Source organism: Streptomyces sp. NRRL F-5122, from assembly GCF_001507435.1.
In the GTDB taxonomy this organism is placed as follows: domain Bacteria; phylum Actinomycetota; class Actinomycetes; order Streptomycetales; family Streptomycetaceae; genus Streptomyces; species Streptomyces lannensis.
Window position 1 is genome coordinate 1 of the sequence record NZ_LMWH01000290.1, and the last position, 57,671, is coordinate 57,671.

52 protein-coding genes and 1 pseudogene (1 of these 53 running past the window's edge) are annotated in these 57,671 nt (G+C 70.0%); 19 read left to right on the forward strand and 34 right to left on the reverse strand.

The genetic code is table 11. The features are described from left to right. Nucleotides 1-216: 216 nt before the first annotated feature. The 3 genes from ADL25_RS41140 to ADL25_RS41150 are packed head-to-tail and all read left to right on the forward strand — an operon-like array spanning nt 217 to nt 3,085. A complete protein-coding gene (locus ADL25_RS41140) occupies nt 217-903 on the forward strand; it encodes a response regulator transcription factor (RefSeq protein ID WP_059133062.1) in 687 nt (228 codons plus the stop codon). Continuing rightward, nucleotides 900-2,498, forward strand: coding sequence for a sensor histidine kinase (locus ADL25_RS41145; protein WP_079050954.1), 1,599 nt, complete (start codon nt 900-902; stop codon nt 2,496-2,498). Before ADL25_RS41140 ends, ADL25_RS41145 begins: the two co-directional genes overlap by 4 nt. After that, nucleotides 2,495-3,085 carry a hypothetical protein gene (locus tag ADL25_RS41150; RefSeq protein WP_063805859.1) on the forward strand — a complete coding sequence of 197 codons (591 nt, stop codon included), beginning with the start codon at nt 2,495-2,497 and terminating at the stop codon, nt 3,083-3,085. Before ADL25_RS41145 ends, ADL25_RS41150 begins: the two co-directional genes overlap by 4 nt. A 131-nt stretch (nt 3,086-3,216) precedes the next feature. Here the strand turns inward: ADL25_RS41150 and ADL25_RS41155 are convergent, their stop codons facing one another. Then, nucleotides 3,217-3,747, reverse strand: a complete 531-nt coding sequence (locus tag ADL25_RS41155) for a GNAT family N-acetyltransferase (RefSeq protein ID WP_059133064.1) — start codon at nt 3,745-3,747, stop codon at nt 3,217-3,219. A gap of 51 nt (nt 3,748-3,798) precedes the next feature. Between ADL25_RS41155 and ADL25_RS41160 the strand changes: the two genes are divergently transcribed. After that, nucleotides 3,799-4,119 (forward strand): DUF4259 domain-containing protein, encoded by a 321-nt coding sequence (locus ADL25_RS41160; RefSeq protein WP_059133065.1) that lies wholly within the window; start codon nt 3,799-3,801, stop codon nt 4,117-4,119. A 68-nt stretch (nt 4,120-4,187) separates the two neighbouring features. Here the strand turns inward: ADL25_RS41160 and ADL25_RS41165 are convergent, their stop codons facing one another. The 12 genes from ADL25_RS41165 to ADL25_RS41220 form a co-directional block, all read right to left on the reverse strand. Further along, complete coding sequence (locus tag ADL25_RS41165) at nt 4,188-5,105, reverse strand: septum formation family protein (RefSeq protein ID WP_159045139.1); 918 nt, start codon at nt 5,103-5,105, stop codon at nt 4,188-4,190. Between the two features lie 274 nt (nt 5,106-5,379). Beyond that, on the reverse strand, nt 5,380-6,369 hold the full coding sequence (gene dapD / locus ADL25_RS41170; RefSeq protein WP_059133067.1) for a 2,3,4,5-tetrahydropyridine-2,6-dicarboxylate N-succinyltransferase: 990 nt from the start codon (nt 6,367-6,369) through the stop codon (nt 5,380-5,382). A gap of 127 nt (nt 6,370-6,496) precedes the next feature. Further along, on the reverse strand, nt 6,497-7,036 hold the full coding sequence (locus ADL25_RS41175) for a TetR/AcrR family transcriptional regulator (RefSeq protein ID WP_059133068.1): 540 nt from the start codon (nt 7,034-7,036) through the stop codon (nt 6,497-6,499). Next, nucleotides 7,036-7,356, reverse strand: coding sequence for a DMT family transporter (locus tag ADL25_RS41180; protein ID WP_059133069.1), 321 nt, complete (start codon nt 7,354-7,356; stop codon nt 7,036-7,038). Before ADL25_RS41180 ends, ADL25_RS41175 begins: the two co-directional genes overlap by 1 nt. Before the next feature lie 247 nt (nt 7,357-7,603). Continuing rightward, a complete protein-coding gene (locus ADL25_RS41185) occupies nt 7,604-7,939 on the reverse strand; it encodes a metal-sulfur cluster assembly factor (protein WP_059133070.1) in 336 nt (111 codons plus the stop codon). After that, entirely contained in the window at nt 7,936-8,403 is a 468-nt protein-coding gene (sufU, locus tag ADL25_RS41190) for a Fe-S cluster assembly sulfur transfer protein SufU (protein WP_059133071.1), read from the reverse strand. Before sufU ends, ADL25_RS41185 begins: the two co-directional genes overlap by 4 nt. A gap of 16 nt (nt 8,404-8,419) precedes the next feature. Next, complete coding sequence (locus ADL25_RS41195; RefSeq protein ID WP_059133072.1) at nt 8,420-9,676, reverse strand: cysteine desulfurase; 1,257 nt, start codon at nt 9,674-9,676, stop codon at nt 8,420-8,422. Then, nucleotides 9,673-10,437, reverse strand: coding sequence for a Fe-S cluster assembly ATPase SufC (gene sufC / locus ADL25_RS41200; protein ID WP_059133073.1), 765 nt, complete (start codon nt 10,435-10,437; stop codon nt 9,673-9,675). The genes ADL25_RS41195 and sufC overlap by 4 nt, the downstream gene beginning before the upstream one ends. A gap of 7 nt (nt 10,438-10,444) precedes the next feature. After that, entirely contained in the window at nt 10,445-10,765 is a 321-nt protein-coding gene (locus ADL25_RS41205; protein WP_059133074.1) for a non-heme iron oxygenase ferredoxin subunit, read from the reverse strand. Beyond that, nucleotides 10,762-11,946, reverse strand: coding sequence for a Fe-S cluster assembly protein SufD (gene sufD / locus ADL25_RS41210; RefSeq protein WP_059133075.1), 1,185 nt, complete (start codon nt 11,944-11,946; stop codon nt 10,762-10,764). Before sufD ends, ADL25_RS41205 begins: the two co-directional genes overlap by 4 nt. An 86-nt stretch (nt 11,947-12,032) precedes the next feature. Beyond that, the gene (gene sufB, locus ADL25_RS41215) at nt 12,033-13,454 is read right to left on the reverse strand and encodes a Fe-S cluster assembly protein SufB (protein WP_059133076.1); all 1,422 of its coding nucleotides are present in this window, start codon (nt 13,452-13,454) and stop codon (nt 12,033-12,035) included. Next, on the reverse strand, nt 13,451-14,212 hold the full coding sequence (locus tag ADL25_RS41220; RefSeq protein WP_059133077.1) for a helix-turn-helix transcriptional regulator: 762 nt from the start codon (nt 14,210-14,212) through the stop codon (nt 13,451-13,453). The genes sufB and ADL25_RS41220 overlap by 4 nt, the downstream gene beginning before the upstream one ends. Before the next feature lie 160 nt (nt 14,213-14,372). Between ADL25_RS41220 and ADL25_RS41225 the strand changes: the two genes are divergently transcribed. The 4 genes from ADL25_RS41225 (at nt 14,373) to ADL25_RS41240 (ending at nt 17,994) form a co-directional block, all read left to right on the forward strand. After that, nucleotides 14,373-15,164, forward strand: coding sequence for an aminoglycoside N(3)-acetyltransferase (locus ADL25_RS41225; RefSeq protein WP_059133078.1), 792 nt, complete (start codon nt 14,373-14,375; stop codon nt 15,162-15,164). 52 nt (nt 15,165-15,216) lie between these two features. Next, the gene (locus ADL25_RS41230) at nt 15,217-16,140 is read left to right on the forward strand and encodes an ABC transporter ATP-binding protein (protein WP_059133079.1); all 924 of its coding nucleotides are present in this window, start codon (nt 15,217-15,219) and stop codon (nt 16,138-16,140) included. A 50-nt stretch (nt 16,141-16,190) separates the two neighbouring features. Further along, on the forward strand, nt 16,191-16,907 hold the full coding sequence (locus tag ADL25_RS41235) for an ABC transporter permease (protein WP_234381275.1): 717 nt from the start codon (nt 16,191-16,193) through the stop codon (nt 16,905-16,907). A 79-nt stretch (nt 16,908-16,986) separates the two neighbouring features. Continuing rightward, a complete protein-coding gene (locus tag ADL25_RS41240) occupies nt 16,987-17,994 on the forward strand; it encodes a COX15/CtaA family protein (protein ID WP_059133081.1) in 1,008 nt (335 codons plus the stop codon). 22 nt (nt 17,995-18,016) lie between these two features. Here the strand turns inward: ADL25_RS41240 and ADL25_RS41245 are convergent, their stop codons facing one another. From ADL25_RS41245 to ADL25_RS41255, 3 genes are all read right to left on the reverse strand, one after another. Further along, on the reverse strand, nt 18,017-19,123 hold the full coding sequence (locus ADL25_RS41245) for an amidohydrolase family protein (RefSeq protein WP_059133082.1): 1,107 nt from the start codon (nt 19,121-19,123) through the stop codon (nt 18,017-18,019). A gap of 68 nt (nt 19,124-19,191) precedes the next feature. Next, nucleotides 19,192-19,548, reverse strand: coding sequence for a hypothetical protein (locus tag ADL25_RS41250; RefSeq protein WP_059133083.1), 357 nt, complete (start codon nt 19,546-19,548; stop codon nt 19,192-19,194). Between the two features lie 91 nt (nt 19,549-19,639). Beyond that, nucleotides 19,640-20,626, reverse strand: a complete 987-nt coding sequence (locus ADL25_RS41255; protein ID WP_059133278.1) for a heme o synthase — start codon at nt 20,624-20,626, stop codon at nt 19,640-19,642. A gap of 380 nt (nt 20,627-21,006) precedes the next feature. Between ADL25_RS41255 and tkt the strand changes: the two genes are divergently transcribed. The 5 genes and pseudogenes from tkt (at nt 21,007) to pgl (ending at nt 27,536) form a co-directional block, all read left to right on the forward strand. Continuing rightward, a complete protein-coding gene (gene tkt / locus ADL25_RS41260; RefSeq protein ID WP_059133084.1) occupies nt 21,007-23,094 on the forward strand; it encodes a transketolase in 2,088 nt (695 codons plus the stop codon). A 34-nt stretch (nt 23,095-23,128) separates the two neighbouring features. Further along, nucleotides 23,129-24,247, forward strand: coding sequence for a transaldolase (gene tal / locus ADL25_RS41265; protein ID WP_059133085.1), 1,119 nt, complete (start codon nt 23,129-23,131; stop codon nt 24,245-24,247). A gap of 25 nt (nt 24,248-24,272) precedes the next feature. Next, a pseudogene (locus ADL25_RS41270) lies at nt 24,273-25,693 on the forward strand (glucose-6-phosphate dehydrogenase); the annotation flags it as partial. Further along, entirely contained in the window at nt 25,690-26,757 is a 1,068-nt protein-coding gene (gene opcA / locus ADL25_RS41275; RefSeq protein ID WP_059133086.1) for a glucose-6-phosphate dehydrogenase assembly protein OpcA, read from the forward strand. The pseudogene ADL25_RS41270 and the gene opcA, both read left to right, overlap by 4 nt. Beyond that, nucleotides 26,754-27,536: a 6-phosphogluconolactonase gene (gene pgl / locus ADL25_RS41280; RefSeq protein ID WP_059133087.1), complete on the forward strand. Its 783-nt coding sequence runs from the start codon at nt 26,754-26,756 to the stop codon at nt 27,534-27,536. The genes opcA and pgl overlap by 4 nt, the downstream gene beginning before the upstream one ends. A 65-nt stretch (nt 27,537-27,601) precedes the next feature. On the opposite strand, the gene ADL25_RS41285 is transcribed toward pgl, so the two are convergent. From ADL25_RS41285 to ADL25_RS41305, 5 genes are all read right to left on the reverse strand, one after another. Further along, nucleotides 27,602-28,441 carry a carbohydrate ABC transporter permease gene (locus ADL25_RS41285; RefSeq protein WP_059133088.1) on the reverse strand — a complete coding sequence of 280 codons (840 nt, stop codon included), beginning with the start codon at nt 28,439-28,441 and terminating at the stop codon, nt 27,602-27,604. Further along, nucleotides 28,438-29,808, reverse strand: coding sequence for an ABC transporter permease subunit (locus ADL25_RS41290; protein WP_059133279.1), 1,371 nt, complete (start codon nt 29,806-29,808; stop codon nt 28,438-28,440). Before ADL25_RS41290 ends, ADL25_RS41285 begins: the two co-directional genes overlap by 4 nt. Nucleotides 29,809-29,814: 6 nt before the next feature. Beyond that, the gene (locus tag ADL25_RS41295) at nt 29,815-31,140 is read right to left on the reverse strand and encodes an ABC transporter substrate-binding protein (protein WP_059133089.1); all 1,326 of its coding nucleotides are present in this window, start codon (nt 31,138-31,140) and stop codon (nt 29,815-29,817) included. 63 nt (nt 31,141-31,203) lie between these two features. Continuing rightward, nucleotides 31,204-32,835: an alpha-amylase family glycosyl hydrolase gene (locus tag ADL25_RS41300; protein WP_059133280.1), complete on the reverse strand. Its 1,632-nt coding sequence runs from the start codon at nt 32,833-32,835 to the stop codon at nt 31,204-31,206. Nucleotides 32,836-33,055: 220 nt separating this feature from the next. Then, a complete protein-coding gene (locus ADL25_RS41305; RefSeq protein ID WP_059133090.1) occupies nt 33,056-34,327 on the reverse strand; it encodes an ABC transporter substrate-binding protein in 1,272 nt (423 codons plus the stop codon). A 123-nt stretch (nt 34,328-34,450) separates the two neighbouring features. Between ADL25_RS41305 and ADL25_RS41310 the strand changes: the two genes are divergently transcribed. The 3 genes from ADL25_RS41310 (at nt 34,451) to ADL25_RS41320 (ending at nt 38,059) form a co-directional block, all read left to right on the forward strand. After that, nucleotides 34,451-34,966: a PadR family transcriptional regulator gene (locus ADL25_RS41310; RefSeq protein WP_059133091.1), complete on the forward strand. Its 516-nt coding sequence runs from the start codon at nt 34,451-34,453 to the stop codon at nt 34,964-34,966. Beyond that, the gene (locus tag ADL25_RS41315; protein ID WP_059133092.1) at nt 34,963-35,712 is read left to right on the forward strand and encodes an ABC transporter ATP-binding protein; all 750 of its coding nucleotides are present in this window, start codon (nt 34,963-34,965) and stop codon (nt 35,710-35,712) included. Before ADL25_RS41310 ends, ADL25_RS41315 begins: the two co-directional genes overlap by 4 nt. 64 nt (nt 35,713-35,776) lie before the next feature. Beyond that, nucleotides 35,777-38,059, forward strand: coding sequence for an ABC transporter permease (locus tag ADL25_RS41320; RefSeq protein ID WP_059133093.1), 2,283 nt, complete (start codon nt 35,777-35,779; stop codon nt 38,057-38,059). 69 nt (nt 38,060-38,128) lie between these two features. Here the strand turns inward: ADL25_RS41320 and pgi are convergent, their stop codons facing one another. The 12 genes from pgi to uvrC form a co-directional block, all read right to left on the reverse strand. Beyond that, complete coding sequence (gene pgi, locus ADL25_RS41325) at nt 38,129-39,781, reverse strand: glucose-6-phosphate isomerase (RefSeq protein WP_059133094.1); 1,653 nt, start codon at nt 39,779-39,781, stop codon at nt 38,129-38,131. A 72-nt stretch (nt 39,782-39,853) separates the two neighbouring features. Further along, on the reverse strand, nt 39,854-41,122 hold the full coding sequence (locus ADL25_RS41330) for an MFS transporter (RefSeq protein ID WP_079050955.1): 1,269 nt from the start codon (nt 41,120-41,122) through the stop codon (nt 39,854-39,856). Between the two features lie 145 nt (nt 41,123-41,267). Then, the gene (locus ADL25_RS41335; RefSeq protein ID WP_003957010.1) at nt 41,268-41,603 is read right to left on the reverse strand and encodes an RNA polymerase-binding protein RbpA; all 336 of its coding nucleotides are present in this window, start codon (nt 41,601-41,603) and stop codon (nt 41,268-41,270) included. A 211-nt stretch (nt 41,604-41,814) separates the two neighbouring features. Next, a complete protein-coding gene (gene secG / locus ADL25_RS41340) occupies nt 41,815-42,051 on the reverse strand; it encodes a preprotein translocase subunit SecG (protein ID WP_079050956.1) in 237 nt (78 codons plus the stop codon). A 153-nt stretch (nt 42,052-42,204) separates the two neighbouring features. Beyond that, nucleotides 42,205-42,981 (reverse strand): triose-phosphate isomerase, encoded by a 777-nt coding sequence (tpiA, locus tag ADL25_RS41345; RefSeq protein ID WP_059133096.1) that lies wholly within the window; start codon nt 42,979-42,981, stop codon nt 42,205-42,207. Nucleotides 42,982-42,986: 5 nt separating this feature from the next. After that, on the reverse strand, nt 42,987-44,198 hold the full coding sequence (locus ADL25_RS41350; protein WP_059133097.1) for a phosphoglycerate kinase: 1,212 nt from the start codon (nt 44,196-44,198) through the stop codon (nt 42,987-42,989). 164 nt (nt 44,199-44,362) lie between these two features. After that, nucleotides 44,363-45,370: a type I glyceraldehyde-3-phosphate dehydrogenase gene (gap, locus tag ADL25_RS41355; protein ID WP_059133098.1), complete on the reverse strand. Its 1,008-nt coding sequence runs from the start codon at nt 45,368-45,370 to the stop codon at nt 44,363-44,365. A 226-nt stretch (nt 45,371-45,596) separates the two neighbouring features. Then, complete coding sequence (locus ADL25_RS41360) at nt 45,597-48,554, reverse strand: M14 family metallopeptidase (RefSeq protein WP_059133099.1); 2,958 nt, start codon at nt 48,552-48,554, stop codon at nt 45,597-45,599. Between the two features lie 151 nt (nt 48,555-48,705). Beyond that, nucleotides 48,706-49,695, reverse strand: a complete 990-nt coding sequence (whiA, locus tag ADL25_RS41365; RefSeq protein ID WP_059133100.1) for a DNA-binding protein WhiA — start codon at nt 49,693-49,695, stop codon at nt 48,706-48,708. Further along, on the reverse strand, nt 49,686-50,753 hold the full coding sequence (locus ADL25_RS41370) for a gluconeogenesis factor YvcK family protein (protein WP_059133101.1): 1,068 nt from the start codon (nt 50,751-50,753) through the stop codon (nt 49,686-49,688). The genes whiA and ADL25_RS41370 overlap by 10 nt, the downstream gene beginning before the upstream one ends. Further along, nucleotides 50,750-51,763, reverse strand: coding sequence for an RNase adapter RapZ (gene rapZ / locus ADL25_RS41375; RefSeq protein WP_059133102.1), 1,014 nt, complete (start codon nt 51,761-51,763; stop codon nt 50,750-50,752). The genes ADL25_RS41370 and rapZ overlap by 4 nt, the downstream gene beginning before the upstream one ends. Further along, the gene (gene uvrC, locus ADL25_RS41380; protein WP_059133103.1) at nt 51,760-53,793 is read right to left on the reverse strand and encodes an excinuclease ABC subunit UvrC; all 2,034 of its coding nucleotides are present in this window, start codon (nt 53,791-53,793) and stop codon (nt 51,760-51,762) included. The genes rapZ and uvrC overlap by 4 nt, the downstream gene beginning before the upstream one ends. Before the next feature lie 448 nt (nt 53,794-54,241). On the opposite strand from uvrC, the gene ADL25_RS41385 reads away from it, so the two are divergent. Beyond that, a complete protein-coding gene (locus ADL25_RS41385; RefSeq protein WP_059133104.1) occupies nt 54,242-55,189 on the forward strand; it encodes a hypothetical protein in 948 nt (315 codons plus the stop codon). A gap of 18 nt (nt 55,190-55,207) precedes the next feature. On the opposite strand, the gene ADL25_RS41390 is transcribed toward ADL25_RS41385, so the two are convergent. Next, the gene (locus ADL25_RS41390; RefSeq protein WP_059133105.1) at nt 55,208-55,636 is read right to left on the reverse strand and encodes a Rieske (2Fe-2S) protein; all 429 of its coding nucleotides are present in this window, start codon (nt 55,634-55,636) and stop codon (nt 55,208-55,210) included. A gap of 193 nt (nt 55,637-55,829) precedes the next feature. Between ADL25_RS41390 and ADL25_RS41395 the strand changes: the two genes are divergently transcribed. After that, nucleotides 55,830-56,882, forward strand: a complete 1,053-nt coding sequence (locus ADL25_RS41395; RefSeq protein WP_059133106.1) for a LacI family DNA-binding transcriptional regulator — start codon at nt 55,830-55,832, stop codon at nt 56,880-56,882. Next, on the forward strand, nt 56,879-57,671 hold the 5' portion of the coding sequence (locus tag ADL25_RS41400; protein WP_059133107.1) for a carbohydrate kinase family protein. 119 nt of this gene lie beyond the right edge of the window; the window shows 793 of its 912 coding nt (coding positions 1-793); its start codon is at nt 56,879-56,881; its stop codon lies off the right edge, out of view. The genes ADL25_RS41395 and ADL25_RS41400 overlap by 4 nt, the downstream gene beginning before the upstream one ends.

Consider the following 57,671-nt stretch of genomic DNA (forward strand, 5'->3'; position numbering starts at 1 on the left):
TTGCGGGCCGTCTTCGACAAGCTCAAGGCCAAGTTCGGCACCGTCCTGGTGATCGTGGACCAGCCCGCCTCCATCGGCGCCCTCCCGCTGACCGTCGCCTCGGACCGGGCCGCCGCCGGGCGGGCACCTCGGCCCGTTGTGATCGTTCTGTAACAGCCCCCGTCGGAGGCTCCTTCCCGGGACGGCCACCGAACACGTTCTGCTTACACTGTCGAAGTGCCACGAGTCCTGATTGTCGAAGACGACCCAGATGTCCGTAAGGCCGTCCAGCTGGCGCTACGACATCAGGGGCACGACGTCCACGCCGCCGCAACGGGTGAAGAGGGGTTGGAGCAGCTCCGCCCCTTCCACCCGGACGTCGTCGTACTCGACCTCATGCTGCCGGGCATGTCCGGCCTCGACGTGTGCCGGCGGATCCGGGTTCGCGACCAGGTGCCGATCATCATGGTGACGGCCAAGGGGGACGACATCGACATCGTCGTGGGGCTGGAGGCCGGCGCGGACGACTATGTGGTCAAGCCCGTGCAGGCTCGCGTGCTCGACGCGCGAATACGGGCCGTACTGCGCAGACAGGACTCGTCGGTCCCGGACGGCGTCCGGCCGAGGGCGGAGGCACACGGCGAGCTGGTCATCGACCGGGCCGGCCTCGTGGTGACCCATCGCGGCGAACGCGTCACACTCGCCCCCTCCGAACTCCGACTGCTGCTCACCCTGTCGGCCTCGCCCGGCCAGGTGTTCAGCCGCCAGCAACTGCTCGAGGCGGTCTGGGAGCACAGCTACCACGGCGACATACGACTTGTGGACGCATGCGTGAAGCGCTTGCGCAGCAAGCTCGGTGAGGGCAGGGACCCTCGCTATGTGCAGACCGTGCGCGGCTTCGGCTACCGCTTCGGTACCTCGTGAACGGCCGGAGATCCGTGGGCGCGCAAAAAACCGTACGTGAAAGCGATCCCGCAGCGGCCGGGCAGGGCCCCGGGCCGGTGCGGTTTCATCGAGCGGTCCTGGCACGCCTCCCCCTTCCGCTGCGGGGCCTGCGCCCCCGCCTGCTGGCGTCCTTCGTCCTGGTGGCCATGGTCAGCGCCCTGAGCACGGGAGCCCTCGCCTTCCGGGAGGCGCGTACGGGGGTGCTGCAGCAGAGTCAGGACGCCGTCATCCGGCAGTTCCGGACGAGTGTCGACGACGTGGCCGTCTACACCCCGCCGGCGCCGGACCAGTCGGAACTGGACTCGGCGGTGAACAACGTCCTCCACGCCAACCAGTCGCAGGGGTGGCGGGTCATGGCCACGTACGGCAGCCTGCGCGCCTACACGCCTAGTGACGACTTCGACAGGCTGAGCCCCGAACTGCTCCGGTCCGTGCACACGAAGCGCGCCGCGGTGTTCCAGCGGGTGAACGCAGACGGGCACCCCTATCTCGTGGTCGGCATGCCGATCACGTACACCGCCGGTCCGGGCACGGAGCCAAGGCTCTCGGGGACGGTGATGTTCCTGGTGGTGCCGCAGAACACCGAAGAGGCCTATGTCAAGGCCATGATCAGCGGCATCGAGCGCGCCACTCTGGTGGCACTGTGCCTCGCCGTCGCGCTGGCGCTGGTGGCCGCGAGGGGTGTGCTGCGTCCCGTACGGGCGCTGCGCCGTGCGACGCGCCGGATGGCCGAGGGCCACCTCGACGTCCGCCTGGCCGTCAACGGCTCCGACGAACTGGCCGACCTCTCGCAGTCCTTCAACGACACGGCGGCCGCCCTGGAACGGTCGGTCGCGGAGCTGCGCCGCCTGGAGGCCCAGGCTCGCCGCTTCGTCGCGGACGTCTCCCATGAACTGCGCACGCCGCTGGCGGCGATGACGGCGGTCACCGACGTACTGGACGAGAACGCGCTGCGCATGGACCGGGAGACCGGCGACGCACTGCGGCTCATCAGCGAGGGAACCGGCCGGCTGAGCGGACTGGTGAACGACCTGATGGAGATCTCCCGCTTCGACGCGGGCGCGGTCGAACTCAACCTGGACGAGATCGACTTGGCCGAGTCCGTGCAGCGCACTCTCGCCTCCCGGGGATGGCAGGGCCAGGTGGAGAGCCATGTGCCCCTGCCGGGGGTGCTCAGGACGCGGGTGGATCCACGCCGGCTCGACGTGGTGATGGCCAATCTGATCGGCAACGCGCTGCGGCACGGGGCCCCGCCGGTGCGGCTGTCCATGAGTGTGCGGGAGGAACGAGCCGACGTGGCATGGGCCGTCATCGAGGTGACCGACAACGGACCGGGGATTGCCGAGGAAGCGATGCCGCACATCTTCGAGCGCTTCTACAAGGCGAGCACTTCACGGACCAGAAGCGAGAGCAGCGGTCTGGGCCTGGCCATCACGGCGGAGAACGTGCGCCTGCACGGAGGACGCATCGGTGCGGCGAACCTGCCCGGGGGCGGCGCAGTGTTCACGGTCGAACTCCCCCTGCACCGTGGCTCCGCCGGCGTCGGCGACACCGCCGTGGGTGCCGGCCGGTGAAGGGCTCGCGCGTGGGGGCGCTGCTGGTCGGGGTCACGGCCGCGCTCACAGTGGCCGCGTGCGGAGTCCCCCCGTCCGGCGTCATCCAGGCCGGCGAACCGGCGGGCGGCATGTCCTCCGCCGGTCCGGAACCCTCGATACCGACCGTCACCTCCATCTATTTCCTGCACAACGGCGAGCTGACGGCCCATCTGCGCAAGGTCGGCAAGCCGGTGAGCTACGCGGCGGTCGTGAGCCTGCTCTTCGACGGACCCAGCAAGATCGAGGCCACGACGGCCACCACGGACCTGCCCCACCTGACGGCGAACCCGGAGGTGGCGGTCGCCGGCGACAACACCGTCTCCATACGCCTGCCCGAAGCCGTCCCGCCCTTCGGTCATCTGGCCATGATGCAGCTGGCGTGCACGGTCGCCCAGGTGAGATCGGCGTTCACCACGACGATCGGGGGCGCCGGTGGGGCCGACGCCGACGGGGCTTCCCCGCCTCCCACAACGCAGTTCCCCGCATCCACGAGTGTCCAGGTCTTCGGGAAAGGGTGGACGATGACACAGTCGAACGACTCGTGCCCCGACCCTGAGAAGCCGTAGACACATCGCGGACCGAGGCCTCCTCCGGGACGGGGCGCGGATACCCCGAGGTCGCGGCCGACCACGAGTGCGCCCGGGGAGGCGCCGATCTGCCGTACCGGCAACGGTCCGTGCCACGGCCGCGCCACCGCCTACAGTGTGATCCAGTAGCGGCGCTTGTCTCCCCCTTCGGTGGTGCGGACGTCCTCCAGGACGCCACCGTTGTGCTCGATGGTGCGGACCGACCCGATGTTGTCGTCGTCGCAGGTGACGAGGACTCGATCCAGGCCGAGTGCGCGGGCCTCGGGCAGAACCGTCCCGAGGGCCCACGTCGCCAGGCCGCGTCTGCGGAAGGTGGGCCGGATGCTGTAGCCGATGTGCCCGCCGACGTCGAGCAGGAAGGCGTTCAGGTAGTGCCGCAGATCGATGGCTCCCAGATAGCTGTCGTCCTCGACGATCCACCAGTGGGTGGCGTGGACGCGCCCCTCTCCCACCGCGACCGACGTGTCCGACTGCTGTTTCAGCCGCCGGACCCACTCCGCGAAGTCCTCGGGGTTCTCGAGGTCGGCATCGGGCGCGAGACGCAGCCCGGCCCCGTCGTGGTGCGCACCCGGCGGCCACTCGTCACGCGCCGCGAGCCATGAGGAGTGCAACTGGTCCGTGGGAGCGATCAGTTCAGGCATGCGGGCGACGCTAGCACTCATGGACGAGGCACGACCCCCTGTGCGCCGACTGTGCGACGCGGGGCAGCGGGGGCGCCGGACGGGGCCGGACTTCGCGGTCCATTCGACAACGACACCGCCGCAGACCTCGCCAACGACCTGGACGATGCCGCCGTGGAAGAGCGAGAAAACCTCATCCGTAAGGTCCTGATCCGCACCATCGGCAACCAGGACCACCTGGAAGCTCCCGACGCTGAGGAGGCAGTGGCCGCTGCTGCCCTGGCTGCCGCTCAATGCCCGGGTGGCGAACCGGTCAGCCCGCGCTACGGCCCGGATGAGCCGGCACCGAGCCTGTCCACGGACGTCAGGCAGGTCGGACCTCTTGGCGCCTGACGGCCCTTCGGTTCGGCAGACTGCCCGGATCAGGCGGGCCCGATGTGCAACCCGAGGCGTGTCGAACCTCAGAACGTCGGCCCGAAGGAGGTGGCGGGGACGTCCGAAGCCAGCCCCAGAGCCTTCCGGACGTCCCGCTGATACTTGTAGGAAGGGTGGTCCCAGGCGTCCTCAGAACCGTCCCAGTAACTGTTGTCCGAACGTGCCGCCACGGCCTTGCGCCACAACTCGACGCTCTTTCGAAGCTCCCCGACATAGGCGGTGACCTTGGGCCTGGCACCGGCGGACCAGTTGGCGGCTCCGAGGCTTTCGGCCTCATGGTCCAGCGCGGCCGCCATCTTCGCAGCCCAGGCACGATTGGCTGCCACGCTGCCCAGGTGCGGATAGGCCCTGAAGACGCGCGCGGAGGCCAGCTCCAGCCTGAGGAAGGCAAGCTGGTCTGCCGTCAGGCTGGTCTCCTGTTCGCGTACGCTGCCGGCGGTCCGGCCGTTCGTGTCGGCCGTGAAGCAGGTGGCGGTCCTGTCACCCGACTGGACCTCACGGGTCGGGTAGTAGTAGTTGACACCCATCGTGTGGGGCAACGACCAGTCGTCCATGACGTAGTCGGTCAGCCGATCGCTGCACTGGTGGTACAACTGCTTTGCGAGGACGTCGCCGGCGCTGCTGGACCCGGTGAGCGCGACCGTGGCGAACACTTCGCCGTCGTGTGGCCGGGAGCACGGCACGGGTACCACGGAGTGGACCTCTCCGTCCTGCGAGCCGGTGAAGCAGTCGCCCGCCGCGAGGCTTACGGCCGACCGGTCACCCGCGCCGGACATCCTCTTGTCCGGATTTTCGTCGGCGTAACCGGAGATACCCCCGGTGATCAGCCTCATCGCCAGCGCGACCCCACCGAGCGCCAGCACACCCGCGATCGCCAGTCCGCGGCCCTTCTGGTTGCGCTTGGAGCCGCACTCGAACGGCACAGACGGCGGTACGGCGGACATGTATCTCCGGTCGACCTCGGCAAACACGTATGGGGAACCGGAATCCTCGCACACGGCCAGGCGTCTCTGTCACACCAGTGGTCTCCCACGGCGGCGATTACGCCCTCCGGTGAGGCGGACCGCGGCGTCCCCTCGACGCATGAACGCCCTTCCCGGGCCGTCCCCGGGCCGTGGAAGGGCGCTCGGCGATGGCCGACGCGGACAACCGCTCACAGCTCGGCAGCGGGTCGGAGCAATGATCGATGCGGCGGCCGCAGGTCACCGCCGCCGACGGTCAGTTGTGGCTGTGCAGGATCTCGTTCAGACCGCCCCAGACCGCGTTGTTCGGGCGGGCCTCCACCGCACCCGTGACGGAGTTGCGACGGAAGAGGATGTTGGAGGCTCCGTTGAGCTCGCGGGCCTTGACGATCTCGCCGTCGGGCATGGTGATCCGGGTGCCGGCGGTGACGTACAGGCCGGCTTCGACGACGCACTCGTCGCCGAGCGCGATGCCGACGCCCGCCTCGGCGCCGATCAGGCAGCGCTCGCCGATGGAGATGATGACGTTGCCGCCGCCGGACAGGGTGCCCATGGTGGAGGCACCGCCGCCGATGTCCGAGCCGTCGCCCACCACGACACCGGCCGAGATCCGCCCCTCGACCATGGAGGTGCCGAGGGTGCCGGCGTTGAAGTTCACGAAGCCCTCGTGCATGACGGTCGTGCCCTCGGCGAGGTGCGCACCCAGCCGGACCCGGTCGGCGTCGGCGATGCGGACGCCCTTCGGCACGACGTAGTCGGTCATGCGCGGGAACTTGTCGACGGAGGTCACCTGGAGGTGCAGGCCCTCGGCCCGGGCGTTGAGCCGCACCTTCTCGATGTCGTCGACGGCGACGGGGCCGAGCGAGGTCCAGGCGACGTTCGCGAGGAAGCCGAACATGCCCTCCAGGCTTTGGCCGTGCGGCTTGACCAGTCGGTGCGAGAGCAGGTGCAGGCGCAGATATACGTCGTGGGCGTCGATCGGCTTGTCGTCGAGCGAGGCGATGACCGTACGGACCGCGACCACCTCGACGCCACGGCGCGCGTCCGGGCCGATCGCCTTGGCCGCGCCTTCGCCGAGCAGCTCCGCGGCGCGCTCGGCGGACAGCCGCTCGGTGCCGGACGGACCGGGCTCGGCCGCCGTCGCGGGCGCGGGGAACCAGGTGTCGAGAACGGTGCCGTCGGCGGCGATCGTGGCAAGTCCGGCGGCCACGGCACCGGTGGTACGAGGAGCAGTCGTGTCGGTCATGAGGGAAACCTAACGTGGCCGGGGGCGCGCGGGCGAACCGGTGTCCGGGCGTCTCATGTGCCGGGCGGGTCCTCGGCCCCGCGAGGCCGGAGCGGCGGCGTCGTCGACCGGTCCGGTGCGCTGGGTGTCACGGCCGCGGAATGACCCGCGACAGCACGTCCCTGGCGTACCCCTCGTCGTACGGCGACCCCGTCAGCAGCACCTGGAGGCAAATCCCGTCCATCAGGGCGAGCAGGGCCCGCGCAGTCACCGGGTCGGTGCGCCGGGCCAGCCGCTCGGCGGTCTCCTCGGTCCACTCGGCGGCGACGGGGCGCAGGGCGGGCCGTCGCAGGGCCGCGAGATACAGCTCGTACTCCAGCTCGACGCCCGTGCGATCGCCGCCGAGCCATGTCCCGAGGGCCCTGGCCAGGTCCGCGGCCAGGTCGCCCTCCGCGTCCTCCAGACCGCTCGCGGCGAGTGCCTTGGCGAAGCCCTCGTTCGTCTGCCGCAGTGCGGCGACCATCAGCTCGTCCAGCGTCGCGAAGTGGTACGTCGTGGAGCCGAGGGGCACGTCCGCCTCGGCGGCGACGGAGCGGTGGCTCAGTCCGGCGATGCCCCTCTCCCCCACGACGCGGATCGCCGCGTCGATGATCCGCTGCCGCCGCTCGGGGTCGTACCGACGTGACATCAGTGCGCGCCTCCCATGTTCAGTACGACCACCCCGCCGACGATCAGCGTGAGGCCGGCGATCTTCGCCAGATCCAGTCCTTCCCCGAACAGCACCAGGCCGATCCCCACCACGGTCGCGGTGCCGACCCCGGACCAGATCGCATAGGCCGTGCCGATGGAGACGGTCTTCAGGGTCTGCGCGAGCAGTGCGAAGGAGATGACGTAGCCGAGGAGGGTCACCAGCGAGGGCCACGGCCTGCTGAAGCCTTCGCTGTACTTCATGGCCGTGGTGGCGACGACTTCGGCGGCTATGGCCCCGGAAAGGAAGGCGTATCCCATGTGTACGAGTGTACGTATCGATGCGTACACCCGTACACACGCAGCTGCCCGCAGCCGCCCTCTGCCCGGGCGACAGGGCTCGCACCCCCGCTCCCGCACACCGCCGGGCGGGGCGCTTTCCGAGGAGGCCCGAGGATGCGCCCGCCGGGCTGCCGGGCGCAGGACACGGCGGCCGCACGCAGAACGGCGACGCCCGACGGGCGTCGCCGTTCTCCTCAGCCGGAAAAGTCCGGTGGACCGGTGGATCTCAGACGTTGAAGCCGAGCGCCCGAAGCTGCTCGCGGCCGTCGTCCGTGATCTTGTCGGGGCCCCACGGCGGCATCCATACCCAGTTGATCCGCAGCTCGCTGACGAGACCGTCCGTGGCGGACTTGGCCTGGTCCTCGATGACGTCCGTCAGCGGACAGGCCGCCGAGGTCAGGGTCATGTCCACGGTGGCGATGTTCGCCGAATCGTCGATGTGGATGCCGTAGATCAGGCCGAGGTTGACGACGTCGATGCCCAGTTCGGGGTCGACGACGTCCATCAGGGCCTCGCGGAGCTCCTCCTCCGAGACCGGCTTCATCTCCACGGTGTCGCTCATGCCGTCTTCCTTTCGGCGTCGGCTCCGCCCAGCGCCTGGGCCGTCGCGTCCTTCCACGCCATCCAGCTCAGGAGGGCGCACTTCACCCGCGCCGGGTACTTGGAGACGCCGGCGAACGCCACCGCGTCCTCCAGCACCTCCTCCATCGCGTCGTCGGGTTCGAGTCGTCCCTTGGACTGCATCAGTTCCAGGAAGGTCTCCTGGATCTTCTGCGCGTCGGCCAGCTCCCTGCCGACGAGGAGTTCGTTCAGTACGGAGGCCGATGCCTGGCTGATGGAGCAGCCCTGGCCCTCGTACGAGACGTCCTTGATCGTCGTACCGTCGTACTTCACACGCAGCGTGATCTCGTCGCCGCAGGTCGGATTGACGTGGTGCACCTCGGCGTCGCCATCCCTCAGACCACGCCCGTGCGGGTTCTTGTAGTGGTCCAGGATGACTTCCTGGTACATCGAATCCAGCTTCACGGTTTCAGCACGCCCTTCAGCCGAAGAAGTTCCGTACGTGCTCCAGCCCCTCGACCAGTGCGTCGATCTCGGCCGGCGTGGAGTACAGATAGAACGACGCTCGCGTGGTCGCAGGAATTCCGTACCGCAGGCAGACGGGGCGGGCGCAGTGGTGGCCGACCCGGACCGCGATGCCCTGCTCGTCGAGGACCTGTCCCACGTCGTGCGGGTGGATGTCACCGAGCGTGAAGGAGATCGCCGCGCCGCGGTCCTCGGCCGTGGTCGGGCCGATGATCTTCAGGTCGGGGACCTCGCTCAGCCGCTGCACCGCGTATTCGGTGAGCGCGTGCTCGTGGGCGAGGATCCTGTCCATGCCGATCGAGTTCAGATAGTCGATCGCCGCACCGAGGCCGACCGCCTGCGCGATCGGCGGCGTACCCGCCTCGAACTTGTGCGGGGCCGGGGCGTACGTCGACGAGTGCATCGACACGGTCTCGATCATCTCGCCGCCGCCCAGGAACGGAGGCAGGTCCTCCAGGAGCTCCTGGCGTCCCCACAGCACACCGATACCCGTCGGGCCGCACATCTTGTGGCCGGTGAAGGCCACGAAGTCCGCCTGCAGCGCCTGCACGTCCAGTGGCATGTGCGGCGCGGCCTGGGAGGCGTCGATGCAGACCAGGGCGCCGACCTCCTGGGCGCGCCGGACTATCGCCTCGACCGGGTTGACCGTGCCCAGGATGTTGGACACCAGCACGAAGGAGACGATCTTCGTCTTCTCGGTGATGATCTCGTCGATGTTCGACAGGTCGAGCCGGCCGTCGTCGGTGAGGCCGAACCACTTCAGCTTCGCGCCCGTGCGCTGCGCCAGCAGCTGCCACGGCACGATGTTGGAGTGGTGCTCCATCTCCGTGATGACGATCTCGGTCTCGTGGTCCACCCGGTAGGGCTCGTCGGCCCAGCCGAGCATGTTCGCCACGAGGTTGAGCGATTCGGAGGCGTTCTTGGTGAAGATCACCTCGTCGCGGCTCGGTGCGTTGATGAACGCGGCGACCTTGTCACGCGCGCCCTCGTACAGCGCCGTGGCCTCCTCGGCGAGCACATGCACACCGCGGTGGACGTTGGCGTTGTAGCGCTCGTAGTACTCCGCGAGGACGTCGAGCACCTGGCGCGGCTTCTGCGAGGTCGCGGCGTTGTCCAGGTACACGAGCTTCTTGCCGTCGTGGACCAGCCGGTCCAGGACGGGGAAGTCCTTGCGGATCGCCTCGGTGTCGAGGAGGCCCGGCAGCTGTGTCACGCGGATACGCCACCCTTCACGTATGCCTCGTAGCCCTCGGCCTCCAGCTTGTCCGCGAGCTCGGGACCGCCGGACTCGACGATGCGGCCACCGGCGAACACATGCACGTGGTCGGGCTTGATGTAGCGCAGGATGCGCGTGTAGTGCGTGATCAGCAGGGTGCCGACCTCGCCGGACTCACGGACGCGGTTGACGCCCTCGGAGACGATGCGCAGCGCGTCGACGTCGAGGCCGGAGTCCGTCTCGTCGAGGATCGCGATCTTCGGCTTGAGCAGCTCGAGCTGGAGGATCTCGTGGCGCTTCTTCTCGCCGCCGGAGAAGCCCTCGTTCACGTTGCGCTCGGCGAAGGAGGGGTCCATGTGGAGACTCTCCATGGTCTCCTTGACCTCCTTCACCCAGGTGCGCAGCTTGGGGGCCTCGCCGCGGATCGCGGTGGCGGAGGTGCGCAGGAAGTTGGAGACGGAGACGCCGGGGACCTCTACCGGGTACTGCATCGCCAGGAACAGGCCCGCGCGGGCGCGCTCGTCGACGGACATCTCAAGGACGTCCTCGCCGTCGAGCAGCACGGTGCCGCCTGTGATCGTGTACTTCGGGTGACCGGCGAGCGAGTAGGCGAGAGTCGACTTGCCCGAGCCGTTGGGGCCCATGATGGCGTGCGTCTCGCCCTGACTCACGGTGAGGTCGACGCCCTTGAGGATCTCCTTCGTGGCGTTGTCGGCCTCGACGGTGACGTGCAGGTCTCGGATTTCAAGCGTTGCCATGGGTGCCTCAGGACTCCTGGGTGAGGGAGACGAGCACGTCGTCCCCTTCGATCTTTACGGGGTAAACGGGGACGGGGCGCGTCGCGGGAAGGGCGTCGGGCTTTCCGGAACGGAGGTCGAAGCGCGAGCCGTGCAGCCAGCACTCGATGTGGCAGTCGTCGACCTCGCCCTCGGAGAGCGACACGTTGGCGTGGGAGCAGATGTCGTTGATCGCGAACACCTCTCCCTCGGTCCTGACGACCGAGATCGGCGTGCCGTCGAGTTCCACCCGCTTCGGGGTGTCCTCCTCCAGCTCGCCCAGCCCGCAGACGCGTACGAACAAGGTCATGCGACCGATGCCTCCAGCTCCTCCTCGATCTTGGCGATCAGGCGCTCCTCGATGTCGCCGACGCCGATCTGCTGGACCAGCTCGGCGAAGAAGCCGCGGACGACGAGGCGGCGGGCGTCGTGCTCGGGGATGCCGCGGGCCATCAGGTAGAAGAGCTGCTCGTCGTCGAAGCGGCCGGTCGCGGAGGCGTGGCCGGCACCGACGATCTCGCCGGTCTCGATCTCCAGGTTGGGGACCGAGTCGACGCGGGAGCCGTCCGTGAGGACCAGGTTGCGGTTCATCTCGTAGGTGTCCGTGCCCTCGGCCTTGGCCTCGATGAGCACGTCACCGATCCACACGGCGTGCGCGTCGTCGCCCTGGAGCGCGCCCTTGTAGACGACGTTCGACTTGCAGTGCGGGGCGTTGTGGTCGACGAAGAGCCGGTGCTCCTGGTGCTGGCCCTTGTCGGTGAAGTAGAGCCCGAACAGCTCGGCATCGCCGCCGGTGCCCGCGTAGGTCACGCGCGGGTGCAGGCGTACGACGTCGCCGCCGAAGGTCACGACGACGGACTTGAAGGAGGCGTCGCGGCCGACGAGCGCGTTGTGCTGCGCGACGTGCACCGACTTCTCGTCCCAGTCCTGGACGGAGACCACGGTCAGCTTTGCGCCGTCACCGAGGAGGTAGTCGACGTTGGCGGCGAGTACCGCGTCACCGGTGTGGTCGATGACGACGACGGCCTCGGCGAAGGCACCGAGCTCGATCACCTGGTGGCCGAAGGCGACCCCGCCCTCGCCGTGCACGGCGATGCGGATCGGCTCGGTGAGCACCGTCTCCTTGGGGACGGTCACCACGCCGGCCTGCTCGAACGCCGAGTACGCCTGCGCCGCGACCCGGTCCACCGGGGTGCCCGCCCGGCCCGGCCGCGCGTCGTCACGGCCGACGGTCTCGACGACGACGCCCTCGGGCGCCTCGACGGTCACCTTCACGCCGCCGCCGTTCGCGACGGCGGTGCCGTCGTGCAGCCCGCGCAGCCGCTCCAGCGGCGTGAACCGCCACTCCTCCTCGCGGCCGTGCGGGACCGGGAAGTCGGCCACGTCGAAGGACGGCGGCGCGCTCATGCGCGTGGCGACGGTCGACTCGGCGGCCACCGCGATCGAGCCCGCGGTGGTCGCTCCCACGGGGATGTTCTGGGCCTCAGCCATGGCTGTCGTTGTGCTCTCTTCCTGCGTCGGTTGTGATCCTCGGCCCGCCCCGTACGGGCGGGCCGGCGCTGCTCAAAAGGGGCGGGTCAGCCGACCGCGCCTTCCATCTGCAGCTCGATCAGCCGGTTGAGCTCCAGCGCGTACTCCATGGGCAGCTCCTTGGCGATCGGCTCGACGAAGCCGCGCACGATCATCGCCATCGCCTCGAACTCGGACAGGCCGCGGCTCATCAGGTAGAAGAGCTGGTCCTCGGAGACCTTGGAGACGGTCGCCTCGTGGCCCATGGACACGTCGTCCTCGCGGACGTCCACGTAGGGGTACGTGTCGGAGCGGGAGATCGTGTCGACCAGCAGCGCGTCGCAGAGCACGTTGGACTTGGAGCCCGCGGCGCCCTCACCGATCTCGACCAGGCCGCGGTACGAGGTGCGGCCGCCGCCGCGCGCCACCGACTTGGAGACGATGTTGGAGGAGGTGTTCGGCGCCATGTGGACCATCTTGGAACCGGCGTCCTGGTGCTGGCCCTCGCCCGCGAACGCGATGGAGAGCGTCTCGCCCTTGGCGTGCTCGCCCATCAGGTAGACGGCCGGGTACTTCATCGTCACCTTGGAGCCGATGTTGCCGTCGATCCACTCCATGGTCGCGCCCTCGTAGGCGACGGCGCGCTTGGTGACCAGGTTGTAGACGTTGTTCGACCAGTTCTGGATGGTCGTGTAGCGGCAGCGGGCGTTCTTCTTGACGATGATCTCCACGACCGCGGAGTGCAGCGAGTCCGACTTGTAGATCGGCGCCGTGCACCCCTCGACATAGTGCACGTAGGCACCTTCGTCGACGATGATCAGGGTCCGCTCGAACTGGCCCATGTTCTCCGTGTTGATGCGGAAGTAGGCCTGGAGCGGGATCTCCACGTGCACACCCGGCGGCACGTAGATGAAGGAGCCGCCCGACCACACGGCGGTGTTCAGGGACGCGAACTTGTTGTCACCGGCGGGGATGACGGTCCCGAAGTACTCCTTGAAGAGCTCCGGGTGCTCCTTCAGAGCGGTGTCCGTGTCCAGGAAGATGACGCCCTGCTCCTCCAGGTCCTCGCGGATCTGGTGGTAGACGACCTCCGACTCGTACTGGGCCGCGACACCGGCCACGAGGCGCTGCTTCTCCGCCTCCGGGATGCCGAGCTTGTCGTACGTGTTCTTGATGTCCTCGGGCAGGTCCTCCCAGGACTCCGCCTGCTTCTCCGTGGAGCGCACGAAGTACTTGATGTTGTCGAAGTCGATGCCCGACAGGTCCGAGCCCCAGTTCGGCATGGGCTTCTTCTCGAAGAGGCGCAGGCCCTTCAGGCGCAGCTTGGTCATCCACTCCGGCTCCGACTTCTTGCCGGAGATGTCGCGGACGACGTCCTCGTTCAGACCACGCTTCGCCGCGGCACCGGCTTCGTCGGAGTCGGCCCAGCCGTATTCGTAATTGCCCAGGCCCTCGAGTTCGGGGTGAGCAGTCTCCGTGGGGAGAGTCATGCGGGGTTCCTCCCGGCCGTGCTGGCAGATGCGTTATGGGTGGTCTCGGAAATCGGTGAGGCTTGGGGTGCCTTGGGGATGAACGTCGTGCAGACGCCGTCGCCGTGCGCGATCGTCGCCAGTCGCTGGACGTGCGTGCCGAGCAGCTGGGAGAAGACTTCCGTCTCGACCTCGCACAGCTGCGGGAACTGCTCCGCGACATGGGCGACCGGGCAGTGGTGCTGGCAGAGCTGCTCGCCGACCGGTGCGCTGCGCGCCGTAGCAGCGTACCCGTCCGCGCTCAAGGCCTTGGCCAGGGCTTCGGTGCGCTGCTCGGGGTCGGCGGCCTCGATCGCCTTGCGGTAGGCGGCGGCCTGCTCGGCGAGCCGGGCGCGGGCGAAGGCCACGACGGCCTCGTCCCCGCCGTACCGCTGCTGGATCCAGCGCAGCGCGTCCGCGGCGAGCTTGTCGTAGGACTGGTCGAAGGCGTCACGGCCGCAGTCGGTGAGCGCGAAGGCCTTGGCGGGGCGACCGCGCGTGCGCGCGCCGTACACGCGCTGCTCACGGGGTGCCACGACGTCGTCGGCGACCAGTGCGTCCAGATGTCGTCGTACGGCCGCCTGGGTGAGCCCCAGCCTGCCGGCGAGTTCGGCGACGGTCGACGGGCCGTGGTCCAGGATGGACCGCGCGACGCGGTTGCGCGTGGAGCGCTCCCCGGTCGCGAGCTCCTCCTGAGGGGACCCCGTGGGGGTCTCCCGAGCCTCGCCGACGTTTTTCACAACGCCATTGTTGCGTAATTCCTCAGAGACTGACAAGCGCCGCCCTCACGGCCCGGCGGTGCGGTGCATCACTTAGGTTCACCTAAATGACCTGCGGAAACGATCTCTGATCGATCAAACCGGTGGCGCCCGCCCGGGCGGTCGGGAAGACTCCCGGACCATGCCCGTACCCCCTCCCACCGGCCCTCTTGTCACTCGTGACACCGTCGCCGCCCAGCTGAGCGCCCTCGGCGTGGAGCCCGGCGAGACGCTCCTCGTGCACTCCTCCCTCAGCGCGCTCGGCTGGGTGAGCGGAGGGGCGGTCTCGGTCGTCCAGGGGATCCTCGACGCGCTCGGTCCGGACGGCACCGTGGTGGTCCCCACCCAGACCGGCGACCTGTCGGATCCCGCGGTGTGGAGCAATCCGCCCGTACCCGAGGAGTGGTGGGAGACCATCCGGGCGACCATGCCCGCCTACGACCCGCTCGTCACCCCGTCGCGGGGTGTCGGCGCGATACCGGAGACACTGCGCACATGGCCGGGCGCCCTGCGCAGCGCCCACCCGCAGACGTCGTTCGCCGCGGTCGGAGCGCGGGCGGCGGAGGTCGTCGAGGGCCACGCGCCCGACTGCCGCCTCGGAGAGCGGAGCCCGCTCGCCCGGCTGGAGGCGATGGCCGCCCGCGTGCTCCTGCTCGGAGCGGGCTACGACACATGCACAAGCTTCCACCTCGCCGAGTACCGGATCCCCGCACCGCTCGTCCGGGTGGGGCGGCCGGGACCGGACGGCTGGGAAGTGGTGACGGAGGTCTCGATCACCTCGGACCGGTTCGACGAGCTGGGCCACGACTTCGAGCGGGACCGGCCGGTGGTGCGGGGCAGGGTGGGGGCGGCCCACGCACGGCTGTTCCCCGTGGCCGACGCCGTGGCGTACGCGCAGCGGTGGCTGGCTCTGCACCGGCCGGTAGCGGAGTAGTTTGCCGACCCCCTCGTCAAGCACCCCACGCGGCTACCTAGACTCTGGACCCATGCGAAGTGAGCCGGTCGTCCAGGTGCGGTCCCTGGTGAAGCGGTACGGCGCGAAAACAGCGGTGGACGGCCTCGATCTGGAGGCCGGGGCGGGTGTCACCGCCGTGCTCGGCCCGAACGGGGCCGGCAAGACGACCACGGTCGAGACCTGCGAGGGGTACCGGAGGCCGGATTCCGGCACGGTACGCGTCCTGGGCCTCGACCCGGTCCGTGAAGCCTCCGCGCTGCGCCCCCGTATAGGTGTGATGCTCCAGTCGGGCGGCGTCTACTCGGGCGCCCGCGCCGACGAGATGCTCCGCCATGTCGCCAGGCTGCACGCGCACCCACTGGACGTGGACACGCTCATCGAACGGCTGGGGCTCACCGGCTGCGGACGCACCAGCTACCGGCGTCTGTCCGGTGGGCAGCAGCAGCGGCTGGCACTCGCCATGGCCGTCGTCGGCCGCCCCGAGCTGGTCTTCCTGGACGAACCGACCGCGGGCCTCGACCCGCAGGCCCGCCGCGCCACCTGGGACCTCGTCCGCGATCTGCGCGCCGACGGCGTGTCCGTGATCCTCACGACGCACTACATGGACGAGGCCGAGCAGCTCGCCGACGACGTGGCGATCATCGACTCCGGCCGGGTCGTCGCGCAGGGCTCCCCGGAGGCACTGTGCCGGGGCGGCGCCGAGAACACGCTGCGCTTCACGGGCCGCCCGGGTCTGGACGTGGGGTCCCTGCTCAAGGCCCTGCCGGTGGACTCCAGCGCGGGCGAAGTGACGCCGGGCGCCTACCGCATCGTCGGCAAGGTCAACCCGCAACTGCTCGCGACGGTCACCTCCTGGTGCGCCCAGCACGGGGTGATGCCGGACCGGATCTCCGTCGAACGGCACACCCTCGAAGACGTCTTCCTCGAGCTGACGGGCAAGGAGCTGCGTTCGTGACCACCGTCGGTACCTTCGCGCCGAAGCCCGGCGCCGCTCCGCTCCCCCGCATGATCGCGGCCCAGGCCGCACTCGAGACGAGGATGCTGCTGCGCAACGGCGAGCAGCTTCTGCTGACCGTCGTCATCCCGACGCTGCTGCTGCTCCTCTTCGGCTCCGTCGACATCGTGGACACCGGTGCGGGCAAGGCCGTCGACTTCCTCGCGCCGGGCATCCTGGCGCTCGCCGTGATGTCGACCGCGTTCACCGGGCAGGCCATCGCGACCGGCTTCGAGCGCCGCTACGGCGTGCTGAAGCGGCTCGCCTCCTCGCCGCTGCCCCGCTGGGGGCTGATGACCGCCAAGACGGCCTCAGTCCTGGTCACCGAGGTCCTCCAGGTGGTCCTGCTGACGGTGATCGCCTACGCGCTCGGCTGGTCCCCGCACGGCGACCCGCTGTCGGTGCTGCTTCTGCTGGTCCTGGGCACGGCGGCCTTCTCCGGGCTCGGCCTGCTCATGGCGGGCACCTTGAAGGCGGAGGCCACCCTGGCCGCAGCCAACCTGGTCTTCCTGCTGCTGCTGGTGGGCGGCGGCGTGATCGTGCCCCTGGACAAGTTCCCCGCGGGCGCCCAGGACGTCCTCGCCCTGCTGCCCATCACCGCCCTGTCCGACGGTCTGCGCGACGTCCTCCAGCACGGTGCGGGCATGCCCGTCGGGGACCTCGCCGTCCTGGTCGTGTGGGCGGTCGTGGGGCTGGCCGCGGCAGGACGGTTCTTCCGCTGGGAGTGAGCCCCAGGCGGCGGATGGCCCCTGGTCGTCCGCCTTGGGGCCGACCCCTCGTGAAACCGTGCACAAGCGGCCCCCTACGATGAGGGGCGTGCCAAACGTGACCCGCGCCGATGCCGTAGCGGCCGTGCGCAACCCGCTCACCTTCATCGCCGCACGCTGGACCCCGGAGCCCCGGACGGTGCAGCGGGCGGCGCTCGCCGCGCTCGTCATGTCGGTCGTCATCGTCGTCACCGGCGGTGCCGTGCGTCTGACCGGCTCCGGACTCGGCTGCCCGACCTGGCCGCAGTGCACGGACGACTCGCTGACCACGACCCGTGCCATGGGTGTGCACGGTGCGATCGAGTTCGGCAACCGCATGCTGACGTACGTGCTGTGCGCGGCGGTCGGCTGGGCGATCGTCGCCGCGCGGTCGCAGAAGCCGCGCAGGCGCAGCCTCACCCGGTTCGGCTGGGCGCAGTTCTGGATCGTGATGAGCAACGCGGTCCTCGGCGGCATCGTCGTCCTCGTCGGCCTCAACCCGTACACCGTCGCCGCCCACTTCCTGCTCTCCACCGCGCTCATCACGGTGGCCACGCTGATGTGGCAGCGCACGAGGGAGAGCGACACGGAGCCGCGTCCGCTGGTCGGCCGGGCCGTGCAGCAGCTGGTGTGGTTCCTGGTCGTCGCCTCCGTGCTGCTGATCGCGGTGGGCACCGTGGTCACCGGTGCGGGCCCGCACGCGGGCGACTCCAGCGAGGTCGAGCGCATCGGGATCGACTGGCAGAGCGTCGCCAAACTGCACGCCGTGCTGGCCTGGATCGTGGTGACGCTCACCTTCGCCCTGTGGTTCGTCCTGAAGGCGGTGGACGCGCCCGCGGGCCCGCGGCACCGCACCCGGGAGCTGTTCCTGATCCTTCTGGGCCAGGGCGTCATCGGCTACGTCCAGTACTTCACGCACCTGCCCGAGCTCCTGGTCGGGCTCCACATGTTCGGCTCCTGCCTGGTGTGGATCGGGGTGCTCAGGGTGCTGCTGTCGCTGCGCGAACGCCCGGCGTCCATGGCGGGGCTCCCGGGTCCGTCGGCGGAGTCGGCCCTCAGCGCCGCCTGATGCCGGCGCGGGGGCGGTGATCTCACCGCAGCCCGTACACCCGCAGCGCGTTCCCCGCGGCGATCATCCCGCCCACCCGCTGCGCGTCCTCCGGCGACCAGGCGCCGTCCGCGACCCAGTCCCCCAGCAGTCTGGAGAGTGCCGCGCGGAACAGCCGGGCGCCCACCACATGGAGCTCCGGCAGGCCCTGGGCGCCGCTGGAGAAGAGAAGCTTGCCGAAGGGCGCCAGCTCCAGGATCTCGGCGAGCACGTCGGCGGCGCGCGCCCCCGTGCGCACCAGGGCGGCGCCCAGGTCCGCGTACACGTGCGGGAACACCGCTGCCAGATGCGCGGCGTGGCGGTGGTAGGGATAGCCGTGCAGCAGGACGAGGTCGGTGCCGAGCCCGGCCGTGGCCCGTACGAAGTCGGCGAGCAGGACCGGGTCGGTGCGGTCGATGCGCAGCCCCGGTTCACCGAGGCCCGCATGCAGCTGGAGGGGGCGGCCGGAGGCCACCGCACTCCACAGCAGATGGCGCAGCAGCACCGGATCCGACAGCGTGCCGCCCACCCGGCGGCCGGCCAGCCAGCGGCCCGCGGCGCCGCGCACCTCGCCCGGCCCGGGCGGCTCGGGCGCGAGGGCCAGACCGTGGCGCACGCCCGCCACCGAGGTGAACGCCACCGCGTGCGCCGCCGCCCCGTGGATCGACTCGGCGAGATTGGCGAGGAACGACTCCACCGTGCCCGAGGTGTCGGCGACCTGCTCGGCGAGCAGTTCCAGACGGACGATCTCGTGTGCCTCCGCGGCTCCGGCGGAGGCCATCTCGTCGGGCCCGGTGAGATCGCCGGGCAGGCCGGTGTCGACGAGGTAGGTGGTGATGCCGCTGCCCCGCAGCAGCCGGCGCCCCGCCTCCAGGACGCCGAGTTCGCGGCGGCGGGCGAGGTAGCGGGCGGGCGGGCAGTGCGCCTCCAGATCGAGCAGCGGCGGACACCAGCGGCGCACGGCGAAACCCGTCTGGGTGTCGAAGAGGGTGGTGCCCGCCGCCGGTGGACCCTCGGTTCGCGCCAAGTGGGCCTCGAAGGTGCCGAGACCCAGCTCGGTGCGGAGCACGCCGTGGCAGTACTGATCCACCAGGGACGGCGTTTCGATCATCCGGACTCCCCGCGACTGGACCATGCCTGCACAGGGCCTAACGGGTGAACCGGCGTGAGGTGATGCCCTCAGGGGGTGCGCTTGCCGCCGACCTGGATTCCCGCCATGCGCGTCCACTCGTACGGGCCGGTCTTCACTTTTCCTGCGAACTCGCCGTCGAACGCCTCGTGAACGGTGATGCCCGCCTGCTGCACCGCCTTCTCGGCGATGTCGTACGTCGGTGCGACGAGGTCGCCCCAGACGCCGTCCTCGCCGACCAGCACGATCCGGGCACCGCGCTGCCCGATGTAGGCCACCTGTCCCTCGGCACCGCCGTGGGCCCTGGCGAAGGCGCCGATCTCCTTGGCCAGCCGGGCGGCCCTGCGCTCGGCCTTGGCGGTCTGCTTGGCGCCGGCGCCCTCGTCAACCTGCTGCGTGTCTGCCATGGCCAGGATGCTACCGACGAGTAGATCGAACGGCGACGGGAGGGGTGCGTGGCCTTGACCACGCACCCCTCCCGTCGCTCGTACGCGGGACCTATCGAAGGAAGGGGTCCACCGCCACCGCCACGAAGAGCAGCGAGACATAGGTGATGCTCCAGTGGAACAGCCGCATCTCCTTGAGCTTGACGCCCGACTTCTCGGCCTTCGCCCGGTTCTGCAGCGCGTGCGCCTCCCACAGCCACCAGCCGCCGGCCGCCAGGGCCACGGTCGTGTAGAACCAGCCGGTGTAGCCGAGCGGGGTCAGGAGCAGGGACACCACGACCATCACCCAGCTGTAGATCACGATCTGCCGGGCGACCACCTTGTTGGAGGCGATGACCGGCAGCATCGGCACGCCCACGCGCGCGTAGTCCTCCTTGACCTTCATGGACAGCGGCCAGTAGTGCGGCGGCGTCCAGAAGAACATGACGAGGAACAGGACGACCGGCGCCCACGAGAGGGAGTTCGTGACGGACGACCAGCCGATGAGGACGGGAAGGCAGCCGGCGATCCCGCCCCACACGATGTTCTGCGAGGTACGCCGCTTGAGGATCATCGTGTAGACGACGACGTAGAAAAGGAGCGCTCCGAGCGACAGCCAGGCGGACAGCCAGTTGACGGTGAATCCGAACAGCAGTGTGGACACCACCGCGAGCGTGATACCGAAGGCCAGGCACTCGCGGGGGCTGACGATGCCGGTGACCAGCGGACGCTGCGAGGTGCGGTCCATGAGCGCGTCGATGTCACGGTCGATGTACATGTTCAGGGCGTTGGCACCGCCCGCGGACAGGTAGCCGCCGACGCAGGTGAGCAGCACCAGCCGGAGGCTCGGCACCCCCTGCTGGGCGAGGAACATCACCGGAACGGTGGTGATCAGCAGCAGCTCGATGATCCGCGGCTTGGTCAGCGCCACGAACGCCTTGACTCGGGCCCCAAGCGGCCGCTGGCCGCGGCTGCTGCTCGTACCGAGCTCCCCCACAGCCGTGACGGCATGGGGGGTGCCCCCACCCGCCGGACGGGAATCGACGGCCGTCACGTACACCCCTGACAGAGACATCCCAGCAAACCCACCGGCTGTGAACTCCCGGTAAAGGCTCGCGCGTACCCACGCAACTTTAGACGTTGCCCACAGCCCGCTCTTCGCGGGGGTGGGTCGTGTTGGAGCCGTCGCGACGCGGGCGGGGCACGCCCCGCCCGCGTCGGGGCGAGAGCGCAACCACGCTCGGTTGAGCGTTCGGACGACCAGGACCGTATTCAGTCCCCGACCGGGAATCGGCCGGGTCGGGAGGCGGATCGCGGCGACTCCCGGCAGTCTGGAATGACTCGAAAAGACGCATGTACCTACGGGGGTAGGCTCAGCAGCGGCCGGTGGGCGCCCAAGTGCACCGGCATTCGACATGTGGAGAGGAGCCCTGACCCAGGGTGAGCACCAAGCCGACCACAAAAGACCTCGAGTGGACCGAGTTGGACCAGCGGGCCGTGGACACCGCCCGGGTTCTGGCGGCCGATGCCGTACAGAAGGTCGGTAACGGCCACCCGGGCACGGCGATGAGCCTGGCTCCGGCCGCGTACACCCTCTTCCAGAAGGTGATGCGGCACGATCCGGCGGATCCGGCGTGGGTGGGCCGTGACCGCTTCGTCCTGTCAGCCGGCCACACGTCGCTGACCCTCTACACACAGCTCTACCTGGCCGGCTACGGTCTGGAGCTGGCCGATCTCGAGGCGTTCCGCACCTGGGGGTCCAAGACTCCCGGTCACCCCGAGTACGGGCACACGCGCGGCGTGGAGACGACGACCGGTCCGCTGGGCCAGGGTGTGGCGAACGCGGTGGGCATGGCGATGGCCTCGCGCTACGAGCGTGGTCTGTTCGACCCGGAAGCCGCGCAGGGCACCTCGCCCTTCGACCACTTCATCTACTGCATCGCCGGTGACGGCTGCCTCCAGGAGGGCATCTCCGCCGAGGCGTCCTCGATGGCCGGTCACCAGAAGCTCGGGAACCTGATCCTGCTGTGGGACGACAACCACATCTCGATCGAGGGCGACACCGAGACGGCGGTGTCCGAGGACACCGTCAAGCGGTACGAGGCCTACGGCTGGCACGTCCAGCGGGTGGCACCGAAGCCGGACGGGGACCTGGACCCGCACGCCATCTACGACGCCGTCCAGGAGGCCAAGAAGGTCACCGACCGGCCGTCGTTCATCGCGATGCGCTCGATCATCGCCTGGCCGGCCCCGCACGCGCAGAACACCGAGGCCGCGCACGGCTCGGCCCTGGGCGAGGACGAGGTCGCGGCCACCAAGCGCGTCCTCGGCTTCGACCCGGACAAGAGCTTCGAGGTCGCCGACGAGGTCCTGACCCACACCCGCAAGGCCCTGGAGCGGGGTCACGAGGCGAGGGCCGAGTGGGAGAAGTCCTTCCAGGAGTGGCGGGGCAACAGCGCCGAGCGCGCGGCCGAGTTCGACCGCATCAGCAAGGGCGAGCTGCCCACCGGCTGGGAGGAGAAGCTCCCGGTCTTCGAGGCGGGCAAGGGCGTCGCGACGCGTGCCGCCTCCGGCAAGGTGCTGCAGGCCCTCGGCCCGGTCGTCCCCGAGCTGTGGGGCGGCTCCGCCGACCTGGCCGGCTCCAACAACACCACCATCGACAAGAACAGCTCCTTCCTGCCGGCGGACAACCCGCTCCCGGGCGCCGACCCGTACGGCCGCACGATCCACTTCGGCATCCGCGAGCACTCCATGGCCGCGGAGATGAACGGCATCACCCTGCACGGCAACACCCGCGTCTACGGCGGCACCTTCCTGGTGTTCTCCGACTACATGCGCAACGCGGTCCGCCTGTCGGCACTGATGCACCTGCCGGTCACCTATGTGTGGACCCATGACTCCATCGGTCTGGGCGAGGACGGCCCCACGCACCAGCCGGTCGAGCACCTGGCCTCGCTGCGCGCCATCCCGGGACTGAACGTGGTCCGCCCGGCCGACGCCAACGAGACCGCGATCGCCTGGCGCGAGATCCTCAAGCGCTGGACCAAGGAGTTCGGCAAGGGCGCCCCGCACGGTCTTGCGCTGACCCGCCAGGGAGTGCCGACGTACGAGCCCAACGAGGACACCGTCCGCGGTGGTTACGTCATGTTCGAGGCGGAGGGCGGGGAGCCGCAGGTGATCCTGATCGCCACCGGCTCCGAGGTGCACATCGCCGTCGAGGCCCGCGAGCGGCTCCAGGCCGAGGGCGTCCCGACGCGCGTCGTGTCGATGCCGTGCGTGGAGTGGTTCGAGGAGCAGGACCAGGGGTACCGGGACAGCGTCCTGCCGCCTTCGGTGAGGGCGCGGGTCTCGGTCGAGGCCGGGATCGGCCTCACCTGGCACCGGTTCGTCGGAGACGCGGGCCGCATCGTTTCCCTGGAGCACTTCGGTGCTTCGGCCGACGGCAAGGTCCTTTTCCGCGAGTTCGGCTTCACTGCCGAGAACGTCGCATCCGCCGCCCGGGAATCGATCGCCGCAGCCCAGCGCTGACGCTGATATACGACACGTAGGAGATGCATTTTCCATGACAGACGCACTGAAGCGCCTCTCCGAAGAAGGCGTCGCGATCTGGCTGGACGACCTGTCGCGCAAGCGGATCACGTCCGGCAACCTCGCCGAACTGATCGACCAGCAGCACGTCGTGGGCGTCACCACCAACCCGACGATCTTCCAGAAGGCCATCTCGTCGGGCGACGGCTACGAGCAGCAGCTCGCCGACCTCGCCGCCCGCAAGGTCACCGTCGAAGAGGCGGTCCGCATGATCACCACGGCGGACGTCCGGGACGCCGCCGACATCCTGCGTCCGGTGTACGACGCCACGCAGGGCCAGGACGGCCGGGTGTCGATCGAGGTCGACCCCCGTCTCGCGCACAACACCCGGGCCACCGTCGCCGAGGCCAAGCAGCTCGCCTGGCTGGTCGACCGTCCCAACACCCTCATCAAGATCCCGGCCACCAAGGCGGGCCTGCCGGCGATCGCCGAGACCATCGGTCACGGCATCAGCGTCAACGTCACGCTGATCTTCTCGCTGGAGCGCTACCGCGAGGTCATGGACGCCTACCTCACCGGTCTGGAGAAGGCCAAGGAGCGCGGCCTGGACCTGTCCCTGATCCACTCGGTGGCGTCCTTCTTCGTGTCCCGTGTGGACACCGAGATCGACAAGCGGATCGACGCCCTGGGGACGCCGGAGGCCAAGGCGCTGCGCGGCAAGGCGGCCATCGCCAACGCGCGGCTCGCCTACCAGGCGTACGAGGAGGTGTTCGGCAGCGACCGATGGCTCGCCCTGGAGAAGGCGGGCGCCAACAAGCAGCGCCCGCTGTGGGCCTCCACCGGTGTCAAGGACCCCGCCTACAAGGACACCATGTACGTGGTGGACCTGGTGGCGCCCAACACCGTGAACACCATGCCCGAGGCCACTCTGGTGGCCACCGAGGACCACGGCGAGATCCGCGGCAACACCGTCGCCGGAACCTACGAGCAGGCGCGCGCCGAGCTCGACGCGGTCGAGGGACTCGGGATCTCGTACGACGACGTGGTCCAGCTGCTGGAGGACGAGGGCGTCGACAAGTTCGAGTCCTCCTGGAACGACCTGCTCAAGTCGACCGAGGCGGAGCTCCAGCGCCTCGCCCCCTCGGAGGGCTGACATCTTGACATCCGTACACGGAGCGAATCCGCTTCGTGACGCCGCGGACCGACGGCTCCCGCGTATCGCGGGGCCGTCGGGCCTGGTGATCTTCGGCGTCACGGGCGATTTGTCACGTAAAAAGCTGATGCCTGCTGTTTACGACCTGGCCAACCGCGGTCTGCTGCCGCCGGGCTTCTCGCTCGTCGGCTTCGCCCGCCGGGAGTGGCAGAACGAGGACTTCGCCAAGGAGGTCCACGACGCGGTCAAGGAGCACGCCCGTACGCCGTTCCGCGAGGAGGTCTGGCAGCAGCTCATCCAGGGGATGCGCTTCGTCCAGGGCACCTTCGACGACGACGACGCGTTCGAGCGGCTGCGCTCCACCATCGAGGAGCTGGACAAGGCGCAGGGCACGGGCGGCAACTTCGCCTTCTACCTGTCGGTGCCGCCGAAGTCCTTCCCGGTGGTCATCCAGCAGCTGAAGAAGCACGGTCTGGCCGACCAGACCGGCGGCTCCTGGCGGCGCGCGGTCATCGAGAAGCCGTTCGGACACGACCTGAAGTCGGCCGAGGACCTCAACAAGGTCGTGCACGAGGTCTTCGCTCCGGACCAGGTCTTCCGCATCGACCACTACCTGGGCAAGGAGACCGTCCAGAACATCCTGGCGCTGCGCTTCGCCAACACCATGTTCGAGCCGATCTGGAACCGGTCCTTCGTGGACCATGTGCAGATCACCATGGCCGAGGACATCGGCATCGGCGGCCGGGCCGGCTACTACGACGGCATCGGCGCCGCCCGGGACGTCATCCAGAACCACCCGTGCGACTGCCCTCGGAACTCGGACGGGACACCGTGTTCGCGCAGTACGCGGCCGGCTGGCAGGGCGGCGAGAAGGCCGTCGGCTACCTCCAGGAGGAGGGCATCGACCCCGCGTCGCGCACCGACACCTACGCCGCGGTGAAGCTGGGCATCGACAACCGCCGCTGGGCGGGCGTCCCCTTCTACCTGCGTACCGGCAAGCGCCTGGGCCGGCGGGTCACCGAGATCGCGGTCGTCTTCCAGCGCGCGCCGCACTCCCCGTTCGACACCACCGCGACCGAGGAACTGGGCCAGAACGCGGTTGTCATCCGCGTCCAGCCCGACGAGGGCGTCACCGTCCGCTTCGGTTCGAAGGTGCCGGGCACCTCGATGGAGATCCGGGACGTGTCCATGGACTTCGCCTACGGGGAGTCCTTCACGGAGTCCAGCCCCGAAGCGTACGAGCGCCTGATCCTGGACGTCCTGCTCGGCGACTCGAACCTCTTCCCGCGCACCGAGGAGGTCGAGCTGTCCTGGAAGATCCTCGACCCGATCGAGGAGTACTGGGATGCGCACGGCAAGCCCGCGCAGTACCCCGCCGGTACCTGGGGGCCGCGCGAGGCCGACGAGATGCTCGCACGAGACGGACGGAGCTGGCGCCGGCCATGAAGATCGACCTCACGGACACCACGGCCAGCAAGATCAACAAGGCGCTGGTGCAGGGCCGCCGTGCCATCGGCACGCCCGCCGTGGGCATGGTGCTCACCCTTGTCATCGTCACCGACGAGGAGAACGCCTACGACGCCCTCAAGGCGGCCAACGAGGCCTCGCGCGAGCACCCCTCGCGCACCCTCGTGGTGGTCAAGCGCGTCTCGCGCTCCCCGCGCGACCGCACCACGTCGCGTCTGGACGCCGAGGTCAGGGTCGGGGCCGACGCCGGCACCGGTGAGACGGTGATCCTGCGGCTGTACGGCGAGGTCGTGAACCACGCCCAGTCCGTCGTGCTGCCGCTGCTGCTGCCCGACGCGCCGGTCGTCGCCTGGTGGCCGGTGAACGCTCCGCTCGACCCGGCCAACGATCCGCTGGGTGCGCTCGCCCAGCGCCGCGTCACCGACTCCTACACCGCCGAGGCACCGGTGCGGGAGCTGAACGCCCGCGCCGACGCCTACACGCCCGGTGACACCGACCTGTCGTGGACCCGCATCACGCCGTGGCGCTCCATGCTGGCCGCCGCCCTCGACCAGGTCGTCTGCGACGTCCAGGGTGTCGAGGTGGAGGGTGAGGAGTTCAACCCCAGCTGCGAGCTGCTGGCCATGTGGCTCGCGGACCGGCTGAGCGTTCCCGTCAAGCGCTCCCTCTCCTCCGGGCCCGGCCTCACCGCGGTCCGGATGCGCACGAGCTGCGGCCCGATCGTCCTGGACCGGGCGGACGGCTCGCTGGCCACGCTGTCCATCCACGGGCAGCCCGACCGCGCGGTGGCGCTCAAGCGCCGCGAGACGGCCGAGCTGATCGCGGAGGAGCTGCGCAGGCTCGACCCGGACGACACATACGCGTCCGCACTGCGCTTCGGCGTGGACCGGCTGGGCAACGGGGCGGAGCGCACGGACGCGGCCGAGCCGTCCGGTACCGAAGAGGCGGGGGCGTCGGACGCCGCACCGGCCCAGGGCGCGGTGCAGGCCCCGGAGCCGGGGGCGGCCGAGAAGGACCGGTCGAAGAAGGCGGCGGCGAAGTGAGCACTCCTCAGCTCGTCGTGCACCGCGACAAGGAACTGATGGCCCAGGCCGCGGCGGCCAGGCTGATCACCAAGGTCGTGGACGCCCAGGCCTCTCGCGGCTCCGCCTCGGTCGTGCTCACCGGCGGGCGCAACGGCAACGGCCTGCTGGCCGCACTCGCCGCCGCGCCCGCCCGGGACGCCGTCGACTGGAGCCGGATCGACCTGTGGTGGGGCGACGAGCGGTATCTGCCCGAGGGCGACCCGGAGCGCAACTACACCCAGGCGTGCGAGGCGCTGCTCGACGCCGTACCCCTGAACCCGAAGCGCGTGCACCCCATGCCCGCGTCGGACGGCCCGCACGGTGCCGGGGTGGAGGCCGCGGCGGAGGCCTACGCCGCGGAGCTGGCCCGGTCCGCGGGCCCCGAGAACCACGGCGCGGTGCCCACCTTCGACGTCCTGATGCTGGGGGTCGGGCCCGACACGCACGTGGCGTCGCTCTTCCCCGAACTGCCCGCGGTGCGGGAGACGGAGCGGACGGTGGTCGGCGTCCACGGCGCGCCGAAGCCGCCGCCCACCCGGGTCACACTGACCCTCCCGGCGATCCGGTCGGCCCGAGAGGTGTGGCTGCTGGCGGCGGGCGAGGACAAGGCGCAGGCGGTGGCCATCGCGCTGTCCGGCGCCGGGGAGATCCAGGCGCCCGCGGCCGGCGCGTACGGCAGGTCACGCACGCTGTGGCTGCTGGACGCGGCGGCGGCGGCACAGCTCCCGCGTTCGCTGTATCCGCCGGCATCGGCCTGAGGAACGGCTTCGTGTGCGAAGGCAGGACGGGTTCCCTCCCGTCCGGCCTTCGCACGCGAGCGGGGCTACTTCACCGACCCCGCCATGACCCCCTGCACGAAGTGCCGCTGGAACGCGAAGAACACCACCACCGGCACGATCAGCGACAGGAAGGCGCCGGGCGCCAGGACATCGATGTTGCTGCCGAACTGGCGTATCTGCGACTGCAGTTCCACGGTGAGCGGCTGCGACGAGCTGTCCGCGAACAGCAGCGCCACCAGCATGTCGTTCCACACCCACAGGAACTGGAAGATGGCCAGGCTGGCGAGGGCGGGCCGCCCCACCGGCAGGACCAGCCGGATGAAGATGCGCCACTCGCTGCCGCCGTCCATCCGCGCCGCCTCCAGCATCTCCTTCGGCATCTCGGCGAAGTAGTTCCGCAGCAGGAACACCGCGAAGGGCAGCCCGTACGCCACGTGGAACAGCACGACACCGGGAATCGTGCCGAACAGCCCCAGCTGGCCGAAGAGCTTGGCCACCGGCAGCAGACCGATCTGCACCGGCACCACCAGCAACGCCACCACCAGCAGGAAGAGCGGCTCCCGCGCGGGGAAGTCCAGCCAGGCGAAGGCGTATCCGGCGAGCGCCGCGACGACGACCACCAGCACGGTCGTCGGCACCGAGATCAGCACCGTGTTCCAGAACGACTGGATGATCCCGGCGTTCTTCAGCAGCGCCGAGTAGTTGTCGAAGGACAGCTGCCCGGGGGCCGCGAGCGCCGTCCACCAGCCGCCCTTCGCCGTGTCATCGGCCGATCGCAGCGAGGACAGGAACAGTCCCGCAAGCGGCGTGAGCCAGATCAGCCCGATCACCACGAGGAAGGCCTGCACCAGCCCGTTGCCGAGGCCCCGCCTGACCGCGTTCATCGCTGACTCCTTCGGAAACGGCGGACGTTGAAGACCATCGCGGGGATCACCAGCAGCAGGAGCAGCACCCCGAGCGCGCTGCCCAGCCCTTGGTTGTTGCCACCGCCGAAGGACACCAGCCACATCTGCGTCGCGAGCACGGTCGCGTCCTCCTGGACCGGGCCGGGCGCGATGATGTAGACGAGGTCGAAGACCTTCATCACGTTGATCACCAGGGTGACGAAGACGACGGTCAGCACCGGGGCCAGCAACGGGACCGTGATCCGCCGGAAGATCTGCCACTCGTTCGCCCCGTCCATCCGAGCCGCCTCCAGTGCGTCCCGCGGCAGCGTCGAGAGGCCCGCGCCGATCAGCACCATGGCGAAGCCGGTCCAGATCCATAGATACGCCCCGATGATCGCCGGCGTGACCAGCGTCCTGCCGAGCCAGGAGACGCCCTGGTACGGCGGCGCGAAGTTGGACGCCGGCAGTTCCACCGTGTAGGCACCGGACGCCAGTCCCGGGAAGCGGAAGGAGCCGTCGGAGGCGGTCGTCGTGCTCGCCACGGTCCGCCCGTCGCGCATCGCCTCCACCTTCATCTCCGGCAGCCCGCTCTCCCGCCGGTCGACCTCGCCCTGCCGCCCTCCCCCGCCGGGCGTGAAGTCCAGATAGACGACCCCGCGCAGCTCGTCCGGCGCGGCGCTCCGGCCGGCCGCCGCGTACGCGGGCCCGGCACCCGCGGGCAGGTCCTTGGGCAGTACCCCGACCAGCCCGAGCGTCACCGAGTCGCCCGGCGCGACAGCCGTGCTCGTGCGGTACGAGCCGTCCGTGCCGTGGATCAGCCCCTGACCCTCACGGGCCCTGGCCGTCGGGTAGGACGACGTCCCCGCGAAGGCGTCGTGGACCGAGACCACGGCGGCGTTCAGCACCCCCTTGTCCGGATCCTCGTCGTAGGCGAGCCGGAAGATGATTCCGGCGGCGAGGAAGGACACCGCCATGGGCATGAACAGCAGGAGCTTGAACGCCGTCGCCCAGCGGACCTTCTCCACCAGCACGGCCAGGATCAGGCCGAGTCCGGTCAGCAGTGCCGGGGCGACGACCACCCAGATGGTCGTGTTCCGGATGGCCTTCAGCGTCGCCGGATCGCGGAACATCTCGGTGTAGTTGTCGCCGCCCACGAACCGGGTGCCGGAGGCGTCGAAGAAGCTGCGCCCGACCGAGAAGACCACCGGGTAGACGACCAGGGCGCCGAGCAGCAGCAGCGCGGGGAGGACAAAGAGCAAGGCGATGATCCGGCCGCGCCGTCGCGTGCGCCGTGCGCGGTCGGCGGACGCGACGGGCGCGACGGGCGCGGAACTCGCCTCTTTCGCGAGCGTGGTGGCGGTCATGTCCACTCAGCCCTGGTACGCCTTGGCCGCCGCGGCCTCCAGCCGGTCCGCGGTCGCCTTCGGGTCGGACGGGTCGCCGAGGAAGTCCTGGAGCAGCTTCCACTCGCCGGCGCCCTTGGTGCCGCCGAAGGCGGCCGGCGCCTGGTCGGACATGTCGAAGCGGACCGAGTCACCCGCCGCGACGAGCGACTTCGCCGTGGCCCGGGTGACGTCGTCGCCGTAGGAGGCGAGATCGAGCTTCTTGTTCGGGGACAGGAAGCCGCCCGCCTTGGCCCACACCGCCGCGGCCTCGGGGGTGGCCAGGTATTCGAGCAGCTTCATACCGGCCTTGGCGTTCTTGCCGTCCTTGAGGACGACCGCCGCGTCACCGCCGCTGACCACGGGCGCGCTGCCGCCGTCGACCGCGGGGAAGGCGAAGAAGTCCGCGTCCTGCCCGATGGTCCTGCCGAACTGGTCGTGCGCGACGCCTGCGACGAAGTCGCCCTCGTAGACCATGCCGGCCTTCGGCTCGGGTCCGAAGACCTTCTCGACGGAGCCGGGGAAGTCGGTGTTGAGGGCTTCCTTCTGGCCGCCCGCTATCAGCTGCTTGTCCTTGAAGAGCTTGCCGAGCGTGGTGAGCGCCTTGACCACGCTCGCGTCGGTCCACTTCAGCTTGTGGGCGGCCAGGGCGTCGTACTTCTCGGGCCCGGCCTGGGAGAGGTAGATGTTCTCGAACCAGTCGGTGAGCGTCCAGCCGTCCTGTCCGGCGACGGCGAAGGCGGCGAGACCCGAGTCGGACACCGTGTGCCCGGCCTTCAGCATCTCGTCGTACGTCTTCGGCGGCTCGACCCCGGCCTGGGCGAGGGCATCGGGGCTGTACCAGACCGTCGACTTGTGGGCGGCCTTGAAGTACAGGCCGTACAGGGTGCCGTCGACGCTGCCGTAGTTCTTCCACACGCTCGCGAAGTCGGCGCCGATCGTCTGCTCGGCGGTCGTGGACAGCGGCTGGAGCCAGCCCTTCTGTGCGAACTGCTGAAGCACACCGACCTGCGGGACCATCACGACGTCGGGCGCGTTGCCGCCCTCGATCTTGCTGCCGACGACGGTGGAGACGTTGTCGCCGGTGGACACGAACTGGGTCTTGGCGCCGGTCTTCGCGGAGAACGCGTCCAGGACCTTCTGGAAGTTCTTCTGCTCGCTGCCGGTCCAGACGCCGGCCACGGTGACCGTCTGGCCCGCGAGCGCCTTGTCGCCGCCGCCTGCCGGGGTGACGGGGCCGCCGCCGCAGGCCGTGGCGCCGAGCGCCAGGGTGAGTGCCGTGCAGCCGGTGAGCAGGGTGGTACGTCGCATCATCGTTGATGTCCCTTCGTGAAGTGGGGATCGGACGTGCAGGAGCTGTGCCGCCTGGTCCTGTGCTCAGAGATCGGTGCCGTCGGTGATCCACCAGGCGGCCGTGGCACCGGCGAGCACCCCGGGCGCGCAGGCGCCGCTGGCGAGCAGCGGGGTGCCGGGGACGGGAGCGGGTGTGGGTGCGGTACCGAAGTTGACGGCGCAGACGAGACCGTCGCCGCGCACGAAGCCGAGTACGCCCGGCGGGGCGTCCAGCCAGCGCAGCGTGCCCTCCCCCAACTGGGGCAGTGCGGAGCGCAGTTGCAGGCCGTCGCGGTACAGGTGCCAGAAGGAGCGGGTGTCGGCCAGGGCGCGGTCGGTGGCGTGCTCGGCGAACCACTCCGGCTGCGGCAGCCACGGTTCGGCCCCTTCGGTGCCGGAGGTGAACCCGAACGGGGACGCCTGCCCCGACCACGGCAGCGGGACCCGGCAGCCGTCGCGGATCCGGGCCCGGCTGCCGGTGCGACGGAAGATCGGGTCGGTGAGCACGTCGTCGGGCAGGTCGACCACCTCGGGCAGGCCCAGTTCCTCGCCCTGGTAGATGTAGGCGGCGCCGGGCAGCGCCAGCATCAGCAGGGCTGCGGCGCGGGCGCGGGCGGCGCCCAGTCCGCTGCCCTCGGTGGCCGGTTCGCCGTAGCGGGTGACGCTGCGGACCTGGTCGTGGTTGTTGAGGACCCAGGTGACGGTCGAGCCCGTGCCTGCTATGTCCTGCACGGCCTCGGAGATGACCTTGCGGAAGGCGTCGGCGTCCCAGGGGGCGCTCAGCAGATCGAAGAAGAAGGCCTGGTGCAGCTCGTCCGGGCGGACGTACCGCGCGTGCTCGCGGGCTGTCGGCACGGACACCTCGCCCACCAGGAGGCGTTCGTGGCCGTCCCGCGCCGTGTACTCCTCGCACACCGCACGCCAGTGCCGCCACACGTCGTGCACCTCGGGCTGGTTCCAGGCAAGCGGGTTGACGGAGTCGCGCGTGCGGGCGTCGGCCTCGGGGTCCGGGGAGTCGGGCAGCCCGGGGTGCTTGAAGAGGCCCGCGGCGACGTCGATACGGAAGCCGTCGACACCCCGGTCGAGCCAGAAGCGCAGCACCCGCTCGAACTCGGCGGCGACCGCGCCGTTGCGCCAGTTCCAGTCGGGCTGCTCGGGAGTGAACATGTGCAGGTACCACTGGCCCGGCCGGCCGTCCGCCTCCACGACACGGGTCCAGGCCGGGCCTCCGAACATGGAATGCCAGTTGTTGGGGGGCTCGCCGCCCTCGGCGCCGCGGCCGTCGGCGAAGTGGAACCGGGCGCGGGCCTCGCTGCCGGGAGCCGAGGCGAGCGCCTCGCGGAACCACGGGTGCTCGCTGGAGCAGTGGTTGGGGACGATGTCCAGCAGCACCTTCACGCCCAGCCGCCGGGCCGCCGTCATCAGCAGGTCGAACTCGGCGAGGTCGCCGAAGAGCGGATCGACGCCGCAGTAGTCGGCCACGTCGTACCCGTGGTCGTGCTGCGGCGAGGGGTAGAAGGGGCTCAGCCAGATCCCGTCGACGCCGAGCTTCTTCAGATACGGCAGCCCGGCCCTCACTCCGGCCAGATCGCCGATGCCGTCGCCGGTGCTGTCCAGGAAGCTCCGGACGTACACCTGGTAGATCACCGCGTCGCGCCACCAACGATGGGTGTCTATGTGCTTGGGACTCACCCCGTTGACCCGTCTGTGTGTGCTGAGCCGGCCCGAAGCGAGGCCGACGGTTATGCATGCATGTTAAGTAGGCGTGTCATAAGAGTGTCAACGAATGAGTGCAAGCTACCGGGAACTTGGCCCTTCAAATACGGATATAGTGACACCGCTCGGCGCAGAATGAGACGTCCGCGTTACCTAACAAGTAACTAGCAATGACCCCGAGCTAGCGGGCGGAGACGGCGGCCAGCTCCCGCGCCAGCCGCCGGACCGCGCTCTCGGGGGTCTCCTGCCCGGTGAGCGCGTCGTGCACGACCGCCTGCACCACCAGGCTCACCTGGTCGTAGCGCGGGCTCTTGGGGCGCGGCGCGGCGGCGAGCACACTCGCCCGCAGGGTCGGCAGGTACGGGAACCGCCGTACCAGCTCGGGGTCGTCGTAGAGCGCGGCGCGTACGGGCGGCAGGGCACCGCGCGTGAGTACCTTGCGCTGGACGGGCCCGCTGGTCAGATACGCGATCAGACGTGCGGCCGACTCGGGGTGCCGCGCATGTGTGTTGACCGCCAGGTTCGAGCCGCCGAGCACGCTGGCCCCCGGCCCGTCGGGGCCCGGAAGCGGCACGGCGCCTATCCTCCCGGCCACCTTGGACCCCTTGGCGGAGGCGACCACGTACGCATAGGGCCAGTTGCGCAGGAAGAGCAGACGGCCGTCCTGGAACGCCTGCTTGGACTCCTCCTCCTTGTACGTCAGCGCCTTCGCGGGTATCCAGCCCTCGCGCACGCCACGGGCCAGGAACCCGATCCCCTCCCGCGCCGCGGCCGAGTTGACGGTGACCCGCTCGCCCTCGTCGCCGAGGATCGTCCCGCCCGCCGAGTAGACGGCCTCCGCCGCGTTGACCGTGAGGCCCTCGTAGGGCAGGAACTGGCCCGCGTAGCCGTCGAGTCCGTACTTCGGGGCGATCGTCTTCGCGTCCCGTTCCAGTTCGGCCCAGGTGCGCGGCGGCGCCACGCCTTCCTTGGCGAGGACGTCCTTGCGGTACAGGAGCAGACCGGCGTTGGTGACGTACGGGACCGCGTACAGCCGTCCGTCGTACGTCGCCGTGTCGACGACCGGCGGCAGGAAGCTCTTCAGCGGGAAGCGGTCGCGCGGCAGCGGGCGGATCCAGCCGGCCGCGGCGAACTCGGAGGTCCAGGCGACGTCGATGTTGAGGACGTCGAACCGGCTGCGGTCACCACTGCGCAGATCGGTGGTCATCTGCGCGTGGGTCTCGTCGGCGGAGTCCGGGAGCTCGACGAGGGTGACCTTCTCACCGGAATGCGTACGGTTCCAGCCCTCGAGCAGCGGTCCCAGATAGCCGGTGAGGTCTCCTGCGGTGGCCAGGGTGAGTGGGCCACGACCGCCGACTGCCCCGTCGTCGGCGCGCGCACCGGAGGCGACGTACCCGGTGAGGACGACGGCGAGGACGAGAAGGCCCCTACCGGCGGCGCGCATCCACCGCATAGGTTCCTCCCTGTACACCGGCACCGGGCGTCGTCGCCCGGGTCAGAGGCCATGTATACCTGTTAGGTATGGGCGATACTAGGGCCTGGAGCACAAAACAAGGACGCGAGGAGGACTGCACGAGTGCGCCTGCCCCTCCTGGCTCTCCTCGCACGCGGCCCCGCCCACGGCTACGAGCTCAAGCAGGACCTTGAGCAACTGCTGGGCTCCGCGTACCCTCAGCCGAACGTCGGCCAGATCTACGTCACCCTCGGACGCCTGGAGAAGTCTGGGCTGATCGAGGGCGAGGAGGTCGAGCAGTCCAGCCGGCCCAACAAGAAGATCTACCATCTCACCGACGCCGGGCGTGAGGCGCTGCGCGCCTGGTTCGAGGAGCCCGAGGACGAACCACGGGTGCGGGACGAGTTCTTCATGAAGCTGGCGCTCGCTCCACAGACCGGTCTCGCCGATCAGATCGCCCTGATCAACAAACAGCGGCGCCGGTACCTCAACACCATGCGCAACCTGTCGAAACTGGCCGCCGCGGAAGACCGGGACAACCGCATCGCCCACCTGCTGATCGAGGGCGCCATGCTGCACCTGCAGGCCGACCTCGACTGGCTGGAGCGGTGCCAGGAGGAACTGGAGGAGCTGGAGTGAGCGAGAGCCCCACTCCTCTGCTGCGGGCCGAAGGACTCGTCAAGACCCATCATGGCGAGGGAGCACCCGCCCGCGCCGTGCGCGGGGTCGACCTGAGCGTGGTCCGCGGCGAGTTCGTGGCCGTCACCGGACCGTCCGGCGCCGGGAAGTCGACGCTGCTGCATCTGCTGGGCGGGCTGCAACGACCGGACAGCGGCAGCCTCTGGCTGGACGGCGAGCGCACCGACGCTTATACCGAGGCGCGCTGGGCGGTGGAGCGCAGGAAGCGCATCGGGATCGTCTTCCAGTTCTTCAATCTGGTGTCCAACCTGTCCGTCGCCGACAACGTCGAACTGCCCGCGCTGCTCGCCGGCGTCACGCCCAGGCAGGCCCGGGCCGAGCGCGAGGAACTGCTGTCCGAGCTGGGGCTCGCCGGCAAGGAGCGCAGCCTGCCGGGAGAGCTGTCCGGCGGCGAACAGCAGCGGGTCGCACTGGCCAGGGCCCTGGTCAACCATCCGCCGCTGCTGCTCGCCGACGAACCCGCGGGCAGCCTCGACAGCAAGGGCACCCGCGAGGTGATGCGGCTGCTCTCCCGGTTCCACCAGCGCGGCCAGACCATCGTGCTGGTCACCCATGACGCCCGGCTGGCGAGCGCCGCGGACCGGGTGATCAGTTTCTTCGACGGCCGCATCGTCGACGACGCCGAGCTCGACGGCACACCCCCGCGCAGGACCGGGATATCCGGTGTGCTGGAGCTGAAGGACTGATCCGCGGTGCACGACGATCCGAGAGCGGACCGTTCCGGCCCGCGCGAGCCGAGGGGCTGACACCGTGCGAGCCACCCTGCGCTGGGCCCACTCCGATCTGCGGACGCATCGCGGCGAGGCACTGTTCATGGTCCTCGCCACCGCGGGCATCGTCATCTCCCTGCTGCTCGCCACGGCACTGTTCGGATACGCGACCAACCCCTGGCAACGGATCTTCACGCAGTCGCACGGCGCTCATGTCTGGATCCACACCGCCCGCGACGCCGACGCGGCGAAACTGGCCGGACTCGGCGGCGTCGAGTCGGTGGCCGGTCCCTACACCACCGAGGCCGCGACCCTGACGTCCCGGGGCACCCGCGCCTCGGTGGAACTGCGCGGCACACCGCGGGCACCCTCCGTCGGCCGCCCGCTGATCACGTCGGGCCACTGGCTGAGCCCTGCACAGCCCGACGGCGTGGTGCTGGAGAGCCGGCTGGCCCGGGCGCTGCTGGCCGAGCCCGGCGACCTGCTGACAGTGGCCGGCACGGCACGGACCCTGACCGTCGTGGGCATCACCGACAGCGCCGAACCCCGTTACAGTCCGGGCGAACAGCCGGGGCTCGTCTGGGCGTTGCCGTCCGCCGTGCGTGATCCCGGCGGCCAGGTCACCGGGCTGCGCCTGACCGACCCGGAGGACACCGACTACGCCGTCCAGCGCTCCGTCACCGTGCTCGGGGCCGGCGCGGTCAGCGAGGTCTCGACGTGGAAGCAGGCCCGGGCCGAGGCGCAGGGCGACAACCGGCTGCTGGGCCAGGTGCTCGGGCTGTTCGGGCTCGGAGCGCTCGTCGCCGCCGGGTTCGCCGTCCACGGGGCGATCGGCACCCGCATCCGCGGGCATCTGCGGGACATCTCGGTGCTGAAGGCGATCGGCTTCACCCCCGGCCAGGTCGTGCGGATCTTCCTGCTCCAGCATGTCGCCTACGCCCTGCTCGGCGCCCTGGCCGCGGCGACGCTCACCCAGGGCCTCGGCAGCCGGATCCCCGGGCGTCTCGGCGACGCGGTCGGTGTGTGGCAGGGGCTGCCGGGACACACCGTGGTCCTGTTCACGGTCCCGGTCGGCGCGGTGCTGTTCATCGCCGCCACCACCTGGCTCGCGGCCTGGCGGGCGGGACGGGTGCCTCCCGTACCGGTGCCCCGGCCGGCGGCGCCCGCCGGGGGCCGTCTGACGGGCGTGGCGCGCGGAGCCCTCGGCCTGCGGCTGCCCCCCGCGCTCGTCCTGGGCTGGCACAACGCCTTCACCCGCCGTCCCCGCGCCCTCGCCACCGTCGCCCGGCTGGCGCTGCCGCTGCTGCTGATCGTGGTGGCGATGAGCGCCTGGACCACCATCGACCGTTTCCACAGCAGACCCCAGGAGGTCGGCCTCGCGGGCGCTCTCACCGTCCGCCCCGACGGGGACCTCGGCGACACGGCGGCCCGCTCGCTTCTTGAGGGGGATCCGCAGGTCGCGGACGCCTATCCGGGCGTCGAGGTGGCGGCCCTGGTGCCGGGCCAGACGGCCACGATCGCCCTGCGCGGCCTGGGCACCCGCGCGGCGCCCTACCCCTTTGCCGTGGCCGAGGGCCGGCCGGCACGGGGCCCGGACGAGGCGGTGGCCGGGCAGGGGCTGCTCGACCTGCTGGACGTGCGCGTAGGCGACTGGGTGCGGATGACGGTGGGCGACCAGCCGCAGATCCTGCACATCGTGGGCCGCAGCATCGAGCCGGAGAACGCCGGGCGGGTCATCTCCACCTCGCTCGACACCCTGCGGGAGAACGATCCGCATCTGCGCCCGACCCTCTATCAGCTCCGGCTCCGCCCCGGAGCCGATCCGCACGAGGTCGCCGACGAGCTGGCCGAGGCCGCCCGCGGGCATATCGACGTACATCCGGTGACGAACCCGGCGGACGGACTGTCCCCGCTGCGCGGAGTGGTCGTCGGCCTGATCGCGGTCCTCGCGCTGATCGGGATCGTCGACCTGCTGAGTGCGATGGGCGGCACCGTCCGCGAGGGCGAACGGGACCTGCTGGCACTCAAGGCGATCGGTCTGTCACCGCGGCAGATCACCGCCATCACCGTCACGGCCACCGCCTGCACCGCACTGGCCGCGGTCGGCGTCGGCACGGCACTGGGGATTCCGCTGGCGCACTGGCTGATCGACACCCAGGGCCGCTCCAGCGGTATCGGCGCCGGACTGGCCCAGGGCCCTTCCCCCGTACCTCTGCTGCTGTTCGGAGCCGCCGCGGTCCTGGGCGCCGCCGCCCTCGCGGCCCTGCCGGCTGCCCGCGCCGCGCGCCGCCGGCTCGCGGACACCCTGAGCGCGGTGGCCTGAGGCCGGCGGTCTCCGCACCGGCCGGCCCTCGCGAGCGGTTCGAGGGCCAGCCGCCCCTGTCTGTGACGGCTAACGGCCTCGCAGCTCACGGTACTTGGCGACGAGCGCCTTCGTGGACGCATCGAGGCCCGGCACATCGGCGCCCTCGGTGAGAGCGGGTTCGACACGTTTGGCAAGCACCTTGCCGAGCTCGACGCCCCACTGGTCGAAGGAGTCGATGTTCCAGATCGCGCCCTGCACGAACACCTTGTGCTCGTAGAGGGCGACAAGCTGGCCGATGACCGACGGCGTCAGTTCCCGGGCGAGGATCGTGGTCGTCGGGTGGTTGCCCTTGAACGTCTTGTGCGCCACCAGTTCCTCGGGCACGCCCTCGGCGCGCACCTCGTCCGCGGTCTTGCCGAACGCCAGCGCCTGCGTCTGCGCGAAGAAGTTGGCCATGAGCAGGTCGTGCTGTGCCTTCAGCTCCTGGCTCAGTTCCCCGACGGGCTCGGCGAAGCCGACGAAGTCGGCCGGGATCAGCTCGGTGCCCTGGTGGATCAGCTGGTAGTAGGCGTGCTGCCCGTTGGTTCCGGGGGTGCCCCACACCACCGGGCCGGTCTGCCACTCCACCGGCCTGCCCTCACGGTCCACCGACTTGCCGTTGGACTCCATGTCCAGCTGCTGCAGGTAGGCGGTGAACTTGGACAGGTAGTGCGAGTACGGAAGCACCGCGTGCGACTGCGCGTCGTGGAAGTTGCCGTACCAGACGCCCAGCAGACCCAGGAGAAGCGGCACATTCGATTCGGCGGGCGCGGTGCGGAAGTGCTCGTCGACGGTGTGGAAACCGTCCAGCATCTCCCGGAACCGGTCGGGGCCGATGGCGATCATCAAGGAGAGCCCGATGGCCGAGTCGTACGAGTAGCGGCCGCCGACCCAGTCCCAGAACTCGAACATGTTGTCAGGGTCGATACCGAACTCCGTGACCTTGCCGGCATTCGTCGACAGGGCCACAAAATGCCTGGCGACCGCTTCCTGACCGGCCTTCAGCCCGGTAAGCAGCCAGTTGCGGGCAGAGGTGGCGTTGGTGATGGTCTCGATGGTGGTGAACGTCTTGGAGGCGATGATGAACAGCGTCTCGGCCGGGTCCAGATCGCGCGTCGCCTCGTGCAGGTCGGCGCCGTCCACGTTCGAGACGAACCGCAGGGTCAGCGAGCGGTCGGTGTAGGCCCGCAGTGCCTCGTACGCCATCGCCGGACCCAGGTCCGAGCCGCCGATGCCGACGTTGACCACGTTCTTGATGCGCTTGCCGGTGTGCCCCGTCCACTCCCCCGAGCGGACCCGGTCGGCGAAGGCGGCCATCTTGTCCAGCACCGCGTGGACCTTCGGCACCACGTTCTCGCCGTCGACCTCGACGACCGCATCACGCGGAGCACGCAGCGCCGTGTGCAGCACCGCCCGCTTCTCCGTGACGTTGATCTTCTCCCCGCGGAACATGGCGTCCCGCAGACCGGACACGTCCCTGGCGGCGGCCAACTCGCGCAGCAACCGAAGCGTCTCGTCGGTGACCAGGTGCTTGGAGTAGTCGACGTGCAGATCCCCGACCTGCAGCGTGTATCCCTCACCCCGCCCCGGATCCGCTGCGAAGAGCTCCCGCAACCCCAGCCCGTCAAGCTCCTCACGGTGCTTGGCCAGAGCGGTCCACTCGGGCGACTGGTTGAGCCTGGTACGGCCGTCTGCGTTCATCTCGGACTTCCGCCTTCTTCCTTGCGTGTGCTGCTGCGTACCTCGCGCCGCTACCGGTCACAACCTAATTGATCAGGGCGTCGGGTGACCTGCCGTCGCGCCGACCTCCGGCGCAACAACAGATACGTCCGGCTTGCCCACAGTTATCAACGAGGTGACGGCGAGTCCGAAGAGCACGGCCGCGAGCAGCGCGGGCCCGTTCAGCCCGTAGGTCCGCGCCACGACTCCGCCGAGCAGCGCGCCGATCGGCGCACCGGACGTCGAGGCCGTGCGGAAGGCGGAGGCGATGCGGCCCACCATGGCCGAGGGGCTGCGTTGCTGCATGAGGGTGACCTGGTTGACGTTCCACACCATGTTCATGGCGCCGAGCAGCAGCATGCCCGCGACGAGGGCCGCCAGATGGCGGACCGTGCCCATGACGACCAGCGACGCCGTCTGGACGCATCCGGCCAGGAGCAGCGCGCGGACACGTCCGGTGCGGCGCGCGATCCGCTGGGCGACGAAGCCGCCGACGAGGCTGCCGGCCGAGTACGCCGTCATCACGGCCGCGTATTCCGCGGTGCCACCGTGCAGCCAGCGCGTCACGTGCAGCACCAGTGTCGCGATCAGGGCGCCCATGCCGATGTTGCACAGCAGCGTTGCCAGGCAGACCCCGCGCAACGCCCGGTCCCGCCACAGCGTGCGCAGGCCTTCGGCGATCTCCCCCCTCAGCGTGCTGCCGGCGGGGCGCGGCTCGCGCTCGGGCGGCCGGATCCGCAGGGAGGCCACGAGGGCCGCGGCCAGGAGATACGTGGTCGCGTCCGCCGCGAACGGCATGAAGGCGCCCGCCGCCAGCAGCAGCGGCACGAACGGGCCCGCCAGCAGGCCGCCCGCCAGCTGCTGCCCGGTCATCAGCCGGGCGTTGGCGCCGCCGAGGGACTCGCGCTTCACCAGGGACGGCAGCAGCGCCGTGGAGGCGTTGTCGAAGAGGGTCTGGAGCGTGGTGAGCGAGAAGGCCAGCGCGAGCAGCAACGGGATCGAGGCGTGCCCGAGTCCCACGGCCAGCGCGAAGGAGGCGACGAGCACGCCGCGCAGGGTGTCGACGGCCCACATCGCCCGCCGCTGGTCCACCCGGTCTGCCACGGCCCCGCCGAGCAGGCCGAAGAGCAGCCAGGGGGCATAGCCGCAGGCCGTGACCGAGGCAACGACGAACGGCTCGTCCGTGAGCCGCACGGCCAGCAGGGGCAGCGCAGCCGTGCGCAGGGCGTCCCCGAACCGGGAGACCACGGCAGCGGACCACAGCCGCCCGAACCCCCCGCGCCACGCGGGCGCACGCCCGCCCGCAGCCTCGACCGCCGCCACGATTCCCCCTCACAATGTGCCGATGCACACACCGTAGGGGACACCACTGACAATCGGCCGCGCCGCGATCCGCCGCGCATGCCTGCCGCGGGTGGGCACGACGACTCCGGCCGGACACGCGTCGGTGCCCGGCCGGACTCAGGTTCTAGATCTCGCCCCGCAGCTTGGCGAGCGCCTCGGCGAGGATCGCCTCGCCGTCCGCGTCGCTGCGCCGCTCCCGCACATAGGCGAGGTGCGTCTTGTAGGGCTCGGTTCGCGGCGGGTCCGGCGGGTTGTCCCGGTCCTGACCGGCCGGAAAGCCGCAGCGCGGGCAGTCCCAGGTGTCGGGAACCTGCGCGTCGCTGGCGAAGCTCGGCTGCGTCTCGTGCCCGTTGGAGCACCAGAAGGAGATGCGCAGACGCGGCGCGGACTCACCGCGCTCGGCCTCGCCCATCGGCCCCGCCCCGACCCGGCTTCCTCGGATCGCGTTGCCACTTGCCACGGTCGTAACTCCCTGCGTGATGGTGCCGCAAAGCGAGTCGGCGTTTCGCTTCGCTGCGAGCGCCTCAGTCTACGTAAGGCCCAACGCGCGTCCAGTGATGGGAGTTACCCCCGCCCCTAGACGCAAGCCCCATGATAGGCCGCGTCCGAAGACCCGTACCGAACATGGGGCGTTACGTACTTTATGTGCGATCTGTCGGTGTCACCCGACGCTAGCTCTTGACCTTCATCAGGATGCCGAGCACCACGATGCACGCGAACCAGAGCAGACCGATCACGATGGTGATCCGGTCGAGGTTGCGCTCGGCGACCGAGGAGCCGCCGACGGAGGACTGCATGCCGCCACCGAACATGTCGGAGAGGCCGCCGCCCTTCCCCTTGTGCATCAGCACCAGCAGCATCAGCAGCAGGCTGAAGACGATCAGGGCGATCGAGAACCCCAAAACCACGGCTGGACCAACTTCCTCGGATTCGGATGAACGACGGGGCCGAGGCTCTTACGGAAACGTCACGTTCCGAATAACAGTCTCGGCCCCGCAAGGGTACGACGGATCGCCTCTACCGCATACTCGCGACCTGTCGGTTCGCGTCCGGAGGGCGATTCACTGGTCCCGGAAGCGGACGATCTTGACGAACTCGTCGGCGTCCAGCGAGGCACCGCCCACAAGTGCGCCATCAATGTCCGGCTTCGACATGATTTCCGCCACATTGCCCGACTTCACCGAGCCGCCGTACTGGACGCGGACCTTGTCGGCCACCTCCTGCGTGTACAGCTCCGCGATCTTGCCACGGATCGCCGCGCAGACCTCCTGCGCATCGTCGGCGCCGCACACCTTGCCGGTTCCGATGGCCCAGACGGGCTCGTAGGCGATCACGATCGACTCGGCCTGCTCGGCCGGCAGGCCCTTGAGGCCGCCCTCGACCTGCTCGAGCGTGTGCGCGACGTGGTTGCCCGCCTCGCGGACGTCCAGCTCCTCGCCGACGCACAGGATCGGGGTCAGACCGTGCTTGAAGGCCGCCTTGGCCTTGGCGTTCACCAGCTCGTCGGTCTCGTTGTGGTACTGGCGGCGCTCGGAGTGACCGATCACCACATAGGTGCACTTCAGCTTGGCCAGCATCGTGCCGGAGATCTCACCGGTGTAGGCACCGGAATCGTGCGCCGAGACGTCCTGGGCACCGTACTTGACCTTGAGCTTGTCACCGTCGACCAGGGTCTGCACGGAGCGCAGGTCGGTGAAGGGCGGCAGGACCGCGACCTCGACGGCGTCGTAGTCCTTGTCGGCCAGGGCGAAGGCGAGCTTCTGGACGTGGGCGATGGCCTCGAGGTGGTTGAGGTTCATCTTCCAGTTGCCCGCCATCAGCGGCGTGCGCGTGCTCATCGAGGTCAGTCCTCCAGTGCGGCGAGGCCGGGGAGCGTCTTGCCCTCGAGGTATTCGAGGGAGGCGCCGCCACCGGTCGAGATGTGGCCGAATGCCGATTCGTCGAAGCCCAGGATGCGGACGGCCGCGGCGGAGTCGCCGCCACCGACCACGGTGTAGCCCGGGGATTCGATGAGGGCCTGGGCGACCGCCTTGGTGCCCTCGGCGTAGTCGGGGTGCTCGAAGACGCCCATGGGGCCGTTCCAGAAGACGGTGGCCGCGTCGGCGAGCTTCGAGGCGTACAGCTTGCGGGTCTCCGGACCGATGTCCAGGCCCTCCTGGTCCGCCGGGATCGCGTCCGCGGCGACGACGGTGGGGTTCGTGGGGGCCTTGGCCTTCAGGTCCGGGAACTCCGGGGAGACCAGCACGTCGACGGGGAGGACCAGCTCGACGCCGTTCTTCTCCGCGCGCTCGATGTACTCGGTGACGGCCGGGATCTGGTCCTCCTGGAGGAGGGAGATGCCGACCTCGTAGCCCTTGGCCTTGAGGAAGGTGTAGGCCATGCCGCCGCCGATGAGCAGGCGGTCGGCCTTGTCGAGCAGCTGGTCGATGACGGCCAGCTTGTCCGATACCTTGGCGCCGCCGAGCGCGACGACATAAGGACGCCGGACGTCCTCGGTGAGCTTCTTCAGGACGCCGACCTCGGTGGCGATCAGGTAGCCGGCGTAGTGCGGCAGCCTGGCAGGCAGGTCGTACACGGAGGCGTGCTTGCGGTGGACCGCGCCGAAGCCGTCGCCCACGTACACGTCCGCGAGGGCGGCGAGCCGGTCGGCGAACTCGCCGCGCTCGGTGTCGTCCTTGGCGGTCTCGCCGGGGTTGAAGCGCAGGTTCTCGATGACCGCGACCTGGCCGGGCTGGAGGCCGTCGACCGCGTCGTGGGCGGCGGGGCCGACGGTGTCCTGGGCGAACGCGACCGGGGCACCGAGGAGTTCGGCGAGCCGCTCGGCGGCCGGCAGCAGCGAGAAGGCCAGGTCCGGAGCACCCTTGGGGCGGCCCAGGTGCGAGGCGACGATCACCTTGGCGCCCGCGTCGGCGAGGGCCTTGACGGTGGGCAGAACGGCGCGGATGCGGCCGTCGTCGGTGATCAGGCCGTCGGCCAGCGGGACGTTCAGGTCGGCGCGGACGAAGACCCGCTTGTTGTCCACGCCGTCGGAGAGGAGTTCGTCGATCGTCTTCATAAGGGGACTCCTGAGGAAAGCTCTTGATCGTACGAGGGCTGATGGATCTGCACGCGAGCCGTGCCCGCGTGCGGACCGGCTCGCTGTACGTGCGGCAGGGCTCGGGCGGCGCGACCGTGCGCCGTCCGAGCCCTGCTATCGCATCGAGATGCCTGCTTCGGCGATCAGAGCTGGTTGCCGACGAAGACCGTCAGGTCGACCAGACGGTTGGAGTAGCCCCACTCGTTGTCGTACCAGCCGATGACCTTCACGTTCTTGCCGTCCTGAACCATGGTCAGGGACGAGTCGAAGGTGCAGGACGCCGGGGCGTTGACGATGTCCGAGGAGACGATCTGGTCCTCGGTGTAGTCGAGGAGGCCCTTGAGCTCGCCCTCGGCGGCCTTCTGGAAGGCGGCGTTGACCTCTTCCTTGGTGACCTCGCGGCTCAGCTCGACGACGAGGTCGGTGACCGAACCGGTCGGGACCGGGACGCGCATCGCGATGCCGTCCAGCTTGCCCTTCAGCTGCGGCAGGACCAGTGCGGTGGCCTTGGCGGCACCGGTGGTGGTCGGGATGATGTTCTCGGCGGCGGCACGGGCGCGGCGCAGGTCCTTGTGCGGGAAGTCAAGGATGCGCTGGTCGTTCGTGTACGCGTGCACCGTGGTCATCAGACCCTTGACGATGCCGAAGTTCTCGTCGAGGACCTTCGCCATCGGGGCCACGCAGTTGGTGGTGCAGGAGGCGTTGGAGATGACGTGGTGGTTCGCCGGGTCGTAGGTGTCCTGGTTGACACCCATGACGATGGTGACGTCCTCGTTCTTGGCCGGGGCCGAGATGATGACCTTCTTGGCGCCGCCGGCGATGTGCTTCTCGGCGTCTTCCTTCTTGGTGAAGATGCCGGTCGACTCGATGACGATGTCGACGCCCAGCTCGCCCCACGGGATGTCGGCGGGGTTGCGCTCGGAGAGGACCTTGATCGTCTTGCCGCCGACGGTGATGGTGTCCTCGGTGTGGGACACCTCCTGCTTGAGGCGGCCGAGGATGGTGTCGTACTTCAGCAGGTGAGCGGTGGTCGCGGTGTCACCCAGGTCGTTGACAGCCACGATCTCGATGTCTGCACCCTGCTCCAGCAGCGCGCGGAAGTAGTTACGTCCGATGCGGCCGAAGCCGTTGATGCCTACGCGGATCGTCACGAACCGATCTCCTCGTTGGTACGCCGGCTTTCGACGCCGGCGAGCTGTATGGGATGTCCCCGACCACCCATGACCCTACCTCCCAGCGGCTCCCGGAGTGACATCGAGATGCCCCGTACACGGCAGGGCGGTCCGTACCCGCCAGTAGGGGTACGGACCGCCCCGAGACAAGGGCCCGGTCACACTTTTCGGCGATAAGGGACCAACTGCCGTTGACTACGGACCGTCAGCGGGCGAGTGCTGCCAGCGACTTCTTGATCAGCACCGCCCGGTCCGCCGCCGAGGTGACGTGCTCGAGGCCGAAGCCCAGCAGCACGGTCCGGTCCGTGGTGACCGCTCCGTACGTCGAGAACAGCGTCCCGGTACGGGCCCAGTCCTTGAGGACGGCCGGGCTGCCCGGGGGCGGTCCGGTCACGCTCCAGGCGCCCAGGGACGTTTCGAAGCCCTCGGTCTCGGTGGCCGTGCCGCCGACGACGAGCGAGGCGTCGTCGGCGAGAACGCCGTGACCGCCGCTGCCCGGGTCGGTGATGTAGCTCAGCGAGACCTCCACCGACTTCCCGGCGTACGCACTCAGGTCGAAGTCCACCTGCTGCCAACCGCTCGACGAGCCGGTGAAGCTGTGCCACGCACCGGTGGTTCCGGTCGCGGTGCAGCCGGCGGCAGTCTGGGTCAGGTAGTGCTTGAGCCAGGGGTGCTCGGCCATGAGGAACCCGGCCTCGCACTCCGTGGGCACCGTGTCGCGGGTGGCGCCTCCGGCCTCCGGCAGGGTCGTCCAGTCGTCCGCCCCGACGGTGTGGATCTCCGCCACGGCGTGGTCGTAGCCCGGTTCGGTGTCCCACAGCAGCCGGGTGCGCAACGTCGGCCGGTCGGCCGCGCTCGCCTTGGAGAGGTCGAGGGTGCGGGTGAGCCGCTTGTACCCGTCGTCGGTGTGGACGGCGGCCGCCATGTACGAACCCGTGTACGGGCCGTACGGGTTGACCGTGCCGGCGAACCGGCCCGCCCCGGCGCTCGCGAACTGGGGATAGGTGCCGACGGCGAGCTCGTCCGAGGTGACGCCGTAGGTGCCCGCCCGGTCCAGCGGGTTGCCCGCCGCCGCGCCCAGCGCCCCGGAGAAGCCGTCGAGCCTGCCCGAGCCGGTGAAGCCGTTGGCCCCCGGAGTCGAGGTACGCGAGTAGGCGCCCAGGTAGTACTGGCTGAAGTCGTTCGACAGGGTACCGCCGCCGAGGTCGACGGCGCCGCCGGCCTGTTCGCCCGCCTCGATCAGCTTGCCGCCCTCGTTGAGGAAGGCGCGGAGCTGGAGCTGGGTGGCGTTGCCCGGGACGCTCGCGCCCGTGTAGTGGACCACGGTCCTGAAGTGGTCCAGCACACCGAGCGCGTCGGGCGCGCCCTGGGTGGCCACGTCCCAGACAATCGCCTTGCGGCCGTTCGCCCTCAGGGCGTCGACGTAGGTCTGTGCCTGGGTGGCCGTGGCGCCTTCCTCGGCGACCACCAGGGTGTCCGCGACGGGCCGCTCGGCCACGGTGTAGGTGAAGTGCGGGCTGGACGTGTTCCTGCCGCCCCTCGTCTCACCGGTGAACCACACCTCGACCTTGTCGCCCGGGTCACCGTCCCGCACCTCGGCCCGGTATTCGTCGAAGTAGAGGTTGTCCTCGCCGCCGTACGTCCGGCCGCCCTTCCAGGGCTTGAGCGACACGTCCTTGGTACGGCCGCCGTTGACGCGGTACTTGAGCTCCTTGTCGCGCACGGACTTCCGCGCCACGACCGAGACCTCCTGGTCCGCGCCGCGCGAGTACGACGTCGCGAAAGAGGCCGGGGTGAAGTCAGGAGCGTTGATGCCGACCGAGGACGACGGCTGGTCGGGGTGGGAGGCGGTCTCGGCGACGGAGAGCGCGAAGGGGATGTTCTTCTCGAACTCCTTCTGGATCAGCTTCTCGTCGTCGGGGAAGTTGAAGACCGACTGGCAGTCGGCCGCGTTCCATGCGTCGTCCGGGTCGCTGTTCGAGGCGCTCTGGCAGGTCGACATCTCGGGCGTGAACATCGCCATGCCGTTGACGTTCGCGGCGTGGCCGTCCGCCTCGCCGTTGGTGGTGTAGAGCTCCGAGGAGACCTGCGAGCGGTAGCCGGGGATCGCCGGGTTGTCCGGGGTGCCGGCGAGCGACTTGTAGAGCACGTCGTCGGGGGTGGGCGTGGCGACCTGCCAGCCGACGCCGTACAGCAGCAGTTCGGCGGCGGAGTGGTAGTTGATCCCGTAGGTGAACCCGATGCGCTTCTCGAACCGGTCGAGCGCACTGGTCTCCGGCTCCGACCCGGGGGTGGCTCCGCGATAGGTCTCGCTGGTGGGGTTGGGGGACGAACCCTCGTCGTCGTAGCCCCACTTGTAGGCGAAGTTGCGGTTGAGGTCGACGCCGTCGCCGGTGGAGATGACACCGTCGGCGTTGACGTCCCGCAGGTTCTTGCGCCACAGGCGGGTGCCTGAGTCCTTGAACGTGTAGTCGTAGCCGTCCGGGTTGGCCGAGACGACGAACCACAGCTCGGTGGAGTCGACGATCTTCTTGATGCGCTTGTCCCCGGTGTAGTGGTCCAGGTAGTAGTGCATCAGCCGCCGGGTCGCCTCTGGCGTGATCCACTCACGCGCGTGCTGGTTGGACACGTACAGCACCGACGGCTTGGAGCCGTCCTTCGACTTCTTCGCGTCCTTGGTCAGCTTCAGGGCGAGGATGTCCTGGCCGTTGATCGTCTTGCCGATGGACTCGACCTTGGTCAGTCCGGGATGGGCCTGACTCGTCCTGAGGATCTCCTCCGCAATGCCGCCCTTTCCGCTGTAGGGACGGAAGACGCCTTGGGCCGCGCCCTCGACGCGTGCCTCCGCCTTGGCGGAAAACCTGTGCTCGGTGAGGGAGACGCCCTGCTTCTCCAGGCCGTCGGCCTGCCGGTCGGTGAGGTAGACCTCGACGGTGCTCGTACCGTTCCCGGCCACCTGCTCGCCGAGTTCATGGCTGTCCTGGCCGGCCTCGAGCAGCAGGGGTACCTGCTTCTGGGTGACTTCGGCGCGGAAGACCTTGACCTCATCCGCGTCGGACGTGTGCGCGGAAGCTCCGGTCTGCGCCTGGGCGATGGGTGCGAGGCTCGCTCCGCCGAGCAGGAGCGCGCCGACAGCGAGGATCGATCTCGCTCTGTGTCTCATGAACCCCCCTAGCAGTGGTCCGCCACGGCGGCGAACGTTGCCAGGCTCATGACAGTTCATGATCGAGTCAAGAGTGCCTCAAGGACAGACAAACGCCGGTTCCCGACACTCCCTCAGAAGGCGTCGGGAACCGGCGTGTCGAGCTCGCCGGTCACACGGCCAGATTGTCCGCCATCTCTTCCGAGAGATTGGACTCCGTGCCCGGGATCCCGAGGTCCGACGCCCGCTTGTCGGCCATCGCCAACAGCCGGCGGATACGGCCCGCGACCGCGTCCTTGGTGAGCGGCGGGTCGGCGAGGGCGCCCAGCTCCTCCAGGGAGGCCTGCTTGTGCTCCATGCGCAGCCGGCCGGCCGCCGCAAGGTGCTCGGGCACCTCGTCGGCGAGGATCTCGAGGGCACGGGCGACCCGCGCACCGGCCGCGACAGCCGCACGGGCGGAACGGCGCAGGTTGGCGTCGTCGAAGTTGGCCAGGCGGTTGGCCGTGGCACGGACCTCGCGGCGCATCCGCCGCTCCTCCCAGGCCAGCACGGACTCGTGTGCGCCGAGCCGGGTGAGCAGCGCGCCGATGGCGTCGCCGTCCCGCACGACCACACGGTCCACTCCCCGCACCTCGCGCGCCTTGGCGGCGATCGACAGGCGACGGGCGGCGCCGACCAGGGCGAGCGCGGCCTCGGGACCGGGGCAGGTCACCTCGAGCGAGGACGAGCGACCGGGCTCCGTCAGCGAACCGTGCGCCAGGAACGCGCCGCGCCAGGCCGCCTCGGCGTCGCAGGTGGCCCCCGAGACCACCTGCGGGGGCAGCCCGCGGATCGGGCGGCCCCTGCCGTCGACGAGACCCGTCTGGCGGGCCAGCTGGTCACCGCCCGCGACCACGCGGACCACGTAGCGCGAGCCGCGACGCAGTCCACCGGGCGCCATCACGATCAGCTCGGAGGCATGACCGAAGATCTCCAGGATGTCCCGCTTGACACGCCGTGCGGCCATCGCCGTGTCCAGCTCCGCCTCGATCACGATGCGGCCGCTGACCAGGTGCAGTCCACCTGCGAACCGCAGGATCGCCGAGACCTCCGCCTTTCTGCAGCAGGTCCGGGTGACGGGAAGCCGGGAGATCTCGTCCTTCACCGCTGCCGTCATCGCCATGGGCCGATCCTTCCATGCATCCGAAAAATACGGTCGTACGCGGCGGCCAACAGCTCCGGGTCGTGCCGCGGGGTTCCGTCGGTCCGGGCCACCGGTGCCAGCTCGACCGTGGCGCCGAACCGCTTGGCGGCCTCGTTCAGCAAGGCACGGTCGGGCACGGCGGCCTGGTCGGCCAACACCACGTCCAGGGCGAGTTTAGGGGCGTGTCGTCCTAAAACCTCCAAATGACGCTGCGGGGAGAAGCCCGCGGTCTCTCCTGGCTGCGGAGCGAGGTTCAAGGAGAGTATCCGGCGCGCCTTGGTCTCCGAGAGGGCGTCCAGGAGCTCGGGGACGAGCAGATGCGGGATCACCGAGGAGAACCAGGAGCCCGGGCCCAGCACGACCCAGTCGGCGTCCAGCACCGCGGCGACCGCCTCGGGCACGGCCGGCGGGTCGTTCGGCACGAGGTGCACGGACTGCACCTCCCCGGGGGTCAGCGCGACGTTCGCCTGCCCGCGTACCGTTCCGATCTCGTCCGGGTGTACCGGGTCGTGTCCCTTGACGAGCGCCTGGAGCTCCAGGGGTACGGCGGACATGGGCAGTACACGGCCGTGGGCACCGAGCAGCCTGCCGACCAGGTCGAGAGCCTGGACGTGGTCCCCGAGCTGCTCCCACAGGGCCACGATCAGCAGGTTGCCGACCGCGTGCTCGTGCAGATCGCCCTTGGACTGGAAACGGTGCTGGATGACCCGTGCCCAGGTCTGGCCCCAGTCGTCGTCGCCGCAGAGCGCCGCGAGCGCCTTGCGCAGATCTCCGGGCGGGAGCACGCCGAGCTCGTCGCGCAGTCGGCCGCTGGAGCCGCCGTCGTCCGCGACGGTGACGACGGCGGTGAGGTCGCCGGTGATCCGGCGCAGCGCGGCGAGCGAGGCGGACAGTCCCATGCCGCCGCCCAGGGCGACGACCTTGGGCTGGGTGCCGCGGCGGCGCGCCCGGCCGCCACGGGCCTCGGCGGGGCTGCCGCCCCGTCCCTCGGACACCACCCGGCGCAGCCTGCTCAGCCGCAGAGTACGTCCGGTCACTCGCGCCCCATGTCCCGGTGCACGACCACGGTCTCCACTCCCTCTGCGGCCAGCCGGGCGGCGAGCTTCTCCGACATGGCGACGGAGCGGTGCTTGCCGCCGGTGCAGCCGATGGCGATGGTCACGTACCGCTTGCCCTCCCGGCGGTACCCGGCCGCGATCAGCCTGAGCAGCTCGGCGTAGCGGTCGAGGAACTCCTTGGCGCCGGGCTGGTTGAACACGTACGCGGCCACTTCCTCGTTCAGGCCGGTGTACGGGCGCAGCTCCGGGACCCAGTGCGGGTTGGGCAGGAAGCGCATGTCCGCGACCAGGTCGGCATCCACCGGGAGGCCGTACTTGAAGCCGAAGGACATCACGGTGGCCCGCAGCTCGGGCTCCTCCTCACCGGCGAACTGGGCGTCCATCTTGGCCCGCAGCTCGTGCACGTTGAGGCTGGAGGTGTCTATCACCAGATCGGCGTCGCCGCGCAGCTCACGCAGCAGCTCACGCTCGGCGGCGATGCCGTCGACGATGCGGCCGTCGCCCTGGAGCGGGTGCGGCCGGCGAACGGACTCGAATCGGCGCACCAGGGCGTCGTCGGAGGACTCCAGGAACACGATCCGCCGTGTGACGTTCTTCGACTCCAGGTCGGCAAGCGACTCGCGGAGGTTGTCGAAGAAACGTCGGCCGCGGACGTCCACGACGACCGCGATGCGGGCGACGTTGCCCTGGGAGCGGGCGCCCAGCTCCACCATGGTGGGGATCAGCGCGGGCGGCAGGTTGTCGACGACGAACCAGCCGAGGTCCTCCAGACACTTCGCGGCCGTCGACCGGCCCGCGCCGGACATTCCGGAAATGATCACCAGCTCCGGGATGGCCGTGTCCGGCACCCCGGCGGCTTCGATTCCCGTACTCACCTGTGCTCCGTTTTCCTGTTCCGCCTCCTGGGGCGGCTGATCCTCACCCGCGTCCTTGTGGGCGGCCTGGTCCTGCGTCGCGCGTTCTTCCGCGCTCCGGTCCTGCTCGGTCATGTCTCCTGCCCCCGTCGCTCATCGGGAGGTCCCGCGGACACGGGCTCCCCGAAGGAACCCGCCGTCGTCTCGGGTTCCTCCTCTTCCATGATCTCTCCGGTCGCCGTGTTCACGGCGGGTGCGGCCGGGGCCGCCTTGGCGAGGGCCACGGCGATCGTCTCGGCCGTCTTGCGGCCGATGCCGGGGACCTCCTGAATCTGGTCGATTGTCGCGGATCGAAGCCTCTTCACCGAGCCGAAGTGCTTGATCAACGCCTGTTTGCGTGTCTCACCGAGCCCGGGTACCTCGTCCAGGGGACTTGTCCTGAGCCGCTTGGTCCGCTTCGTGCGCTGGTAGGTGATCGCGAAACGGTGGGCCTCGTCGCGGACGCGCTGGAGGAGGTAGAGGCCCTCACTGCTGCGCGGAAGCACCACCGGGTCGTCCTCGCCCGGCACCCAGACCTCCTCCAGACGCTTGGCGAGGCCGCACACGGCGATGTCGTCGATGCCGAGCCCGTCCAGCGCCTTCTTGGCCGCCGCGACCTGCGGCTGACCGCCGTCGACGACGACGAGCTGCGGCGGGTAGGCGAACCGCTTGGGCCGCCCGTCCTCCTCGGTCAGGACGTCCCCGTCCGCCCACTCCCCCGTCTTCTCCTTCTCGGCGAGATAGCGCCTGAAGCGGCGGGTGATCACCTCGTGCATGGAGCGGACGTCGTCCTGGCCCTCGAAGCCCTTGATCTGGAAGCGGCGGTACTCGCCCTTGCGCTGCAGTCCGTCCTCGAAGACCACCATGGAGGCCACCACGTCCTCGCCCTGGAGGTGCGAGATGTCGTAGCACTCGATCCTGAGCGGCGCGCTGTCCAGCTCGAGGGCGTCGGCGATCTCCTCCAGGGCGCGCGACCGGGTGGTCAGGTCGGAGGCGCGCTTGGTCTTGTGCAGGGCGAGCGCCTGCAGGGCGTTGCGCTGCACGGTCTCCATCAGCGCCTTCTTGTCCCCGCGCTGCGGGATGCGCAGGGACACATTGGACCCACGGCGGCCGGTGAGCCAGTCCTGGACGGGCTCTATGGGGTCGGGCAGCGCCGGGACCAGCACCTCCTTGGGCACGGAGTCGCCCGTCTCCTCGCCGTAGAGCTGCTGCAGGGCGTGCTCGACGAGGGCACCGGTCGTGACGTCCTCGACCTTGTCGGTGACCCAGCCGCGCTGGCCGCGCACCCGTCCGCCGCGCACATGGAAGATCTGCACGGCCGCCTCCAGCTCGTCCTCGGCGACCGCGATCAGATCGGCGTCGGTCGCGTCGGTGAGCACGACCGCGTTCTTCTCCATCGCCTTCTTCAGGGCCTCGATGTCGTCACGCAGCCGGGCGGCACGCTCGTACTCCATGTCCTCGGCCGCCTGCATCATCTGCTTCTCCAGACGACGCAGATACGTGCCGGTGCGGCCGGCCATGAAGTCGGAGAACTCCTCGGCCAGTTCACGGTGGTCCTCGGGGGAGATCCGGCCGACGCAGGGGGCGGAGCACTTGCCGATGTAGCCGAGCAGGCAGGGGCGCCCGGTGCGGGCGGCGTTCTTGAAGACGCCGGCCGAGCAAGTGCGCACGGGGAAGACACGCAACAGCAGATCCACGGTGTCGCGGATCGCCCACGCATGCGAGTACGGGCCGAAGTACCGTACGCCCTTCCGCTTCTGGCCACGCATCACCTGAACGCGCGGGAACTCCTCGTTCATCGTCACCGCGAGATAGGGGTAGCTCTTGTCGTCGCGGTACTTGACGTTGAACCTGGGGTCGAACTCCTTGATCCAGGTGTACTCCAGCTGCAGCGCCTCGACCTCCGTGGACACCACCGTCCACTCCACGGACGTGGCCGTGGTGACCATGGTGCGGGTGCGCGGGTGGAGGTTCGTCAGGTCCTGGAAGTAGTTCGCCAGGCGCTGGCGCAGGCTCTTCGCCTTTCCGACGTAGATCACCCGGCGGTGCTCGTCGCGGAACCTGTAGACCCCGGGTGAGTCCGGGATCTCTCCCGGCTGGGGACGGTAGCTGGAGGGGTCGGCCATGTCTCACACCCTACTGGCGGGGGCCGACACCGCGGCGCGCCTGTGGACAAGGGTCCGCAGGGCCGCCGAGGGCGCGGGGATGCCTGGTCCGGCCGTCCGGGACACCGCCTTCCGCAGGCGGCGCACAACGGCTGCGAGGGGAGCGTTCCGGCCGGACCCGGCGCGTGCGGGGCGCCTGCCGGGCCACGGCGCGGACCGAGTGGCAGCGTCGGTCGCAGGAAGGGCCGGCGCAACACGGCCGAACCGGCCACGGAGGCGAAGAGTCTTCCGTCCGGTAGGCATCAGGTGTTGTCGGGGCTTGGTCAACACGCTTCAATGCGTGGAACCTCCGGGCCGTGATCGGCGGGGTCCGCTTGTGAACGGACGCCGCACGCCCCGACCGGCCCGGAACGCCCCCTGCGAACGGTCTGACCAGCCGTCGTGAACATTCACAGAAAGGCCCCCCTGTATGCGGTACGGCGCACAGCATGCGGACACAGTCCCGGCGGAGTTGGAGGCGGCCCTGCGTGGCGGACCCTTCCATGTCGCGCTGCGCGCCGCGATCACCGCCCGCGGGCTGCCGCTGCAACGCGTACAGCACCATCTGTCCCGGTACGGGGTCAGAGTCGGGGTGACGAGTCTGAGCTACTGGCAGCAGGGCGCGCGCCGGCCGCAGCGGCCCGAGTCCCTGCGCGCCGTGCGTGCCCTGGAGGAGATACTCCAGTTGCCCGACGAGTCGCTGATCCGGCTGCTGACGTCGACCGACGAGCGGCCCGACCCCGACCGTCCGCCGGGCCGTTCCTACCGCTCCCTGGTGGAGGCCTCGGGCGTCCTCGAACGCCTCCTCGCCGAGCTGGAGTCGCCCCTGGACGGCGGACTGCACACCCTCTGCCACCACGAGCGGGTCCGTATCGGGTCGCGCCGGGAACTGCTGGCCCGCGAGTCGCACCACATCGTGCGCGCCCACAGGGACGGAGTGGATCGCTACATCGCCATCCACCACGGCGATCCGGGATGCGCCCCGGAGCGGATCGTGGTGCACGCGCAGGAGAACTGCCGCACGGGACGCGTGCGGTGGCACCACGACACGGGCCTCCTGGCAGCCGAATTGCTCTTCGACACCCGGCTGCGGACCGGCGACACGTTTCTCTTCCGCTATGGCTTCGAGGACGGCACCGCCGGGCCCTGCGCCGAGTACCTTCGCGGCTTCAGGCTGGCGGGCGGGCAGTACGCGCTCCAGGTCAGCTTCGACCACGAGGCGCTGCCGGTGCGCTGCCACCGGTTCGCCCAGCACTCCCCCGCCGCGCCGCGCAGCGGCCGTCAGGAGCTGCCGCTCAGCGGACGCCACCGCTCGGTACATGTGGTGGAGCCGCGTGTCCGGTCGGGAATCGTGGGGATCGAGTGGGACTGGGAGTGAAGGGTCTCTCCTGAGCCGTCAGGCCGCCGGGCCCGCCACGATCTTGCCGTTCTTGACCTCGACGGGCAGCTCGCTCAGCGGCTCGGTGGCCGGAGCCTGCACCACCTTGCCGGAGACGGCGTCGAACTGACTGCCGTGGCACGGGCAGACGAGCGTCGTCCCGGACAGCTTGTTGATGGCGCACCCGGCGTGTGTGCAGATCGTGCTGTAGGCCTTCAAGGAGCCGTCCGCGCCACGGCTCACGACGACGTTCGCATCCCGGTACAGCTTCGCGCCGCCCTTCGGGACCTCGTTCTCGGATCCGAGCGAGACCGGCGCGGTCGGCGTGGCCGGCGCGGCACCGCCGTCACCACCCGACGAGCAGGCCGCGAGCCCGAGCCCGGCGACCGGGGTGAGCGCAGCCCCGCGAAGGACGGTACGACGGGTCGCTGCGGGACGGGCGGACATGGCGTCTCCACTGGTCAGGGCCGATGCCCGCCGGGCCGCGGGCCGTTTCGACGATACCGGTGGCGGTCGTCCCGCCTCGGGGCGGGGCAGGGGCAGGCCGTGCGAGGCGGGGACGCAAACGCTTGCGCAAGCGTTTACGCGGGCCGTCGAATGGGATACCTTCCCGGCCAGACGGCTCCAGGAGGGGGACGCGATGGCAACGATGGCCGATGTGGCACGGAGCGCGGGTGTGTCCGTCGCGACCGTCTCGCACGTGCTGAACGACACCCGGCCGGTACGCCCCCACACCCGCCGGGCGGTGCTCGACGCCATCGACGAGCTGGGTTACACGCCGAACACACTTGCCCGTTCCTTGGTGACGGCCCGCACCCGGTCCATCGGGCTCGCGGTGTCGGCGATCAGCAATCCGTACTTCACGGAGATCCTCCAGGGCGTCGAGGCCGGCGCCCTGGAACACGGCTACGGCCTGCTCGTCGCCGACCCGCACGACGATCCCGTGCACGAACGCAAGGCCGTCCAGCTGCTGCACGAACGGCGCGTCGACGGCGTGATCGTCGCCCCCTCGGCGGACCCGGGCGGACTGCTCGCCCTCCTTGCCCGGCACGGGGTGCCGACCGTGTTCGTCGACCGGCTGGTCGACACGGCCCCCGCAGGCACACCCGCGCCACAGGCGTTCGACCAGGTCTGCGGCGAGAACGTGGACCCCATGGCCCGTCTGGTCACCCATCTCGCCGAGCTGGGTCACCGCCGCATCGGCCTTGTCGCGGGACGTCCCGGGCTCAGCACGACGGCCGAGCGGATCAGCGGCTACCGGCAGGGACTCGCGGCCGCGGGGCTGCCCTACGACGAGCGGTTGCTGGCATCGGGCGATTCCGCGGCCGAGGGCGCCGAGCGGGCCACCACCGACCTGCTGTCGCTCGCGGCGCCCCCGACGGCCCTGGTCACCGCCAACAACGCGATGACCATCGGAGCACTGCGCGCCCTGCGCGTGCGTGGAGTGTCCGTCCCGGACGACCTTGCGCTGTGCTGCTTCGACGACTTCGCCTGGGCGGACCTGTTCTCCCCTCGGCTCACCGCGGTCTCCCAGCCGAGCCGGGAGATCGGTACCGAGGCCGTGCGGCTGCTGCTGGAGCGCCTGGAGGACCCGGACCTCCCTGCGCGCACCGTGCGGCTGCCCGGTGTGTTCGTCCACCGCACCTCGTGCGGCTGCCCCGACGCCCCCTACCGGAAGGAAACCGACTCGTGATCGTCGTCGCCGGTGAGGCCCTGATCGATCTGGTCCCCCAGGGGACGGGCGCGCTCGCGCCTCTGAAGCCGGCGCTGGGCGGCGGCCCCTACAACACCGCCGTCGCCCTCGGCCGGCTCGGCTCCCCCACCGCGTTCTGCTCCCGCACCTCCTGCGACGCCTTCGGTGAGGCACTCCTCGACGGACTGCGCCGGGCCGGCGTGGACGTCTCCGCCGTGCAGCGCGGCAGCGAGCCGACGACGCTGGCGGTCGCCACGATCGACGAGAACGGCTCGGCCGCGTACTCCTTCTACGTCGAGGGCACCGCCGACCGGTTGTTCACGGCACCGGCACGCCTTCCCCGGGACACCCGGGCCGTCTCGTTCGGCACCTGCTCCCTCGTCCTCGAACCGGGGGCCGGCGCATACGAGGAGTTGATACGCAGCGCCTCCGCACAGGGTGTGTTCACGGCACTGGACCCGAACATCAGGGCGGGACTGATCGCCGACCCCGACGCCTACCGGGCCCGCTTCAAGAGCTGGCTGCCGTCGGTGTCGCTGCTGAAGCTGTCCGTCGAGGACGCGCAGTGGCTGGGTGGCACCCCCCGTGAATGGCTGGCCTCCGGCCCCGCCGCCGTTGTGGTCACCCGCGGCAGCGACGGGCTGACTGTCTTCACCCGTGACGGTGCGGAGCATTCCGCGCCGGGTGTGCGGGTCGACGTCGTGGACACGATCGGCGCCGGCGACACGGTCAACGCGGCGCTGCTGCACGGTCTGGCTGCCCGGGATGCCCTCTCCCCGACGGCACTGG

Coding starts and splice junctions, on each gene's coding strand:
- ADL25_RS41180 (WP_059133069.1), bottom strand. CDS start 7,356: ATGGGATACGCCTTCCTTTCCGGGGCCATAGCCGCCGAAGTCGTCGCC.
- tpiA (WP_059133096.1), bottom strand. CDS start 42,981: ATGAGCACGCGCACGCCGCTGATGGCGGGCAACTGGAAGATGAACCTC.
- uvrC (WP_059133103.1), bottom strand. CDS start 53,793: ATGGCCGACCCCTCCAGCTACCGTCCCCAGCCGGGAGAGATCCCGGAC.
- ADL25_RS41385 (WP_059133104.1), top strand. CDS start 54,242: ATGCGGTACGGCGCACAGCATGCGGACACAGTCCCGGCGGAGTTGGAG.
- whiA (WP_059133100.1), bottom strand. CDS start 49,695: ATGGCGATGACGGCAGCGGTGAAGGACGAGATCTCCCGGCTTCCCGTC.
- ADL25_RS41165 (WP_159045139.1), bottom strand. CDS start 5,105: ATGTCCGCCGTACCGCCGTCTGTGCCGTTCGAGTGCGGCTCCAAGCGC.
- ADL25_RS41230 (WP_059133079.1), top strand. CDS start 15,217: ATGCGAAGTGAGCCGGTCGTCCAGGTGCGGTCCCTGGTGAAGCGGTAC.
- sufC (WP_059133073.1), bottom strand. CDS start 10,437: ATGGCAACGCTTGAAATCCGAGACCTGCACGTCACCGTCGAGGCCGAC.
- ADL25_RS41245 (WP_059133082.1), bottom strand. CDS start 19,123: ATGATCGAAACGCCGTCCCTGGTGGATCAGTACTGCCACGGCGTGCTC.
- ADL25_RS41225 (WP_059133078.1), top strand. CDS start 14,373: ATGCCCGTACCCCCTCCCACCGGCCCTCTTGTCACTCGTGACACCGTC.
- ADL25_RS41295 (WP_059133089.1), bottom strand. CDS start 31,140: ATGATGCGACGTACCACCCTGCTCACCGGCTGCACGGCACTCACCCTG.
- ADL25_RS41285 (WP_059133088.1), bottom strand. CDS start 28,441: ATGAACGCGGTCAGGCGGGGCCTCGGCAACGGGCTGGTGCAGGCCTTC.
- ADL25_RS41205 (WP_059133074.1), bottom strand. CDS start 10,765: ATGACCTTGTTCGTACGCGTCTGCGGGCTGGGCGAGCTGGAGGAGGAC.
- sufB (WP_059133076.1), bottom strand. CDS start 13,454: ATGACTCTCCCCACGGAGACTGCTCACCCCGAACTCGAGGGCCTGGGC.
- opcA (WP_059133086.1), top strand. CDS start 25,690: ATGAAGATCGACCTCACGGACACCACGGCCAGCAAGATCAACAAGGCG.
- rapZ (WP_059133102.1), bottom strand. CDS start 51,763: ATGACCGAGCAGGACCGGAGCGCGGAAGAACGCGCGACGCAGGACCAG.
- tal (WP_059133085.1), top strand. CDS start 23,129: ATGACAGACGCACTGAAGCGCCTCTCCGAAGAAGGCGTCGCGATCTGG.
- ADL25_RS41350 (WP_059133097.1), bottom strand. CDS start 44,198: ATGAAGACGATCGACGAACTCCTCTCCGACGGCGTGGACAACAAGCGG.
- ADL25_RS41175 (WP_059133068.1), bottom strand. CDS start 7,036: ATGTCACGTCGGTACGACCCCGAGCGGCGGCAGCGGATCATCGACGCG.
- ADL25_RS41240 (WP_059133081.1), top strand. CDS start 16,987: ATGAGGGGCGTGCCAAACGTGACCCGCGCCGATGCCGTAGCGGCCGTG.
- ADL25_RS41185 (WP_059133070.1), bottom strand. CDS start 7,939: ATGAGCGACACCGTGGAGATGAAGCCGGTCTCGGAGGAGGAGCTCCGC.
- ADL25_RS41305 (WP_059133090.1), bottom strand. CDS start 34,327: ATGCGGTGGATGCGCGCCGCCGGTAGGGGCCTTCTCGTCCTCGCCGTC.
- ADL25_RS41250 (WP_059133083.1), bottom strand. CDS start 19,548: ATGGCAGACACGCAGCAGGTTGACGAGGGCGCCGGCGCCAAGCAGACC.
- ADL25_RS41390 (WP_059133105.1), bottom strand. CDS start 55,636: ATGTCCGCCCGTCCCGCAGCGACCCGTCGTACCGTCCTTCGCGGGGCT.
- sufD (WP_059133075.1), bottom strand. CDS start 11,946: ATGGCTGAGGCCCAGAACATCCCCGTGGGAGCGACCACCGCGGGCTCG.
- ADL25_RS41235 (WP_234381275.1), top strand. CDS start 16,191: ATGATCGCGGCCCAGGCCGCACTCGAGACGAGGATGCTGCTGCGCAAC.
- pgi (WP_059133094.1), bottom strand. CDS start 39,781: ATGAACGCAGACGGCCGTACCAGGCTCAACCAGTCGCCCGAGTGGACC.
- ADL25_RS41155 (WP_059133064.1), bottom strand. CDS start 3,747: ATGCCTGAACTGATCGCTCCCACGGACCAGTTGCACTCCTCATGGCTC.
- ADL25_RS41360 (WP_059133099.1), bottom strand. CDS start 48,554: ATGAGACACAGAGCGAGATCGATCCTCGCTGTCGGCGCGCTCCTGCTC.
- dapD (WP_059133067.1), bottom strand. CDS start 6,369: ATGACCGACACGACTGCTCCTCGTACCACCGGTGCCGTGGCCGCCGGA.
- ADL25_RS41290 (WP_059133279.1), bottom strand. CDS start 29,808: ATGACCGCCACCACGCTCGCGAAAGAGGCGAGTTCCGCGCCCGTCGCG.
- ADL25_RS41395 (WP_059133106.1), top strand. CDS start 55,830: ATGGCAACGATGGCCGATGTGGCACGGAGCGCGGGTGTGTCCGTCGCG.